Below are 57,671 nucleotides of genomic sequence, written 5' to 3'. Positions count from 1 at the left end.
CTTTGCATCGGTTGGCCCTGGCAAGGGACCTCCGTAATCAAAATAGCGCGTGCCTTTACGGATTGCAGCTCGAAACGGGTTGATTCCCCGACCGTGGCCAACTCACTTTCTTTCGCCTTTAGCTCTGCATACTGCCGGCGAGCTGGTTTCAAGATCGTCACCTGGGCCCGAGCTTTGTCCAAGCTAGTAGTGACTAGTTGAATTTCTGCCCGGATCTCGTTCGACCGCTGAACTGCATGGGTAATCGCAGGTTCCTGCTCAACGAGTTTTTGTAGTTTTTTGATTTCGCTGGATTCGCGCTGGTGAACTGCGCTCTTCTCAGTGATCTCGTTTTGCATGCGCTGACGGTCTACCAGCACTCGGGCGTGATTCGCTTGCCCTTGCTGCTTGACTACGGATATTTGTTCTTCGGCCGACGACTGGAACTTTGTAATCGACTGATTCAGAAGCCGTGCTTCTTGTGCTTCAGAGGCCTGGGCTTCACGACGCCCTTCAATCAGAATAAGGTCGCGCTTTCTTCCATCAACCTCCGATTGTCGAGTTGCTTCCAACGTAACAGCAGCTTGGATCTTCTCATCAGCAGCCGCGAGCTCCTTCTCCTTTGCCGCCACCAGATCATCGATCACGGCGGCTTTGGCGACCTCGCTCTGTACCTCCTCAAGGTTCAGATGGAGCATCTTTACAACCGCGGTAGCTTTCATCGCCAGCTCCTCGTAGTTGCCCAGGTTGAGAATTGACGACATGAGGGACTTAATCTCCGATGGACCATACGCCGAAAGCGGCTTTCGGTTCTGTGCGGAGAAGTTTGACGTGAAGAAGCACTCGGGTGGGCCGATGATTTCCTCAACGCTAAGGTCATACGACGCTGTGCGGCCGTCCGAACTCGTTCCATCTTTGAGTCGGTATGGCTGCCACTGACCACTTGCATCCAGGTACATCAAGTACGCTTCGGTACGTTGCGTTTTTCCTGTGGACTTGAATACCAGAGACGACTTGTAGGTCATTCCTCTGGCCATCCATACCAGCTCCTTCTGTGCGAGGGAGCCTGATACATGATCCCAGTACGAAAAACCACCAGGACCAAGCGTGGTCGAGTGTGACGGCATCACCCGGAATGGGTGCATGTTGTCCAAGATCGTTGTCTTGCCGGCGCCGTTAGGCCCGTCAAGTGCGATCAACCTGGCGTGTTTAGGGATTTGTGTGAAGTCGATCTCAATGCTGTTCTTACCACGACCAGACTTGATACCGTTGAAGCCTTCCAGCTTCAGTTTGAGAGGTTGCATTTAGGGCTCCTTTCCGCGATGCGGATTTGAAAAGGAGTTGCCTACGCGGCTTTCCGCTGCGTCAACAGAGGGAAGCGGGAGTTTGGGGAGGGAAATGCCGCGAATGCGACGTTGCTAAGGATACCTCAAGTCGATCTCATCTTGAGACTTTCTATTGGCCACGGACCTGTTCGCTGTGGCCAATAGAAAATCCCCGAAGGAATTTTCTGGTACATCAGTACCGTTGCTTGTACGGCTTCCCATCGGGCCATCGGGTAGCCCAATGATCCAGATAGACTTTTGCGACATTCGGTGCGTTTGAAATTACCATGGCAGTTTCTCCATTACGGGTAGCTGCCCCCTGAGTAAAGTTATAGCTGCCCAGCTCAACTGTACGGCCGTCTACGACGAATGTTTTCTCATGCTGAATTTGATACTTGTCGATCGTCCTGACTTCCACACCGGCTTCAACCAGAGTTGAAACTGCTGCGTTACCAGGTTGGCTTCGCTTCCGCCCTTCTTCTTCCAGTGTCTTTGCGTCGACGAGCAACTTGACGTCTACTCCTCGCTTATGTGCGGCTAGCAGTGCCTTCACGACCTTGGGTGATGTGAATGCATAAGCCATCATGCGTATTTGCTTGCGAGCGGAGTCGATCGTCTTTAGCACCAGTGCTTCAGCCGATCCCTCCGGAGAGAAACCAACTTCGACGATTGCTTCCGGTGGCAGCTTCAGCGTCTCGATCGAGGCACTTCGCGCAGAATATCGCTCAGATGTTTCCAAGAGAGATTTGAGGATGCCGTTGGCAAAGGTTGCCGTCGACATCGTCGCCATCAGCAGGCCAATGGCCACGATTTTTTTCATTTAAAGCCCTTCCGCTTGATTGTTTGTCTGATTGGCGTACACGGACCGCTGCTGCGACCCGATGTACCCCGGATTGAATGCGTTACCGAAGTCATCCGTTATGCGGTTAGCAGAAGGATTAACCCGTGAACACATCTGGTATGAAAGACGGTCGTTGCTGTAATGCTGCTCGACGCGCCACTCTCGTTGCATCACTACGATTTCCTTTCAGAAAAGTTGGAATGAATCCTGTTTTGCTTCTTGGACAGACTCCTGTTCGTGAGGCGGTGGATCCGGCTCAATTTTGGTCACCAGCTTGTTCTGCAGGCCAGCTAAGAACTTCCGCACAATTTCATCCGGCGCCAGCTGCTGTGCCATTTCGACACGTGCTGCGAGTCCGTCAGTCGGGGTATTGGTGAGTTCGGCCCAGCGCTCGAGCCTTTTCACCATCGAAACCTCAATTGAGATGCCGGCACTCCGCTTTTCACGTTCAATGGGCAGAATTTTTCCTTCTATGACTACTTCGGCTGCTCCTTTCAGAATTTCCTTGATTGCTTTGCGATCGACGGTCTTAGCAAACTCCTCATCCACTTGGTACCGGACTCGGACAAATGCGCCAACACAATCTCCTGCCGCTTGCGCCAGTTCCTGAAGGTCGGGGACACCAAAGAATTCCAGGTCGACCATTCGCCGGGACGGCGTATGGATTGTCTGATATTCAGGTATTCCAGGTAGAAGGTTCCAGAACAGATAGCTTGTTTCACCCAGCTGGCCATAGTGGAAGCGGCCAATTGATCCAGGGTACGCGATGAGTTGCCTGCGCCCTTCGAACGATCGTTCCCATGATTGCGTCAAATGGATGTGACCGATCATCACAGCGTCAGCGCCGGCGGCAAAAAGCGCGCCGGTAGTGAACTCATGATCAAGTCCAGCCATTGGTACGCCATTCTCGTTTCGCGAGCTGTCGACCGTTCCGTGTGTCACCAAGGTAGTCGGTATGCCGCGCTTATAGAAATAGCCATTTGCCTTAGCAAATCCTGCAAGCAGATTAGCAAGATAATTTCCCATCTCTTCAGCTGCAGCAGCAGGGCCGACCAAAGCAGCCAGATCAGCCTTACTCACGGTCGGCACGCAAGTGACTACCAGGTCATAGTCCGCGGCCCAATCTTCTTCCGAACGGATCGGAACCCACCGATTCGCTTGCAACCCGACCATGCCGATCTTGTCGGCTACGTAGATCGGATACTTGGCTCCAATGAGCTGCAGGACGTGCAGCATTCCAGCGGGTTCATGGGAGAACGTGCCTTGCAAGAGCAGGACCGGGCAGTGTTTGCTGAGACGCTGAACCTGGTTGCCTAGCGCGAGGAACGCCGGGGAGTGCGCCTGCAATTGATGATCTGTTGCATCACCAGATACGACGGCGACTTCGCATTTGCTCTTGATGGCATGATCAACTGCGAAACTAAAGCAGCGATCAGCTTCAACCAGGTTATCGGGCGAATAGTGAAGGTCAGAAAAGTGAGCGATTTTCATTGGGCGCCCTTGCTACTTGGCAGGCCCAAAGATTGCGACATGAGATTGCCGGTGACTTGGCCAACTTCATGCTCAGACAGATCCGGAAAGCTTGATTTCACTTTCAGGGTCGTGTTGTCCCATTTGCTCATGAGCTCAGCGAGGAGCCGCGGGAGATCAGTCATGATGATTCCTTTTGAAATTTGAGTGATTGATGAATTTGTTACTTGGTGGGAGCGTCTTCACCGATCGGTAGGTATGCGCAGGCGAAACCTACTGCGACCAGGTAGAGCAGGACGAAGATGGAAGTTGCGGGGTACATACGGTTCCTTTCCGCGGAGCGGGGTAAAAACCGTGGTGATGGAGCTTCCCTAGGCGAACCTGGGGAAGCCCGTGAGGGCTTCGTTGTAGGGTTAGTGAAGTTGCCAATCGCTCAAATCCACATACTCAAGCAGCTGTTGCTGTTTTTTCTGTGCAAATTTGTAGTTGACAAGTTTTGCCAGGGTCCGGAGAACCAGAATCATGGCCTGGCGCCGCACCTTTGCTACGCCACGGCGAATCACTTCTGCGTCTTGGTTTGCTTCTTCGCATGCCCAAACGAATGGGAAGTGAATCTTGTTGGGGCAAAGTTCGAAGATCCAGACAATCGCCCAAAACAGATTTACGTGCTTGGGTTCCTCTGGATTCAGGTCACCGACCATTGTTTCGAACTTAGGATCGGAGCAGTCATATAGCGCTACTTCGATCATTTTCATGGTGACCTTTTCTTTGTTCAGCCAGCGAAGCCGGATGGCTTCGCGGTGTTTTGGATCATCGCTTGCAGCCAGCGCTTCATCTTCTTCAGAGAGTGCGAACTCCGGCCCGAAGTTAAATTGACGCTGGACGTGTGGGGCATTAATTGGAGGTTCTATCGGAACCTTCCTCCCCTTTCCTTTCTTTGTAGTTTGCTTTCGCACGTCTTTCTCCAGTCAGTCCCGCAGAGCGGTAAAAAAACCGGAAGTCGTGAGACTGTGATGTACTGGGCACATCGCAATCGAATAGAAATTGCTTTGGAGTGAACCTTGGGTAGACTAGCTCTAAGAATTGAAAGGAACCGATGACTGCTAAATTGGATGAAATGCCAGACGCTGAGTACAGCAACTGGATTCGGGACGTGATGAACGGTGCAACTGATGGCGCCGGCATGGTCAGTGAGGAAGTTCTTATTCGACTATTGTCGAGTGCCATTAGGGCTGACGATCCAAGGATTCGTGCGGAGCTATTCGTTGACCTGGCAAACAAGGCTTTGGCCATGGCAGACAAGACCCTGGGTTGCCAGGATCTTGTCACCACGACATTTACGCTGCGGCATTAATTCGCCAGAGTGACTTTCGCCATGCTCTTGGCGACGCTGATATTGCGCCATACGCGTTCGTTTTCGACACAAGGTTCATCTTCCAGAACCTTCATTTCCTCAAGAACTTTCGAGGCGAGCTTTGGATTTTGAGCTGACTCAAAGATATCGCGCCAAAAATCCACTTCCCAGACCGGGTATCGCGAGTAGGGCTGGACTTCTTTAGGATTACGAAGGATTGCTTTGTGGGCGGAACGGGTTGCTTTGTTGAGGATTTTCATGATGGCTCCAAGTAGTTTCCGCGTAGCGGTAAGTAATTGGGCCGTGCGCTGCACTTTCCTGTTGTCTGGGGAAAGTGAGTAGAAGTCGGTAGGTAGGTGTTTCTGGCATGCCGCGAATGCGACAAGCAAAATTTACCCGACCTACCGCTGTTTGTCTACAGTTGTGATCATTTCTACACGCCATCTTCAGCAAACTTCTTAGCGGCGTCCAAATACATTTCAGTAGCTCGTCGCTCTCTATGACCCAGCTTTTCTCCCACTTTTCCTATGTCATTCGTGCTGACCAGCTGCTGTGCTGCATAGGTATTTCTTAACGTTCGCCCGCCAGAATGGGCGGTATTGATACCCGCTAAGTCCAGGGTTTTTGTTATCAGGCGATAGATTGTCGGTTTTGACAGTTCGTCTGCAGTGTCTATCGTCCCGGGAAATACGAGGTCACTTGGCAGATCCATCCGACCTAGCTCCCTTAGCCAGGTCTCAATTTCCGGCACTGCAAATTGCTCAATTACAGCGGTGTGTTTCATACCGGTGCCGGTGCCATCCCATATTTCTAGATCTATCTCGATCTTCCCGTCGACGCGTTTGGGCTTCATTGACCGTAGTTTCAACGAAGCTGCTTCTGAAACCTTTAATCCAGCACCGATCAAGACGGCAATCAGAGCCCTATTCCGCCTCGTCTCCCAGCCACGCTGCCTCTTATTCTTTGAGTTTTCATTCCATGCCGGCGCCGCAGGTAAGGACTTCATCAGCCGTTGGATATCATCAACTTTGAGGATGACCTTTGCCTTTTCTTTTCCCCGGCGGAATGGTTCTTCTCGGCCAACGGCTAGATTCTTAGCCGGATTTGAATCGACATTCAAGTGGTCATAGGCACGCTCGAGGAGCCGTACATAGACCATCCGAATCTTGCTCGTAAGACGCGTTTTGCCATTCTCGTCACGAAGGTCCAGGAACTCCTTAATTTCTTCTTGAGTAACGCATGTGAAGGACCTGTTCCGGGTCTCAATCCAAGTCATGAATCTTTCGAACATCGAGATATAGACGGCTGCAGATGACTCCCTGATCGTATCCGCGCCGTTTTTACCCCGTTTTCCTGCTTGGACGAACTCGATTGAACCCACATACGCGCGGAATGCTTCGCGTGGGTTCTCATCCCAATCTCGACGGGTCGCAAATAAGTCTACAGGTTTGAATTCGTCCATACTTACCAATAGGCAATAGATGAAATTAACGTTCGCTTATTATAAAAATAATTCTTATCACAGAACACCGCAACCTAAATTTAACCCTCCCCTCTCCGAACCCGAAGAGCTGCCAAACAACGGCTTTCCCGGGGGGCTGCGGGGATTGTTAATTGCAGTAATTTCCTTATAGCAAGTGCGTCAGGTGCGATGACCTACGCTGTCACCTAGGATTCAATGGGTGCTTTGGGATTGGATAGAGCGAACTCGAGAACGACCTGGTGCGATGGCTCACCCCAAAGCTTATGGGCGTACCACATTGAGAAGTCCGATCGGAAAACGTTGGACCTAAGCCCATCTTTACGAATTTTCATTGGCAATCCGCATTGCTGTTTAAATTCGTCGATGAGACGATCCTGTTCCTCGGGCTCCAGATCAGTACAGAGACTGAACGCTTCCTTCGAACGGTGTGCGAGGTAACGCTGAAACACCTCTTCAGGTGTCTCAACATTGGCCTTCGGTTTGATCTTCGGGGCTTCAAGCTTAGGAACCGCCGGCGCCCAGTCGTTTTTGAGCGCGGACTTAAAATAAGCCGCTGGCTGCTTGAGGGCTTCGGCCCCCTTCTTGGCCATCCGTTCTTCTACCAGCTGCAGTGTGGAGATGATCTTGTTTTCCGAATTCGTGGCTACTAGATCCGACGCATCCCTTTCAGAAAATCCGAGACGGATTACTCTCTCCAGCAACTCGCCATCAACAACAGGGGGGGCAGGAAACTCAATGACGGCCTGTTCCGATTTCCTAACCCGGAACTGTAGCTCGGATACGCGTCGACCCAGCTTATGCTCGATCAGCTCGATGTTGATGTCAGTGACGGAATTCACTTCGGCGATGGCCGGCTTGAACGTGTCTCGCTTGGCGATTTTGTATTCTGGATAACCTTGGCCAGCTGGGTTTCCGCTCACGGAGTCAAACCACTCTGTCCAGGGAAGACGAGCCGTGAGCTGTGAAGGGTTCGTTAAGAATCTCCGGCAGATCTCGTACAGGGCCAGGCTGGCTCCACTACGAAACTGGTTCTGGTAAACGAAAGCCAAGTTTGTGTATTGGTCTGGTCTCATAACAGCGGCCTCGACCTCTGGTGGAAATGCGAAACCCACCCAGATCTGACCGCCGCGGGACTTCAACCCATTGGGATTTGCCAATGTAAAGGCGGAAAGAAGCGATTGTGACGTCCACTGAACGTTATCTTCCGAGATGATTCGGATGTCTTTCAGCTCCTGGAGGTATTCCTTAAGGCGCTTTGTGTCGTTCGATTCGTATGCGGCGTCTCTTGCAAGATCTGCGAGGGGAACCCAAAAGTATTTTTTGTTTGCCTCTGTCACGACGGGCGCATTTCGACCAGGACTGCCTAGCTTCTGGGCATGGTGCATCAGGACGTTGAACATCTTCCTCGACAGAAGTGTCAACTTGCCCTTTCTAACTCGCAGACCAATAGCTTCGTTCGACTTACGCAGTTCTCTTGATTCAGAGACACCTTGAGCGTAGTCGTCGAATGGTGCTATAGCTCGTTTACTTGATTTATCCACGTAGTTCCTTGTCCGTGGCAACAATGATGCGCTAAAGGTGAGAACAAATCAACGTTCAATCTCACTTTTCGAAATTTCCTTCGGGGAAATGGACTAGGTCCCTGTAAACTCTCACCCTTCGCTCCCCTACGAGTCAGTACTTATCTGCCGCCTTAGACCGGTTCCTGTAAACTCTCACCTTAAGTAATCGCCGGCGAATAGTCCCTGTAAACTCTCACCTTTAGGAGGGTCAGGCCCGCGTACACGAAGGACTTGCGCCCCTCTCCCTGCAAGTTCTCACCTTATATCCCGTATCCACTCACCCAACTTACCGTATACCCTCACCTAAGGTGAGCAAGTTTCCCGTTTGTCCTCACCTAACTTCCTGTAAATTCTCACCTAACTCCCCGTTGGATCTCACCATACCGCCTTAAAACCCTTATATAGCGCGACTTTCCGGTACCGTTAACGTTGTTAACCTTTCCAAGTGTCTTATTCAACATACTCAACACCCATCTATCAGAGGTGTTTTAAAAGAAAATGCCTAAAACCGAAGGACTTGGCGATTTTCAGTTCCTGCAAAGTCTCACCTTTCGCTTAAATCACATCACTAATTACTTGCGCTGTCAGCAATAAGTCTTTGTTTCTAAATGGATGAGTCAGGTCCCTGTAAAAGCTCACCTATCGTTGAATACTTCCTGAAAAAGCTCACCTTTTTACATTCAAGGCGCGTTCTTGCGTGTTATTGGGCACTGCAGGGCTCTTTTTGTATTCACTTTTCTCATCCGACAGCCGAAAGCGTTTGCTGCGCAGGCCTCTCCATCGCGATCTCCAAATGAGAATGAGGGACATTAAAGCCCCTCGACACATGGTTCCCGTAAAGTCTCACCTTTGGACTTACTGAGCCTTAAAACGCTCGCGCAGTTCGTCCATTAATTTTTCCCGCTCTTTCGCATCCAGGATAGTGATTTCGAAGGCGACCTTCCCCGAGTTGAATTCCTTAATGAACCCGGCCGAACCAGTGCCCTCCCCGTCTTTCATGGGAATTTTGTACTGTCGCGGTGTCTCTTTTGTCTTACGTTGTTTAGGTTCGGAGATCTTTTGGCGTGCTTCGGTGATTTCTTTCCGCCCTATCTCTTCCCGCCCAAGTCTTTCGGCCAAGGCCAAGGCGTCTTTCTCGCCTTCCGGACCCGCAGCATTCATATACAGCACCAGTTCATATAGTGCCGATAACGAGAATTTGGACGGATCGCTGCTCTGCTTGATCAGTTCCGTGATCGATCCTGGCAACTTCAACAGCTGAATGGTTTTATTGATCGTTGGAGCCGACTTATTTACGACGGGCTCTAACGCTGCTTCGCTCGGATAAATGCCATCATCGAGCAACTGTTTCCAAGCGAAGGCATCATCAAGAGGTGATTGAGCTTCCCGTTCCTCGTTTGCATCGTAGGAGTGCTTATAGAGCTCAGCATCCGTCAGGCCTGGAAGAACACGCAGTCGAATGGTCGGTTTTTTTAAATGTTTGCATGCTCTCAGGCGGTACTCTCCATCCGCGAGAACATATTGCCCGTTTCTTACCGTTGCAAGGCAGGCATTCTGCTGACCAAGTGCTGCGATGCTCTGGGCGCGGGCCAGCACGCGATCTTGCCGATAGATCCGTCGCGCGTTGTAAGGATTGACTTGAACCTCACTTGGGGGAACTTCTACTTCATACGGCTCGTCCGGAGATTTCGGTGAACTGGATACCAACACGTTTTCAATCGGGGCCGCTGCATCGTGGAACCCAGTCGGTTGCGATTCCAAGGTTTTGGCTGCAGACGCGAAACGGTCAGGGGCACCCAGCGTAGATGCGATATTTGCTTGGGACTTATTCAGCGCTGCGCGCAAGTCTCGTTTAGCCATTTTTCTTCACTTTCTTAAATTTCAAAATCTCCAAAACTTCGTCAGCAAGCGCTTCGACTTCTATGACTGCTTGCCCGCCTGTCTTTTTCGGAAGACCGTGCACTGTCGATCCGAAGATCTGACTCTCAGGGTAAGCGTTACGCGATGAGATTCGTGACTTTAGAACTGGTATTTCAGGATTTTGTTCTTGCAGCTCTGCGAGGCAAGCTTCGTATACCTGCCCCCGACCCATTTTAGAAATCAGGAAGTAGGTCTTCAATGTCGGATTGTGAGCCAGTGCGTTGACCGCAAGTTCTTTCGCCTTCTCAGTCGCCCATACGTTGTCCATGACAGGGATCACAGGAATGATTCCAAGATCTGCGATGAGCAGTGTTGCCCAAGGTATCGGGGAGTCAATCGCGGGCGGGCAATCAATCAAAATCACGTCGTAGTCTGGCGCAAGCTTCTGAATTTCGCCGACCATGTTTTTCCCCATGGCCGCTAAGGAAACAACTGTCGCTGGAAAAGGATTTTCAACGCCAGCAGAAGCACTCCACACCGATGCTGTGCCCTGTTTGTCGAGGTCACCCAACAGGGTTCGAATTCCCCGCAATGCAAGAGTCCCTGCGAGCTGGACAGATGTGGTGGTTTTACCGCAGCCACCCTTTTGGTTGAATACACCGATGATCAATGCGGACATAATTTCCCTCACAAGTTTGTTTATTGAATATTGCGAAATTATATTACAGCAGATATTTTTTAAGCAAATTTGTCAGAGCGGATTCAAGAAGATTGGTTAGTTGAGCAGAGCAGCGAGACTAACGGCTTTCACGCGTGAAAGATGCTTTATCGCGACGCGGGTGGCGCGTTTGTTGGCTAGAGTAATGAGCCTTTGAGGTTGAGGCCAGTTACTCGCGGCAGACTAATTCTTTCACGCGTGAAAGATGCCTAAAGTGCCTGGCGAGAATGGCGCACAATGCCGAATCGGTGCAACGCCTTTCACGCGTGAAAGTCCGGACGAGAAGAGCTGCTTTGGCTCCCGTGTTTTTAATTTATTGTCTTGCGCGGATACATAGCTGGCCGTACCCTCTCACAATTAGCTAATTTCACGCGTGAAAGTTCGCTTATTTCGCCATGCTTCCATGCTGAAGGGCATTGTTTTTCTAGCCGATAGTCTGGACCTACTCTGTCTTTCGCTAGTATCGATTTTCTATTCCACCTTCGCCGAGGAGGCGCCGGTTCGGTTTTTCAATGAGATGATCAGAGTGCGTGGCTCTAGGAGGGCTCTCACTTTCACGCGTGAAAGTTGGGCCCGTTGGACTGACACGTGCCGTGGGTAAATCGCCCAGTTTGATGTGCCTCTGAAGTCGGAGTGTGCACAGTCGTGCGAGACGGGTAACGTCTTCCTGTTGGTGACAGCAGGTGGCAGAACGCGTGAATCACGCTGGTCTCCGTAAGGTTCTTTCACGCGTGAAAGGAGGCGTTTGTGTTCAACCACGGATTCCATGTTCCCGGAATTGCTAAGTTATCTGTTTCCGACTTTCACGCGTGAAAGCTACTTGTACAACTGATCGGCGAAATTCTCCATATGCTCGGCTCGCTCAGCGATGTCGTTGTCTAGATACATACTCGTGGTGTCTACAGACGCGTGGCCCATGTTGTTCTTTACTGTTTCCAATGGGACCTTATTCCCTAGTGCATGGGTAGCGTACGTGTGCCGAATCCAGTGAGTACTCGCAGCCTGGAACTTGGCACGATCGGTTGAGCCGCCGGGGAAGCGCAACATCAACGACTGGAAAAATGTCTTTAGTAGTTTGTAGATCGCGTCACGGCTAAGGTATTCATCTACAAACGAGGGGTCGTGTTCGTAGCGATCTGGATGTTCAAGCTGTGCCTTCAGCTTCTTGGCCTCCGGATTCGAAGTGCCCCGGATTCGCTCCACCAGTGGGGCGTCTACCGGTGCCGCTTTGAGTGACTCTATTGATCGAGATCGGAGATAACGTTCGAGTTCATCTATTAATACCTGGGGAACAGGGATCTCGCGAAGCTTCTTGCCCTTGCCTAGGACGTTCATCTTGAAGTAGCGCCGACCTCCGGTAATTGATGTTTCCTCAAGGATGTCGGAAACCTTGGCGCGAGCAAGTTCGTGAAGGCGCAGGCCAGTTAAATAGGAAAACATGACAATGAATCGTAGTCGTGCGCCGGCAGGGGAGGGCGGCAGTGACAAGGCTTCATCCCGTATTATTTTCCATTGCTCTTTTGTAAAACTTCTCGAAACGTCGATCTTGTTTCGGTCCGCAGGTATGGAGGCGCTATCCCACGGATTGGTGTGTAGATAGCCCGTTTTTACCATCCATCGGAACATGCCTCGGATAATCACCAGCGCCTGTTTTTGTGATGCTGGTTGTAGAGCTTGGTGTCGCTTCCGCGTCTTAACTCCCTCTGCATCGATACTGAACGGACTCAAAAATGGTCGCCAGTATGTACTGTCGCGTTCATATTTCTTGTCACTCATCCAGGAGTCTTGGCTTATACGGAAGGTCTGATTCCAGTAGTCGTCACTGACACGTCCCAGGTCATTGAGGAATTTTTGATATGCCAAGCAGTCCGCGGTAGTGATCGAAGACAAAGGTTTGTCCCGTTCAATCGTTGCCCACAAGAAAAACCTTTCAGCTTCCTTGCGGTAGGAGCGTGTTGTATCTTCATCCTTCAGTTTCTGCAACCAAAGGACTATGGCTTCGCGATCGTTATTCGCGCCACTGCCGTTTCTGTCCCCCCGATTGCTTCCAATTTCACCCGAGAGGTGAGTAGGGGGGCTAAAGTACTCAAATGGAACGAGCCCAAATTGGATTAGCCGAATCGCTCTTGCATCATAGACAGTTACGTCCGTACCAATTTCGTCACGGTACAACCAGAGCCATTTGGAGATTCGAGCTGCTGTCACCTCGCCTAGCCTAGGGACATCCTTGTGCCAAAGGGGCCCGTTCGCTTTCACATAGGTGGCAAGATCTGAAACTGTCAGAATGTCGACCTTCTTGAATTGCTTCACCAGGTATTCAAGGAGCCAAGCCTCGAGCAAATCGGCAGGTCTCGGGCTGACGTTTGTCTTCATCTGAAGCCATGCTAGCGCTTCAGCCTGCCGCTTCCTTAAGCGCGCGTTCCGTATCCGTTTTTGCTCACTAATTCCCCCAGAGTAAGTGTCTTCAAAAAGGGCGAGGAGATCCTTTTCCGAGTACATCTCGTAAGGATCATGTTCCTCTCTAAACTCTTCAAGAGTTGGGACGGAAGGGGAGGGCGGGTTTATTTTTGCCGGCGAGACGTCAATAATCCGAGCAACAGCGTGCTTTCCGTGGCGCTTGGCCAGGAGCTTGAGATCTTGCCTGATCCATTTGACTGTAGCCTCGATCGTGCGCAGGTGGATGCTTGATGTTTCCGCTGTCTCCAGATAGCGATGTGCTAGTTGGGCAATATCTAATCCTTCGAGGTATCCCTTGAAGAATGCGAAATGGTGGCGCCCAATCTTGCCCAGGATTCTCTCGGTCCCACGTCGACGGGGATAGGGCAGGGTGGCTGTATCTTTACTTGTCATATTTGCATTTAAATTGCCAATCGCCATAGAGCCACGTTATCGGCCCGTAGCGACGTTTTCTTCATTTTCCTGCCAATCCCCCTGGGTAGGCATCGTTCGCCCCTCTCGGATTGATCTGAAAGGCCACTTTTCAGGTGGTTGCCTGCTCGCGCAAGCTAGAAACTGCTGCTCCCGCAGTCAGGCCCATGCTGGGCGAGCACGCGCCGGGAAATCTGAGGCGTTGAGCTCCGCCCAACCTTGCGACCCAAGCCGCGGTTGACAGATCGAGACTCATTGGTTCTGCCCACTTGATGGATGTTGTGCCAGTTCCACACCAGCTTAACCAATGAAGGCCAGCTCGAAGAAGCAAAAATCCTGGCTTAAAGGAGTTTGATCGATAGTTGTAATTTATGCATCGATGTTCGTGGCGGAAGTCGTCTAAGTCTGGAGTGCGGGTCCAGGCCCAGAGCACCTCGCTCCACACCGGTGTCAGCTAACTCTGTCCTAAAAAGTCATCTAACTCTGGATTTTCCCTACTTTGTTCACTTAACTCTGGATTTCTTCGTTCTGGCGAGTAAATCGCGTAGTTCAGTGGGCACTATCAAGACGATCGCGCAGCTGTTCAGGAGTGAGTTTTTCGGCGGCCCCGGCCAGCTCCGACCAGCGCTCTCCATCACAGTCTTCGGCATAGGAAACAGTCCAATTCCCGGCCGGATCGGCTGAAAACTCATAGGCAAATTCCCAGTCGCCCATGACGTTGTCGTCCAGGGCTATAGCCTCATAGATGGGAAGTACGTCACGCATTTTTGGCGAAATTGGCTCGTCGCCATAGCCTGCCTGGAAGATAAAACGCAGGAAATAGCTGCCGGTATGAAAGTGGGCCCGGGGCTTGATCGAATCTGCCGACTCCAGCATGTCCAGTAGGTGAATCCCAACGGCTTCAGGAGAGCCGTTTTGCCGGCGAAAGTGAACTTGATTTTCCCCAAAACGTACGACGACCAATGACGGCATTCCCATGAGCAATATTTCCTTATGAAGGGCTTATAGATAAAGGATGAACGGAGTTCGGTCTTGAGTGACTTCCGAAAAATCCAGAGTTAAGTGACAAAAATCCAGACTTAGACGATTTCCGACAGTTCGGCCGACATTAGTTCGGCAGTCCAATACACCACGCGGCTGCAGCAAGTACATCTGCGTTTCAGCTGAGCAACTACCTGTGAGGCTATCCGTATAGCCAGTTGGTCTTCAAGTCCTTGATTCCATTGCCAATATTTATGATCGGCGCGTCATTATTTTTGAGCGTTCTCATTCTTTGAATATTTCATTTATGCAACTTTAGAGAGCTTCACCAACGGATACCTCATTTCAACCGTTTAAATTCATGTCGTGATTAGAACTATAATCACGAATAGAGGTTTGGAAAAAATGCCGAAATATTGTTATTTCGGCATTTTTTCGCGCATCTGACCGCGCTGTACCGTGCAACGTTGCTTGAATTGTAGTCGCACATCTGGCGAGTGCAAGGGAATTCGAGCGGTGATGATGGGTGCCTCCCAGGTGCGGCAGGTTTCGTGAGCCAGCGCATAGGGGTCGGGCGGCTAGTATCGGGCTTAATCTCCACGTTCTGCAGCGATCACTCGGGCCCTTGCCAGGTTCATAGCGGCTGGATGTGGGCCAGGCTCCGCGATGCGTCGGATACGAGTGGCGCGATACCACTGCTCCGGAGAAGCCTGAAGGATATAACATTGCGCCTAGACGATAATAGTGGCTTTAATTCGTATCATATCGTATCATCTCAATCATATCATCTTGAGGGAGCTAAAATTGGCGCGGGAACCATCGATTACACGTGAGCAGGTCTTCGGCGTCTGCGATACTCTGGTTGCGAACAAAGTGCGGCCGACTCTGCGTACTGTGCGAGATCACTTAGGGGCAGGAAGCAACCTGACGATCAATCGCCTGGTCAATGAATGGAAGAGTGAGCATGCGGCACCTGCCGTCACCGCTTCTTCGTTGCCCCCTGCGCTTCAGCGAGGCATCGCAGAATTCGTTGCAGTTGAGATTGCTGCGGCTCGCGCCCCATTGGAAACGGAGATCGCAGAACAACAGCAAACGAATCACGACCTCGCCGCCGAGATCGAGCGCCAGACTGCCGAGATTGAAACTCTGATGGGGACTGTAGCGACCTTGACAACAGCAAAGTCTGCCGCAGAGGCGAATATCGCTATGCTGAGCGACGCCCTAGCCGCCGAGAAGGAGAGCGTTCTGCGGGAGAGAGCGGCGGCCGAGCAGGCTCGTGTTGAACTGGCCAAAGACAAGCTCCGCTTGGAATCGATGCCTGATTTAAAGAAAGAACTTGAGGGCCTGCGCGCCGAGCTGAATCAAGAGCGACAACAGCGGATTGATGCAGAACGGCAGCTGGCAGTCTGTGAAGCCCTTCGAGCTCAGTCGGAGGCTGCTGGAAAAGCTGGGGACTAGTGTGTAGAACTGCGCATTTCCTTTCGCTAACCAGCATCTTTGAGTCGCCCTAGCTGCGGCAATAAAGTTTTTACACGGATTAACGTCTGATGTCACGAGCCGGACCTTCCAGGAAGATGCCGGTCAGCCTTGCTTGACACGTCATGCGGCAGATATATAATAAAACTTATAAGCACAAAGGGAGAGCATGATGCTCACATTCAAAGTGACTACCGTTGGCGCATCCGAAGGGCTGATCCTGAACAAGGAAGCCAAACGTATCCTGAACGTCCAGAAAGGCGATACGCTTTACCTGACCGAGGCGCCAGACGGCGCAATGCGAATCACGCCGTACAACCCTGAGTTCGAACGCCAGATGGCCTTGGCGGAGTCGATCATGCACGACGATCGTGAGATCCTCCGCGTGCTCGCTAAATGAACTGGCAGTGGGTGCAGCGTGAAACCGTTTTTGCGGTTCATGACAAGCAGCTCGCGGTGCATGGCGGCCTGGCTGGGATTAAGGACCTCAACGCTGTCGAGTCTGCGCTTTATCGGGCTCAGAACCTTGACGCCTATGGCAATCCACCACCTGATGCGGCCGACCTCGCGGCGGCCTACATTTATGGTATCGCCACCAGCCACGGCTTCAGCGACGGCAACAAACGGACCGCTTGGGTGATCGGTCGTTTGTTTTTGGCGCTCAACGGCCAGACTTTGGCATTCGACCAGATTGAAGCCATCAACTTTATGCTGACGGTCGCCGCCGGCGACATGCCAGAGCAGCAGGTCGCTGACTGGATCAGGCGCCGCCTGACCGTGTAACGGTCCTTCGCCGACGTAAACGTGGCATTTTGGTCAGATATTGTGGACAGACCGCATCTTGCTCATCGATGAGAGGGTTGCGTTTGCAAGTGCCGGACCGAAGGCCTTAGCGGGACGCAGCGAGTGCACTGGCGCAGGTGATGACAGTAGTCACACGTAGCACTGGCGACTTTCTACTTTCTATCTACTGGGGGCGTCTTCTGAATCTTTGAGAATACTTTCACGCGTGAAAGGTTGGAGACCGCTATTTGTGCCCATCTCTCAAAACCGTTAAATTAGAAACTCCCCTGCCCCAGCAAAAACACGTGGTCAACCGTTGATCTCCTCTGCACCATGACTCCCCCCGTACCTGTGCGCACACACCTCCTGTCGGTCGGAATTGCTCGGCATGTGTTTACTCACCAGCAGCACGGCATTGTGTTCGTACGCGATGCCATAACACTTCACGATGCCCGCGCATACGGACTGCAGCCCGTCGTTCTATATGCCGTCAGTGTTCCTGGCACCCCCATTATTTGGCACGGTTTCGGTTCGCCGGATGCTCTGCAATCGTTGCGCGGACAATTGATCGAGGCCTGGCGCTCGTGCCCACAACTTCGGGGCTACCCCGACGTGCTACGCATAAGCCATCAACTTGCCGCCTCCTGCCAGCGCTTGCAAACGGAATTTGCGGCCCATGGCATCAAGGTAGAAGTAGCCGCCAGTAATGATCACAAATTTTCAGCGGCGCTGCGCAGCGCGCAGAACAGCACACTGCAATTGGGTTGGTCCTTGGGTCAATCTATGCCACAGCGCACGCTGGCGCAGCTGCAGAAGAATGCCGCACACGTATTGACCATGCATGAGGATCTCCGATCCTGGCGCATCGGCGGAGCAGCCCTGGTGGAAGCGACCCGGGCGCATCTTGCCTTGCCAGTCAGACCCTTCACGAACATAGAGTTGGGGCCGGAAAGCATGGATTGGTCGTCGGGACCGTGGATGTCGGCGTGGGAAAGAAACTTACCGCCTGAGCGGGAGCGGTCGTTTCATACAAACGATGACGGGAAAGTCTGGCTGTTCTTCAAAGAGCCGGACGAGCACATCGATGCCAGCAGTGCCCAGTTCGATATGCTACCGGGATGCCTGAGTGCGATTTTGCCGTGCTGGCCGAACGGTGCTGCCAGCTTGGCCAGGGCGGCCGGGTTGACGCTGAAAAAACTGCAGTGGTTCATCGCTGATCGCCAAGCGATTGACCAGCAGGCCCGCCATCGCCTGATGACTCTGGTAGGAATTGAAATGAACGCCCACCGTGAAGAAAAGCTGGCCGGGGGCTGCATACTGACTGCCGGTTCGCTTCGGGCGACGGTGCGTCTGTACGACGAACTCACACATGGCGGCGATGTAACCTATGCTATTGAGATCTTGCCGGTTAGCGGTCTGGCTGATCCAAGCTGGCGCTATGTGCTCATAGAAGCTTGCGGTTGCCTCATGAACGTGTTGATGGTGCCTCGCGTAGGCGATGTCTCCGCGCATCTTGATGCCGCGCATTTCATCAATTTATCGGGACAATGCGACATCCCCGACGCTCTCTATACGGGTATCGTCGGCGCTTGCGGCAGAGCATGCATCGATACGGCGCGCAATCGTAGCGAAATGATGGCATATCTTCAGCAGAATTATGACCGGCTTGTCCAGCACTTGCCGTCACGTTGGTAGTTTTTTAGTGACGTCTGGTCGATAGCGGCCAGACGGCCCCAAGGACACTAGGGCCGGCACAAGCGGATTGTCAACTGTGCGTCTTACCATCACACGCAAACCAGGATGCCCCGGTTGGCATCAGCTTTAGCTGAAGGACTGCAAGGATGGCTCCCAAAAGGTCAGCTGCAATTTGCTCGTACTGCAGCTCCCCTCTAGCCGGATGATTGTCCCAACCAAAGTACGCCTGTTTGACCTCCCACCACCCAACAGTGCAGCACAAATACATGGCGGCAATGACGAGCGCTACGTGTACCTCGTGGGTGAAGGCACAACGGTACCAGCGAGCAAATCCAGGTTGGAACCGATTCACCGGCCTGCCATACTTCGAAATTTTCGGACCGCCGCGCATGGTCAAGTGGTACCAAATGCATAGAAACAGGACGGCGAGGATGACAAACCCGTATGCCGCAAGGAAGTGCTCAACTGTTGCCCTAGCCTCGTATCCGATGGCATTTGTCAGTTCGTCTCTTAGGGCGCTGACCTTGGGCGTCCTGAGAAAGAGCGCAACCCTGATGGCGAACATGCCGAGAAACAAATGGGAGAGAACGAGCATTGTCCCCCGAACGTAATTAATGAAACTGGACTTCAACAGCATTGACGACTCCTGAAAGATGAAACTGGGTGATGAAGGCCTTGGAGGCCGGGCTATCTGCTTGAACTACTATGCGTGTAGCCAGATGATTTAAATGGGTATAGCACTGTTTCATCGTCATGAGCCCTGCATCGTGATAACGTCTATCCACGGCCAAGAAACTGGGGTAATCTACGACCAGTCGCACGGCGGCATGCAGCACTCCCTCCCCAAGAAATAACACTTCCCAATTCGCTGTCGAATAAGCACCGCATATGACTTGTGGCGCCTATTCCGTTTTCCTTGGCCTTTCCTAGGCATTCACACACTTGCCGGATATCGGCGTAATTCAACCCTAGCGGGAAAGCTCCCGCTCAGGATGCTTTCTCGCGTCTTTGGAGAAAGCAAATGAGCGTTTTTTCATATCCAGAACGTGGTAAGTGGGGCAAGAGTGTTGAATTGCACTGAAAACTGACCCACTTTTCCAGGAAATTTGCATCCTAAGTTGACCCATGTTTAGCCCACAATCCTGCTCATCACAGCGAGCGGGAGAACGGAGTGATAGACGTGGCCCTACTTGGAATTATTCGTCGCTGGTACATCCGCGACCACATTTCGATCCGGGAAATTGCCCGCAGGCTGGACATTTCCCGGAACACGGTTCGACGCTACATTCGATCAGAAGCGATCGAACCTTCCTACCCCAGCAGGCAATCATCGAGTTCGCTAGACGAATTCGCGCCTAGACTTTCTGCCTGGTTGAGCTCCGAGGCAGTCAAATCTCGAAAACAAAGACGAACCCTCAAACAGATGTTCCTGGACTTGCGAGCGCTGGGCTACGAAGGGTCGTATGACCGCGTGGCTGCCTTCGGAAGGCAATGGAAGGTGGGTCAGATGGAGAGGGTCAATTCTGCGAGCAAATCAACACAATTTCTGCACCGGAAGTCGTCGTTACGTTATCGACGAGCTCCTTGAATAGGCAAGCAGGCGTAGAGCATTGAAAACGACGATCAACGTGGAGCCTTCATGCATTGCGACTGCAACACCAATACTTAAACCGAAAATGGTTGCGGGCACCAGGAAGGCAACGACGCCCAGGCTGATGAAGACGTTTTGCCGGATGACACGTCGAGTATGCCGACTCAAGTCGACTGCGAAAGGAAGATTCTTCAGGTCATCTGCCATCAATGCCACATCGGCAGTCTCCAGGGCGACGTCCGAGCCAGCAGCGCCCATGGCAATGCCCACCGTTGAATTGGCCATAGCCGGAGCATCATTGACTCCATCACCAACCATTGCAACCTTGGTTGTCTGGCGAAGTTTACGGATGGCTTCAACCTTATCTTCAGGCATCAGATTGCCCCAGGCCTCGTCTAGGCCGACTTCGCTGGCCACTGCATCGGCAACCTTTTGATGGTCTCCGGAGATCATGATCATTCGGGTAATCCCAATCTCACGCAGCTCCTGCAGTGCTCCCTTGGCATCGGCCCGTGGCGTATCCATCAGTCCGATTGTCCCCAGATCGCGCTGACCATGCCGTACTACCATCGTGGTCCTGCCGTTTTCACGCAGTTTCTCAACAGCGGATATGGTTGCTGCATCTAAGGCGGGGACGTCGTCGCTGCCGAACATCTCCAGCTTGCCAATCCAAACCGTCTCGCCGGCGATGGTTGCGGTAACGCCGCGGCCAGTCAGGCTTTTGATGTCCAGCGCGCCTGGCGGGCTCTGAGAGGAGCCCAAGTGTTTCTTCGCGTCTCGTGTGATCGCCGTTGCAAGAGGGTGGTCGCTCTGCGATTCGACCGCCAGCGCAACATTGAGGAGTTCTTCGACTGCAATCCCTTCGGCCGGTATGACATCGGTGATGCGAGGCCGCCCTTCGGTCAGGGTGCCCGTCTTATCAAATGCGATGGCGCTGAGGGAACCAAGTTCTTCAAGTGGTGCGCCGCCTTTGATGAGAACGCCGCTGCGTGCAGCACGAGCAATGCCTGACAACACGGCGCTAGGAGTGGCAATGGCGAGCGCGCACGGGCTTGCTGCGACCAGAACAGCCATCGCGCGATAGAAACTATCCCGGAAGGGCTCGTCGACGACGACCCATGCGAACAGCAGAAGGAATGCCAGGGCAAGAACGGCCGGGACAAAGACACGCTCGAACTTGTCGGTGAAGCGTTGCGTAGCCGACTTCCGTGTTTCGGCCTCACTCACCATCTTGACCACTCTGGCCAGCGCAGATTCACTGGAGCGACGTGTTACCTCGATCTCAATGGCGCCGGCGCCGTTGATTGTGCCTGCGAACGCCTTGGAGTCGCTCGGCACTCCATCTGGTCGGGCGCGGGCCAAGTCGACGTCGTCGACTGGGCGCTTATCGACGGGGATGCTCTCCCCGGTAACTGGGGCTTGGTTAATCGCAGAGTTGCCAACAACGATAAATCCGTCTGCTGGCAGGCGCTCGTTCGGGCGCACCAACACCACGTCGCCGACTCGCAGCTCCTCGACCCGGATTTCCGTAATCTGCCCGTCTCTACGTACGGAGGCTACTTCGGGGGCCAACTTGGCCAGGGCTTCGATCGCGCGCTTTGCCCTACCCATGGCGTAGTGTTCTAGTGCATGCCCCAGGCTGAACAGGAACAGCAGAAGCGCGCCCTCTGCCCACGATCCCAACGCTGCGGCGCCGGCCGCAGCGACCAGCATCAGCGTATCGATTTCGAAACGCTTAAGCCGAATATTGTCGACGGCTTCCCGGACAGTGTAGAAGCCACCGAAGAAATATGCCGAAATGAAGCACGCCATGGGAAGCCAGGCCGGCATGCCAGCAACGAATCTTTCAATGACCCAGCCGATGCCCAGGAGTGCGCCACATAAGAGCGAAAAGATCAGCTCTGTATTGGCGCCAAGCATGCCGCCATGTTCATGAGAGTGCTCAGCATCCTTTCCTCCATGTTCGGCGTGACTCGAGCCATGGGCATGCGAGTGCTTATGGTCTCCACCACCTTCGCCATCCGTATGGGATTGCTGATGATCGTGTGTATCTTCTTGCCCCTCTGCCGGAGGAGAATTTTCGGCCGCAACAGTTTGATCAAGAATCTTCACACCCAGGCTCTTCAATGCGGCCGTGAGTTTTGGTATATCGCACTGCTGACGATCAAAATCAACATGCAAGCTGCTCGTGGTGGCGACATCTGCGGCTAACACACCAGGTAGCTTTTGCAGATGGTCCGCAACAGTTCGGGCCCGCCGTTGATGGTGGATTCCGCTGACCTTCCAGACTACGTGCGCATAGCGTTCAGAAACCTTTGCGCCTGCAGCGGTCACGATTTCTCGGATGCGACCAAAGGGCAACTGCGCGGTGTCATAGTGGACGCACAGCTGTGACACTCCGGCGCCACGAGGCGGACGGACATGGACATTAACTACGCCGGCCTGTGTTCCGATTTCGTCGATGAGGCGTCGAACACAGACGTCGTTTGCATCTTCAACATCTGGGAGCAAAACGGGAATATCGAGGCGTAGTTTTGTTGTCATGATTACTCTTGGCGGTGATTCGTGGCCTAAGCCGTTAAAAGGGAGGAGCTTTCCACGCTGCAGTTATGTGGAAGAGGTCCCACATTGGCCGCAAAACTTGGTGCCAGACGGCATTCCGCTACCACACTGAGTACAAGCGATGGCTGTTAGGCCGCTGCCACACTCGTGGCAAAACCTGGCGCCAGGACTGCTGACGGTGAAGCACCGCGGGCAGCTAGTGCCGATCGGAGTGGCACTCCGTCCGCGTCCAGTGGGGGGCGGGCTATACCTGCTGTGACCGCCGTGTTCGCTACTGCCATATTGATTGTTGTTGCCGTGGTGGCCGGTATCGCCATGCCGGCGCTTTTCGCCATGGTGGCGTCCGATTATTTTGCGAAGAAAACTCACGTGTACTCCGTTATAAAATGAAGACGCCAAATGAACGGCTTACATGACGTCATTGAAAAATCCCGCCTTCTAGATATCAGACCCATTACGTATGACTAACGGGCGAGTGCCTGAAAGGTCGCGGAGAAATCTGAGTGGCAGCAGCCACCAAAGCGAGAAGATCAACACTCCGGTCCCCATAGCGAACCAGACGCCACGAAGATGGCCGAAGACTTGCGAGACGACCAGGTTGCTCGCTAAGACGAGCGCAAACGAGAGTGATACCGCGCCGCATAACATCTGGCGTGAAGCTAGCGTCTTGAAGCGTGAACGATCCCGGAGAGGACGTAATATCCGATGCTGCACTGCCGGGGCGGCAAACAGAACTAGGCTAGTTAGTGAGCAGCAGAATGTGGCCAGGAATATCCACTTTTCTGATTCAACGATCTGTGAGAATCCGCTGTTAAATGGCAGCGTAATGAGGAACGCGGTCAGTAACTGGGCAGCGGGTAACAGGACGCGCAATTCGTTGAGAAGATCGGAAAGATCTCCGTCTCCTTCAAAATCTTCGCGATCTTCCTCAGTATGGGATGAAGTCATTTTTCTGTTTCAGTCGCAAGTGGATTACCCGTGGCGGTGGGGTATTGAAATAGATCTTACCGAGGCAATATCGAGAAAAAGATTGCGTAGCTATTACAAGTTTGTAATCTTTTAACCTCCGTGGTCGTGACCCGGAGCAGATCCGAACAGCAAGTTATCTATGCCATCGCATAGGCAATGCAGGGCTGTGAGATGCACCTCCTGAATATGCGCTGTGCGTTCATGTGGAACGCAGATATGGATGTCCAGCGGTGTGAGTAATCTGCCTAGCTGACCACCGCCTCTGCCAGTGAGCACAACAACTTGCATCCCCTGTTGATGGGCCTCCTGCACAGCTGCGAGGATGTTTTCGGAGTTTCCGGACTTAGAAAAGACCAACAAGAGGTCTCCGCTGCGACCTAAAGCCTGAACCTGCTTGGAGAATATTTCCTGATTCCCATAGTCGTTGCAGATTGCGGTCAGGATTGAGGTATCAGTGGTGAGCGAGATGGCAGGAAGAGGTTTGCGTTCGCGCTCGAAGCGACCTACCAGCTCTGCCGCAAAATGCTGACTGTCGGCGGCCGAGCCTCCGTTGCCACAGGAAAGAATTTTCGAACCCCGGGCCAGCGTAGCTGATATTGCTTTAATGGCATCGAGAATGGGCTCTTCAAGAGACTGGACTGCATCGATCTTGAGTTGAGCACTCGCGTGAAAATGCTCGGCAATTCGAGACTTCTCCATGTTGATTCTCCCCCGGTATCGACCATAAAGAAGGTTGGAGAAATGCAGAAATGAATGATTCCAAGATCATTTATTAATTTTCTGTCAGATTTGATCTCGAGTTTGGTTGAAGGCACTGACGCGATGCTTTCCATCTGGCTGTTCTCTGTCCGCTACGCGTCTCGCAGCTCTAGGAGCCGGCCTTCGCCAGTGGCTGGTTGAACGTCACTGTCCGCGGCAAATACGGACGTCCGTTTATTCTGCGTAGTCCGTTGGAGAAGTCTTCGCTGACAAAAGCGTCACTCATGATGTCCCGAGACGACGAGTAGTAACGAGATTCGACCTTGAGTAATCCCATGATGGTGTGTTCAAGATGGTCCGTTTGATAGGGGCGATTTTCTAGAATTGCTTTGTCGACGGCGCTCTTTCCTGAGAATGACCTGGTCCAGAGAAGCATGGGGATTTCATAACCGGAAGGATCAGCGACCGATTGACCTGCATGATCTCTCGTGTGACCTACTTCCTGGCCGTGGTCGGCACTAAAGAGCAGGCTTGCCGCCCCGGGGGCAGATGCCATGGTGCTCTTGATCATGCTTGCCACGACGAAGTCGTTGTAGGCAATCGCGTTGTCATATTCGTTGCGCAACTGTCGGATCCAAATTGAGCGTCCTGCAGCTGAAAGCTGTTCTGCGATAGCATCATCGACGTCGTTGAACTTGGCGTATGACGATGGATAACGCATGTCGTAGGTGGGGTGGGCGCCAAGCAGATGCACGACAATGAGCTTCTTGGAGGCCGGATTGGCTAATGCGGCTTCAAGTCCAGGCAATAGGTTTCCGTCGAAATTGTTCTCTCCGCGACCGGCGCCCTTGTTGATGAATAGCTTCTCATCTGCACGCTCTGAGACAAGACCGAGCCAGCCGTCATTCGGGACCTGATTGGAAATCCAGAATGTCTTGTAACCAGCCTCCTCAGCTAACATTAAAACATCAGGCTTGCTATTCCACGCGTCAGGGGAAACAAGATCGGCAGGCGTGAACATCTTCATCAGCGACGACATGGTAGCCGGTTCGGATGAGATCACATCTTTGAAGACGATCAGCTGGTTTCGCATTGCGTCCAGCATAGGGGTGGTTCTACGACCATAGCCATATAGCGACATATTGCTGCGATTCGTGCTTTCCCCGATTAACCAAACAACCGTGTTGTTGGCTGGGCCGGTGTACTGTACCTTCCACTCGGATCGTCGTGCCATATTGCGGGCAACGATTTGCTGCATGTCTTGTGCCTGCTTTAGCTGGCTACGATAGTCCATGTATCGAATTGGCCAGAACAAAGCAGGATTTTCTTTCGCCATCGTGGGATTGAAATGCAATGCCAGGAATGCTGTTAGCAGAAGCCCTATGCTGATGAAGCCGGACCTGCGCAGCGTGTTCAACGGCAAGCGTGCTTCCCTGAAGGATAAGCATTTCTCGAACCAGAAGATCCAAGCGCCGACGAACAAAAAGATTCCTCCCGCCTCCGCCAGCTTCCGCCAGTTGTGCAGGAGGAACTCGTTGGTCTCGTCGGGATTAGTGTTGAAAATTGCGTGCAAAACGAGAATCGGATTCGGCCGAAGGCCGAAGTAGTCGCGCAAGAATCCCTTCAAGGCGGCGTCGAAGAAGAATAGAGAAATGATTCCTAGACTAACAACAGTCAGCCACCGCGGGCGCCAACGGAAATAGGGGACTGCGATAAATATACCGGCAATTCCGGGCAGGCTGGTGGACATCAAGACCGTGCTTTTGGCGAATTCGTTGGCACTGATCATGCCTAGCATCCAAAAGGCAGCAAGCCCGCCAATGCCCAGGAGCAGCCGATATCCAAGTCGTTTCAACTTAAATTACTCTCTAGAATGATGGGAGGTGACGAGCGCCCATTGCCTCGCCGATGGTAGTGGTCAGACGCCTTTGGGGCGCATGATCTTGGCTTCTTTGAAGAATGTAAGGCTGAAGATTGTCCGCTCACCTTGGATGCTCTTGACGGCCGCTTCGCCGCCGTGCAACGTCATGATTGAGCGTACGATCGCCAGCCCGAGTCCACTGGATCCGCTCGCACTGCTGCGCGACGGATCTGCCCGATAGAAGCGGTCGAAGATTCGCCCAACGACGTCGGGAGGGATTCCCTCTCCAGGATTGGATACTGTCAGGATGGTCGCATTACCTACGTCCGTTGCTTCAACCCGGATAATGCGCTCCTCAGGTGTGTATCGGATTGCATTGGAAATTAGATTGCCAACTGCCCTGCGCAAAAGCATCGGGTCGGCGAAAATCTCTCCTGTTCCGCCGACGACAATCCGGACCTTCGCTTCTTCAGCAATACCTTCGAAGTAATCTGCAATCTTGGCCAATTCGTCTTCGACATTGAGCATCTGAGGCTTCACGGCGACATGGGCGTTTTCTGCCCTCGCCAGGAACAGCATGCTTTCCATCATCCGCGCCAAGCGCTCATATTCCTCGATGTTGGAGCTGAGTAGGCCCTGATACTCTTCAATAGATCGTTGCTTACCCAGAGCGACTTGCGTCTGCACCATCAGGTTGTTGAGCGGGGTGCGTAAATCGTGCGCCAGATCTGCTGAGAACTGCGTCAACTGCTCAAAGCTACGATGTAGGCGGTCCAGCATCGCGTTGAATGATTCAACGATGTCGTGCAGTTCCTTGGGGGCCGAGCGGATGTCTAGCCTGGTGTCGAGCCGATTTGCCGAAATCGCATGCGTCTGTGCGGCCATTAACCTCAGCGGTCGAAGTCCGCCGCGAACAAGGAAGAAGCTCAAGAGCGTTGCGAGAAGCGTACCGATCGACGCTGCGTACCATACCTCCGTACGATATTCGGAAAGCAGTTCCATGCGGTCAGAAGCAGTGCGCGCCACCACCACTATGGTTTCCTCGCCGGCGCTGGTCTTGGGCTTACTGGCGATTAGACGTGCGCTGGCACCGTCTAAGTCGATGCTTTGAAGGGCATTGACTTGAGTTGTTTTGAGACTGTTGAAGAGTGGTGTCCCCACTCCAGATCGGCCAACATAGTTCTTTAAGATGGTGGCGCCGGAGGAATCTGTGATGAGTACCAAGAGCTGGTCGTGGCCGCTAATGGTATCCAACATGGCATGCTTATTTCCCCTGATGCTTTCGATTGAGCCTGCTTCTTGTACCAAGTGATCAATCGAGCGGCTCTTGCCTATAAGCTCTTCATCGTCTCGACGCTCCAGCTGAACGTATAACGAGTGGTAAAGATAAGTGCCAACAGCCGCGAATGTGATAATCGCCACTAGTGCAAATAGAGCCACTAGACGTGATGTCATCGAAGCTGGGTTTCTGGAGTTCAATTTCGCGCCTCAAACACGTAGCCCATGCCCCAGGCGGTATGAAGCAGTTTGCTCTCGAAGCCGTCGTCAAGTTTCACGCGTAGTCGGCGCACGGCGACGTCGACGACGTTGGTATCGCTGTCGAAGTTCATGTCCCAGACTTGCGAGGCTATTTGAGGCCGGGAGAGCACTTCTCCTGGGCGGCGAATCAGCATGTGAAGTAAGGCAAATTCTTTAGCGGTCAAATCGATTCGCTGCCCATCCCGCGTAACTTTGCGCCGAAGTACATCCAGCTGCACGCCGGCATATTCGATGATGTCAGATTCACGGCTCGGGCCGCGGCGTAGCAACGTTCGTACCCTTGCGAGCAGCTCCGTGAACGCAAATGGCTTGACCAAGTAGTCGTCGGCACCCAGTTCTAAACCCTTCACGCGATCCTCGATTTCATCGCGAGCAGTGAGAAAGAGCACCGGCGTATCGTGGGTGCGGCGCAATTCTCGCAAAATGTCCCAGCCGTTCATGCCTGGCAACATCACATCCAGAATAATGAGCTTGTATTCCAGCGTCTGTGCGTTATGCAGGCCGTCAATTCCTGATTGCACCCAGTCGACAACAAAACCCGACTCGGTAAGGCCACGGCGTAGGTAATCCCCAGATTTTGGTTCGTCTTCTACCAGCAAGATGTGCATGATTTGGTTCCTCGAATACGTCGATATTCTGACCGAGCCTGCCGCTGCATTCATTACAAATCTGTAATAACTCAGCAATCTTTCTGTTCGGACCTCCTCCGTAGAATTCATTCCAACGATGCGCCACACAAGGAGTTGGCGGTCGAAACCGCCTGGATCAGGCGATCTTTTGAACTACCATTCTAGGAGTAATGACATGAAAGCAACCCAAATTCTCTTCGGCGCCATGGTTACCGTTTTGTCGGTGTCCGCCTTCGCGCAATCGACCGTCAAGACCGAAGCCGAACGCGATCAAGCGAACCTGAGCGCCCGCAACAACTACCCGGTGATCAAGTTCGAAAGCACCAAGACCCGCGCCGATGTGGTGGCCGAGCTGGAAGCTGCACGCCTGGGTAAGCCGGTTCAAGCCGCTGCCGAAAAGCCGAACGTCGCCGGCAGCCCGGCCCAAAGCAAGGCCTTTGACTTGCCGCTGTACAACGGTGCATAATCGCCGCCGATTAATGGCCATGTTGCACATTAACCTCATAGCTGCCGATCGGGACGGTCGGTAGCTATAATCCTTCAGACCATGCGCTCATTCATTATCTTGCTTGCTTTGTTGTTGCCGATGCAGCTCACTTGGGCAGCAATGGCATCGTATTGCCAAGGGGAAAATGATCGTGTGCCCACCCATGTCGGCCATCATGAGCATCCTTCGGTGAAAGCCGATAAGCATGCTGGTACTGAAAAAACTAAGGCGGGCGACAACGACGTCGGCTGCTCTCTGTGCCACTTTTCGTGCATGAAATCGGTGCAGGTCTACAGCTCGAGCGTGATTGTTCCGCCGGCGGTCGAACAAAAATCGCATTTAGGCTACTCTCCGCATCCCACCTCCCATATCGCCGACGGGCCCGATAAGCCCAATTGGCAGCTCGCCGCTTAACTCGGCGAGGACAATCCACACACAACTGCACTCGCCGAATTCCCCTTCTTAACACTGGAGAATTCGATGTATCGGCACAGCTTTTTGCTGGCGCTGGCGCTTCTTGCAGCCAGCACTAGCCACGCGCAATCAACGGCGCCTGGAAACACAGAACAAATTCAATCCTATACGGCTTCATCCCTGGTGAAAGAGCCGCGGTTGTTGTCGCTCCCAGCAGCTATTAACTTGGCGTTCGATCAGAACAAGGGTCTGGCCGCGGCGCGCAAAGAAATCGAGGCCGTCGAGGCGACCATCATTCAGGCCGGCGCGCGGCCGAACCCTGAGTTCTCGGCTCTGCTGGAGGACACACGTAAGTCCACCAGGACCACGACCTATCTGATCAACCAGCCAATCGAATTGGGTGGTAAGCGCAGTGCCCGTATCGAAGCGGCCCAACGCGCGCGCGACATGGCCTTGCTCGGATACTCGGCCAAACGCACCGAGATTCGCGCAGGCGTCGTTGCCGCTTACTACGACGTGATGGTGGCCACGGAGCGCCAGCGTCTGGCGAAGGAGTTGCTGGGTCTGGCGAAGACCGCAGCAGATATGGCCGGACGTCGGGTGACGGCCGGGAAGATCTCTCCTGTCGAGCAAACCAAGGCCAAGGTGGCCGAAGCCAGCGCGCAGCTCGAGCTCAATCAAGCTGACAGCGAGTTGATTCTGGCTCAGAAAAAACTGGCGATGTTCTGGGGATCTGTGGGCAATGAATTCCAACTCACGGACGGTGGGGTCGAGACGCTGCCGGAACTGCCGGCAATCGCCCAACTGACCGAAAAGGTTGCCATCGGTCCCGCGGTCAAGCTTGCGCAGCTTGAAGTTGAACGTCGCCGTGCGCTTGCCAAGATCGAGAGTAGCAAGCGTATCCCCGATGTGAATCTCACCTTCGGCAACAAGCGTGATGAGTCGGCCGCTAGAAATATGTGGGTGGTCGGTATCTCTATGCCCATTCCCGTCTTTGACAGCAACAAGGGTAACGAACTCGAAGCCCTGAAGCGTGTTGATAAGGCACGCGACGAATTGTCCATCGTTGAAGTGCAGATGCAGAGCGAGGCCGCACAGAGCTTCGAGCGCCTGCGCAATGCCAGGGAAGAGGCAGCCGCACTGCGCGGTGAAATTGTTCCCGGAGCACAAAGCGCCTATCAGGCAGCACGAACAGGTTTCGAACTGGGAAAGTTCGGATACCTGGACGTGCTTGACGCGCAACGCACCTTCTTCCAAGCCAAAGCGCAGTACTGGAAAGCGCTTTCCACGGCATTCCAAGCAGCCGCCGACCTGGATCGTCTGGCCGGCACTGAGACACCTTCAGCTGAGTGAGATTAAACATGACCAAGAAGCAAAAGCTCGCCATCGCGGCGATCATCGCCATCGCCGCACTGTTGTCCGGCGTAACCCTGATGAAGGGGGGCAGCTCGGGCGGGGGCGGAGAAAAATCGTCTGCGCACCAAGAAGAAGGTGGCCATAAGGACAATGAGCACCACGGCGAAGACAAAAGTAGCGAGCATAAGGACTCCGCCGAGCATGGTGATGGCGAGCACCACAGCGCCGCACCCAGCAAGGGGCCGCATGGAGGCTCGCTCTTTAAGGTAGGCGCTTCATCCTTCGAAGTATTGCTGTCTGAGAGCGATGGCGCCCTGGTGGTCTATCCCTATCAATCTGATACACCACTTTCCCCTACTGTCGTGAAGTTGGCGGCAACGCTGACCCGACCAGGAAAGACGGCTGAGAAGTTGGAGTTCCAGGTAGAGAAGGACTCTCTGAAGGCGACTACGCCGGTCGAAGAGCCGCATCTGTTTGACATCAAGTTCGACGCATCGACCCCCGCTGGCTCGCACCAGTTCACCCTTTCCAAAGAGGAGGGGAAGATCGAGTTGAACAAGGAGCAGATGGCATCGGCTGGCATTCAGGTAAAGACGGCCGGCGCGATGAAGATGAACAGCAGTTTGCAGCTGCCGGGTGAAATCCGATTCAACGAAGATCGCACCGCCCACGTCGTCCCCCAAGTCGCCGGTATCGTGGAATCCGTTTCTGCGAACCTCGGCCAGAAGGTGAAAAAGGGGCAGGTACTGGCTGTAGTCATCAGTAGCGCTATTTCGGAACAGCGCTCGGAGTTGTTGAACGCTGAGCAGCGCCTCGCCCTGGCAAAGACCGCTTATCAGCGAGAAAAGGGCCTGTGGGAGCAGAAGATCTCTGCTGAACAAGACTATCTGCAAGCACAGACAACGCTGCACGAAGCAGAAGTCGCAGTGCGCAACGCGCAGCAAAAACTTCGTGCTATCGGAGCTTCGCCTTCTTCGGGTGGTTTGAATCGCTACGAAATTCGTGCGCCCTTCGATGGCACGGTGGTCGAAAAGCACCTGGGTCTTGGTGAAGCGGTACGAGAAGACGCAAATGCGTTCTTGATTTCTGACCTCTCCAGCGTGTGGGCAGAGATCATCGTTACGCCCAAGGACATGCAGATCGTGCGTGTAGGCGAAAAGGTCGTTGTACGCGCCACCGCCTTTGACTCGAGCGCCAGCGGGAAGATCTCTTACGTTGGATCCCTGATCGGTGAGCAAAGCCGAACCGCGAAAGCTCATGTCGTTCTGCCCAACAAAGATGACAGCTGGCGTCCAGGTCTGTTCGTGAACGTTGAAGTCGTTTCGGACGAAGGCCAAGTGCCGGTGGCCGTGGCTGCTGATGCAATCCAGACCGTCGATGAAAAGAGCGTCGTGTTCGTGCGCATGCCAGGTGGATTCGCAGCGCAGGAGGTCACGCTCGGCCGCTCCAATGGGAAGTTCGTGGAGATCAAGTCCGGTCTGGACGCAGGTGTCGAATATGCCGCTACCGGAAGCTTCGCCATTAAGGCTGAGTTGGGTAAGGGCACCGCAGAACACGGCCATTAAATCTGGCGTTTTCGAGAAAGACGACAATCATGTTTGAACGAATTATTCGCTTCGCCATCGAGCATCGATGGCTGGTCCTGCTCGCGGTGCTCGGGATGGGCGCATATGGTGTGTACAGCTATCAGAAGCTGCCCATCGATGCGGTACCGGATATCACTAATGTGCAGGTGCAGATCAACACGGCCGCACCAGGCTATTCTCCATTGGAGACCGAGCAGCGTATTAGCTATCCGATCGAGACAGTAATGTCCGGCCTGCCCAATCTGGAGCAGGTCCGATCCATGTCGCGCTACGGCCTGTCTCAGGTTATCGTGGTGTTCAAGGACGGCACCGACATCTACTTTGCCCGCCAGCTCGTTAATGAACGCATTCAGCAGGCAAGAAGCCAGCTTCCGTCAGGGATCGACCCTGGAATGGGGCCTATTTCGACGGGTCTTGGCGAAATCTACCTGTGGACGGTCGAGGCCAAGGACGACGCGCGAAAGGCGGACGGAACGCCCTATACGGCCACGGACCTGCGAGAGATCCAAGATTGGGTCATCAAGCCCCAATTGCGCTTGGTTCCGGGCGTCACCGAAATCAACACCATCGGTGGCTATGCCAAGGAATACCTGATCGCTCCTTCGGCTGAGAAGCTGGCGTCCTATGGCTTGACAATGGATAGCATCGTCAAGGCTGTAGAGAAGAATAACAACAACGTCGGTGCCGGCTATATTGAGCGCCGCGGCGAGCAATACCTGATTCGTGCGCCAGGGCAGGTGGGCTCTATCGAGGACATCAGCAACATCATCCTCTCCAACGTGAAAGGTATCCCCATCCGTGTGCGCGATGTCGCCAACGTAGACATCGGTAAGGAGTTGCGTACGGGTGCTGCGACCGAGAACGGTCGTGAGGTGGTGCTGGGTACGGTCTTCATGCTGATCGGCGAGAACAGCCGTAAGGTTTCGCAAGCGGTCGACAAGAAGATGCAGGAAATCAACCGTACGCTGCCCCAAGGCGTTGAAGCTGTCACAGTCTACGATCGTACCGTTCTGGTCGACAAGGCGATTGCAACGGTGAAGAAGAACCTGGTCGAAGGTGCACTCCTGGTGGTGGCGGTGCTGTTTGTCTTCCTGGGGAACATCCGGGCGGCGATCATCACGGCAACCGTGATTCCGTTGGCCATGCTCTTTACCTTCACCGGTATGGTGTCCAATAAGGTGAGCGCAAACTTGCTCAGCTTAGGCGCACTCGACTTCGGCATCATCATTGACGGCGCCGTCGTGATCGTGGAGAACTGCGTCCGGCGACTGGCTCATGCACAGGAACACCACGGTCGCACATTGACTCGCAGCGAACGATTCCATGAAGTTTTCGCTGCGGCCAAGGAAGCTCGCCGGCCGCTGCTGTTCGGCCAGATCATTATCATGATCGTCTACCTGCCGATGTTTGCTCTGACCGGCGTCGAAGGAAAGATGTTTACGCCGATGGCATTTACGGTCGTTGCGGCCCTGATCGGCGCAATGATTCTGTCGGTGACCTTCATTCCTGCAGCTATCGCTCTGTTCATCGGTGAAAAGGTCGCTGAAAAAGAGAATTTCATCATGGTGGGGGCGAAGCGGCTGTATGAGCCGATGCTGAAGGTCATCATGGAGAACAAGGCAGTGGTTCTGACCTTTGCCGCTGCACTGATCGTCGTTTGCGGCGTGGTGGCTACCCGTCTTGGGTCGGAGTTCGTGCCCAGCCTGAATGAAGGTGATATCGCCATTCAGGCACTCCGTATTCCTGGCACCAGTCTGACGCAGTCCATCGAAATGCAAAAATCGATCGAGAAGACTCTGGTGAGGAAATTCCCGGAGGTGGAGCGAGTCTTTGCTCGTTCTGGTACTGCGGAAGTTGCGTCCGATCCGATGCCGCCTAACATTTCTGACGGCTACATCATGCTGAAACCTGAGGCTCAATGGCCTGAGCCGAAGCGGACGCATGCGGAGCTGTTGACTGCTATCCAGGAAGAAGTCGCGAAGATTCCGGGCAACAACTACGAGTTCTCGCAGCCAATTCAGCTGCGCTTCAATGAGCTGATCTCGGGCGTGCGAAGCGACGTAGCAGTAAAGATCTTCGGCGACGACATGAACGTGCTCAACGAGACCGCCGGTAAGATTTCGGCTGTCTTGGAGAAAATCCCTGGCGCTACCGAGGTGAAGATCGAGCAAACGACCGGTCTGCCGATGTTGACTGTCAACATCGATCGTCAGAAGACCGCGCGTTATGGCCTGAATGTCTCCGACATTCAGGACACGATTGCCACGGCCATTGGCGGTAAGGAAGCCGGAACCCTGTTCCAGGGCGACCGTCGATTCGGCATTGTCGTCCGTCTGCCTGATAACTCCCGGACAGACCTGGAAGCCATCCGCCGGTTGCCAATAGCGTTGCCGCTGCAGGACGGAAACACCAGGACCAGCTATGTTCCATTGGGTGAGGTTGCTGCGCTGGACATCGCCCCGGGACCGAACCAGATTAGCCGAGAGGATGGTAAGCGCCGTATTGTGGTTAGCGCCAACGTCCGTGGCCGAGATCTGGGTGGCTTCGTGGCAGATGCAGAGCGCCAGCTGCAGGCCCAGGTCAAGATCCCCACTGGCTATTGGACCACCTGGGGCGGGCAGTTTGAGAACTTGCAGTCTGCTACGCAGCGTCTTCAGATCGTGATTCCGGTGGCCTTGTTGATGGTCTTCGTGCTGTTGTTTGTCATGTTTAACAACGCCAAGGACGGTATGTTGGTGTTCACCGGTATCCCATTCGCGCTCACCGGGGGCATTCTTGCTCTGGCGCTGCGCGATATTCCGATGTCGATTTCGGCGGCAGTTGGTTTCATCGCGTTGTCAGGGGTGGCGGTGCTGAACGGTTTGGTGATGATTTCCTTCATTCGTAGTTTGCGTGAAGAAGGTCGGTCGCTGGATCAGGCGATTCATGAAGGGGCGATGACGCGTCTTCGTCCAGTGCTGATGACCGCGCTGGTTGCGTCGCTGGGCTTTGTTCCGATGGCACTGGCTACTGGAACGGGCGCAGAAGTGCAACGTCCGCTGGCGACTGTTGTTATCGGCGGCATTCTGTCTTCGACCGCGTTGACGCTGCTGGTGTTGCCGCTGCTGTATAAGTTGGCACATAACAAGGACGAAGATGAGACACCGGCAGAAACCGGCACACGTCGACCGTTCTGGAAGTTCTGGGCAAAACGTTCTTCCACCGCAAACTAAGAGGAAAAAATGGGACAAGGACATTCGCACGTTCCTCCGCAAGGAGGTAATGAAAGGGCGCTGAAGATCGCACTGGCTCTGACGTCGACGTTTCTGATTGCAGAGGCCGTTGCGGGTGTTCTTACCCAAAGCCTTGCGTTGATCTCCGACGCTGCACACATGCTGACAGACAGTGCAGCGTTGGCGATCGCTCTATTCGCAATCCGGATCGGCAAGCGACCGGCAGATGCGAAGCGCACTTTTGGCTATGCACGTTACGAGATCCTGGCCGCGCTTTTCAATGCGGTTATGCTCTTCGCAGTGGCAATCTACATCCTGATCGAGGCATACAAGAGATTTACGTCACCTCCCGAGATTCAGTCGGGGGCTATGCTTGTAGTGGCCGTTCTGGGGCTGATTATTAATTTGATCAGCATGCGCATGTTGACGTCGCGAAAAGATGAAAGCCTGAACGTTAAAGGGGCGTATCTGGAAGTATGGAGCGACATGCTGGGATCGGTGGGCGTCATCGCAGGTGCGCTGATCATCCGATTCACCGGTTGGGATTGGGTAGATACCGTCATCGCCGTAGCGATCGGTCTGTGGGTGCTGCCGCGTACATGGACGTTGCTGAAAGAGAGTATCAACGTTTTGCTGGAGGCAACACCTGCACACGTGAATCCCGACGAAATCCAGGAAGCAATCCTGGGAGTTGAAGGAGCTCAATCAATTCACGATCTTCACATCTGGTCCATCTCGAACGACAAGGTGAGTTTGACTGCTCACGTTGTCTACGACCCCCGCACATACAACATCGAAGTACTCGGAAAGATCCGTAAGTTGTTAGCTGAAAAATTCGACATTCATCACGTCACCATTCAATTGGAAGACCTGCCATGCGAGCAGGCGGCTGAACAGCACACCTTTTCTCCGATCGGTAAGGAGGACGAAAATGATCATCAACACTAGCCGTTGGCTCAAACTATCATTGATAGCCACATTAGCAACTTTGATTTCTGCTTGTGCGACCCCCGCACGTGACACCGTGCCGTGTACGATACTGCAGCAGCACGCGCGTTGTGTCGCGGTTCCGGTGCATGACGATGAGCATGAAGATGAGGCCAAGGCGCTGACGCCGGCGCCGGAGGGATTCGGCTATCTCTACATAACGAGGCCATATGCGCAGCAGCGTAGCGTCAAGGCTAAGTTGTTTGTGAATGATGTATTTCTTGCGGAGCTTGGGCCGAAGAGCTTTGCTCGCATCAAGATTCGGCAAGGGGTGTACCGGATCAAGATCACCGCCGAAAAAACCGAAGACGTCTTTATTTCGGTAGGAATGAAGAAGGAGACGTTCTTGGAATATCAAATTGCAGAGCACTTCTTTTCGACGGAACCCAGTATCAAGCTGGTTAGCAAGGAGCGAGCGAAAGAAAGCATGCAACCACTTGATATGGTGGTTTCACGGAACGACTGAAATCGCGAGGAGTTAAAGAGGGAGGACGCATTAATGCGTCCTTTTTTTTTGGATCCAAAATTATTACGCAATCGTAATAATTTAGTTCGATTTTGGTAATTGGTGCCTCTCTACAATGAACTCATCGTCAAAACGATATTTCACCCCAAAGGAGGTTCACCATGAAGTTCAATTTTTCCAAGGCCGCAATTGCCGCAACCCTGCTGATGTCCTTCGCCGGCGCCAATGCCATCGCTCAAGTCGCAGACCCGTTTGGCACTCCCGCCAATAGCGCGATGCCGGAGCGCGAAATCGCCATGAGCAATTCGACCAAGTACGTCAACGTCGCTCAGGGCGAAGTCGTGAAGTTCGTCTCGCACGGCAAGAGCTTCACCTGGAAGTTCGATACCTTCGGCATGCAGCCGTTCTCGTTCTCGAAGATCGCCCCGCAAGGCTTTGACGGAGCCAACGCAACCGTCTACCTGGGCACCAACCCGCTGTACCGCGGCCATTGATCGGGGGCCTTGCCGATATTGGCAAAGACTATTCTGATACCGCTGCAGTGCGCAGTATCAGGACGGCCCGTAGTCCAGGATGGTTGTTCGAGAGTTCCAAGGAACCACCATGTAGTCTAGCGACAGACGCCACCAGGCTGAGGCCCAAGCCGACGCCTGGTGTTGATCTGCTAGCATCGCCGCGATAGAAGCGTTGCTGCACTTTGGGCAATTCAGTATCAGGAATGCCGGGACCATTGTCGCTCACACGTACCAATAGGCGGCCGTTGTCGAGCTGTACACAGCTCAGTGTTACCTTCCCGCCGATCGGGATAAATTTCAGAGCGTTATCGATCAGATTGGCCACGGCTTGTGCCAACAGCAAAGCATCGCCTTTTATGTGCAGTGGGCCAGAGGGGCGATGATCAATAATCTTTCCGGTGGACTCTGCCAGTGGCCGGTAAAATTCGCAGACATCCGCAACGACCGCCGCTGCATTCATGGTGGAGAAGCCCGCTCTTCTAGCACCAGTGTCGATTTCGACTAGCCGCAGTAGGGCATTAAAAATTGAGATGACGCGGTCGACGTCTTCGATAGCCCCTTCAATTTCCTCGGAGTTTTTTTCCTGTCGAGCAAGATCTTCCAAGCGGGAACGTAGTTCTGCCAATGGTGTTCGTAGATCATGGGCAATCGAGTTAGATGCGTTGATGACCCCCTTCATCAGTTGCTCAATCTGATCCAACATGAGATTCGCGGTCTTAGCCAGGCTTGCCAATTCGCTTTCGCCGCCATGATGTGGCAAGCGGTGCGTGAAATCTCCCTGCACGATGGCCGTAGCAGCCTGATCGATGTCTTTGACCTTGGCAAGAAGGCTACGTCGAATCGCAACGCCGCCTACTATTCCGAGAAGAATAATGATGGTCCCGGAAGCCGCAAGGCCGCCGATGAACATATTTTCGAGTAACCGGTATCTGTTAATGTCGTGAGCGACCAGCAGATGAAATCGGCCATTCAGGATGAGATGTCTGGCAAGGATCCGGGTATTGCTGCCATTGATGTCGACGACAAACCTCCCGCTGGAGGCAACCGTACTGATTTCAGTTGGCCAGGAGGGAAGATTGCCCGCCAGGCGCTGCATGTTCTGGTCGGTCAGCAGCACAATGTCTTCGGAGCCGCCGGGGATCGCCCCAACCCGGGAATCGATCCGCTTGCTCAACGCATCAACTCCTTCTTCGTCATACACGCGCTGCAATCTCTCGCTGTCAGCGTGCAGGATATGGCGCCAGTCCTGCTCGACAAATTCCTGCCATGCATACCAAAGTGGTGTGGCAAAGGCAGCAAGCGCCAAGAGGCTGAATACGACGTAGCAGCTGGCGACAGTTCGAGCGGAGAACTTAAAGAGCCTATTCATCGGTAAGCATGTAGCCGGCGTTTCGAATAGTCTTGAGCATGGGCGGCAGTGAGTCGATATCTAGTTTCTGCCGTAACTTGCTGATGTGCACGTCGACCACGTTGGTCTGCGGATCAAAATCGTAATCCCAGACATTCTCTAAGAGCATCGTGCGTGTGACCACTTTGTTCGCATGACGCATCAGATACTCGAGAAGGTGAAATTCCCGCGGTTGAAGCAATATTGCCTTTCCGTCCCGGTAGACCTTGTGCTTCATGATGTCCATGTGCAAGTTACCGACCACGAGATACGTTCTCTCGGTCAGCTCCCTGGATCTCCGGATGATAGCTTCCACACGGGCCAATAGTTCACCAAACGAGAACGGCTTGATCAGGTAATCGTCTCCGCCACTCTGCAGTCCTTTAATCCGATCATCGACCTCTGCCATGGCGCTGAGAATCAAGATCGGAACGTTATTGCCCGTTTTTCGAAGAGCTTCAATGATACTCAGTCCGTCGATGCCTCCCGGAAGCATGCGGTCCATGATGATGGCTTCGTAAGGTGTGCTTGCGGCAAGCAGCATCCCGTCACGACCGTTGTCGGCGTGATGGACCTCGTATCCTGACTCAGAGAGTCCTTTTTTTAGGAATAGCGCTACGCGCTCGTTGTCTTCGACGATCAGCAGTTTTATCGCCGTCATGTTTCTAACGCAGAAAATTAACCCAGTCTTTGAGAGCGCAGCGGACGCATTTCTATGCAGACCAGACGAATCCAGAAACGCTGCAAGACTGGTGAGATTTGTTGAGGGGGGCATGGAAAAAAGGGAGATTGAATCTCTACTTTTCTATCCAATGCGTAGCTGGAAAACTGTACCACGCCATCAAAAATTAGCCGATGACTCCGCGGAAATATTTGAAAATAATTTGATGGAAAAGAAAAAAGGCTTGCGTGGGCAAGCCTTTCTTTTACCGATCCAACATCGCGACCAACCCGCGATGTCGGTGGTGAGTATTGCTTAGAACTTGTGACGAACGCCCACAGCCACCAGAGTCTGGCTGGCATCAGCGCCGCCGGTAGCAGCATTGCCGGTCGCATCGCCATACACGCCGCTGTTGGCCATGTCCGAAGCACGGATGTTAGCCAGGAACGCGTACAGGTCGGTGCGCTTGGACAGCCAGTAGTCGGTGCCCAGGCTGATTTGAGTCAGCTTGCCCTTGGAGGACGAGTTGAAGTCAGCACGGGTGTGAGTGACGGCGCCCAGCAGCTTCAGATTCGGGGTCAGGGAGTAGGCGGTACCGACTTCATAGATGTCGGCCTTGTTCGCGGAACCCAGGGTCTTGGACGGCAGAGCGGTCGGGCTGGCGGTGTTCAGATCTTGCTTCACGCGGTTGTAGTTTGCATACACGCGGGCCGGGCCGAATTGATAGCTGGCTGCAACGTTCAGCACCTTAGCTGCGCTGTTGCCGGAGTTGTTGACGTCGCCAGCGTTGGTTGTGCCGATCAGCAGCGAAGTGTCGGCCGGGGTTGCGCCTTGCTTCGATTGGAAGTAGTTGATACCCAGACCCAGCGGGCCATTGTCGTACTTGCCGCCGATGCCGAATGCTTGGCCAGCCGAAGTGCGGCCAGCCTGTTCGCCGAAGCCGTAGAACAGGTTGCCGGTGAAGCCGCCCATGTTGTTGGTGGTGTAGCTCACGGAGTTGTTGCTACGGGTACCTTCCAGGCGGTCCAGGTTATGGCCAACGGAGCCGGTCATGAAGCCGAAGTCGGCAACAGAGGTCAGGTAAGAGATGGAGTCAGCGAAGTCGGTTTGACGACCCAGCAGGACGGTACCGAAGCCGCCGGCCAGACCGACGACGGACTTACGACGGAACAGAGTGTTGGTAGTCTTGGAGTCATCCAGGGCGCCGGTGTCGTTCTTGAAGCCGGTTTCCAGATTGAAGACGGCGCTCAGACCGCCACCCAGATCTTCAACACCCTTGAAGCCGATACGCGAACCTTGAATCACCGCGGAGTTCACGCCGAACTTGCTGCCGGTGCCGTTAGCAGTGCCGTTGACAGCCTTGCTGGTGTACACGACGCCAGTATCGATAATGCCGTAGATGGTAACGGAGGAGGTTTGCGCCTGAGCAGCGCCGGCGAACGCGCCGAGCACAGCCAGTGCGAGCAACGATTTCTTCATGTGTCTTCCTTCTAAAATGGTCTTGAGAATCCGCACGTTTGACGGATGTTTGAACATTACGTGTTCCTCTTTTCTACCAACAGCGCGTTTGTAAATATAAAAAAAAGTCTGGTTTTGGTCGGGCGATTGATTCTGGATTTGTTGTATTTCTTCATCTGTCGAATTTGCTTCGGAGTTTCATAGGGTGGCTCGCCATATGAATGTGGCAGCAGCGCTATCCGAAAAAAAGCCGGCAACAACATGCGTTGGTGCCGGCCAAAAAAGAAACCACCCAAATCAAAACCGAGCGGAATCAGGGAGAGTTACACTAGGTCCGCGATGATGTTCCTCAATCGATATTGACGCTGGCGATAATTACCTTCTGGACCATCGAAGCTTGAATTTACGTCGGCAAACAGGCGTGAAATTAAGTCCAATGTCACGCGTTGTTCGGCATTTTCGATCAAGATCAGGCGCCTTTTGCTGCGAGCATGGAGTTTGCTAATGTCGACTTCGATGCAATGGCCCCAGTCTGCGTGGCGCACATCTACGAGAACGGCCTCGGATTTGGAAAGCTTAAAAGCAGCGGCCAGATCAATTCTGGCTGAGAGGAATGGATGAGACTTCCTTAATTTAGTCGTCAGCGATTTAGCGATTTCAACGGCCCATGTTTCGGAACTGTTTTTTGCAGAAAATCTTGAGGCGGCTATCAAGGCTTCGTGATGACCTTGATCCGCCGCTTTTTTCCACCAAGAGAGTGCGTGGATGTCATGCATCGGACCATCGCGTCGAGTACGCCAGAGATACTGACCGTAGTCGAATTGAGCCTGTGCAAATCCCATCTCGGCACTGCGGTTTAAATATTGGCGAGATAGAGAGAGATTGCGTTGGAAGTACTCTGCCTTGGCGTAAATCATTGAGAGCCCGTGCCATGCTTCGGCAACATCTCCCTTACCGGCAGCATTGAGCCAAGGGACCGCGGCTAAATAGTTCGCCTGCCCGTGTGCAGGGAATATCCGTTGACAACCGTGGTCGAGGCGCGCGTGGAGCATCCCAAGTCGGTATTGCGCTTCATGATTATTTGAAAGAGCAGCAAGCTCCAACAGTCTTCTGGCATATGAGAGATCGGATACTTTGCGCTCCAACAAGAGCTGAGATTGCCTCAGGAGTAAGGTAACCTCATTTTCGGATAGCGAAAGTAATGCGCACTGGGGAGAGGGATCGCGAAGATAGCGAAGCTGCGCCTCATGATCCTTAAGTAGGCACTTGATCATCGGCGCGGCGTTCTCGGAAAAACCGACGTAGTCACCTGCCTTCCAGTACTTCTCCAGTAACGAGTATTGGGCTTCTGTCACGCCGGCTAGCGCTGCTTGCCTGGTCCAATGTTCTTTGGCTTCTTTCAACGGCGGCGCCAGATGAATTTGATCGCCGGCGCCATGGTGCTGGTCATCTTCGAGTTGCGCAAGATGCTTGGCGAGAAGCCATTGGGCCTCATGATTATTTCGCTCAGCTAGCTGCTTCAGTACGTTGACCGCCTTGTCTTTGGCCTTATGACCAAAATGACTGGAATTCTCAAGTACTAAACGTGAGAACACTATGCCAGCTTCGAGCACGCCGGAATCGAATGCGCGTTCATACCATGCCACCGCCTCATAGGGGCGCGACATTGTGCTGCGCACTAGATCATATGGAACGGCGCGACCTATCATCGTCCAGGCCTCGGTCAGGCCTTGTCTGGCCGCTCGTTCCAACCAGTAGAATGCAGTTTCAGTACTCTGCGGAAGGCTGCCGTTGCCCAAGTAGTAGCGGGTTCCTATGGCCAACTGTGCGTCGGCAACACCAGTTCGAGCGGCTTTAAGAATGGCAAGGTCGTCGCGGGCCGCCATTTTATCGACCACCCACGGGATCGTCGTTTGGGCGAGAAAGTGTTTGCGGCGATGACATCATGCTGCTCCGTGTATGTTCATAGGGAACGTGCTCGGAGAACTAGATTTGCACCTTGCGATGATGAATCTTTGCGTAGAAAATCATCAACCTGGCAGTCACAAATCGACGATCAGGAGCACCGATTTTTCAACGGATGTTAGCCAGCGATGGTGATCTGCGAATGCCTTTGGAAGATTAAATGTTGTTAATGTAAATGGCCGGAAAGCCGCTATAAATATAGGTTTTATCGAAGATTTCCCTCTATGAAATTAAGCTTGGAAGCAGATTGAGTCTGACTTGATGGTGATTTCAGTGAATTTTTTTTGAAGATTAACGATCCTTAATAATTGGGCGATGAAGAGGCCGATTTTGAGTCGTAAAGTCAGCACGTAATGAGGCACATCTGCCACAGCTGGTTCTGCTTCAGAATGACTAGGTTGGAGAAAAATTTGTAATTTTTAGTCGTATTGGCCTATGCTCCCGCGTTCGAAATTTCGAGAAATTACGAGGCGGCGGATGCAGCGGAATCTACCGGCCGGAAAGTGGCCTGTCAGGTCTTAGAGGAGTTGAATGAACAAGTTTTTGCAGTCGATACACGACAATCTGCCCCAGTGGATGGCTGATTGGTTTGATGTTTTGGTGCCGGCCGCGGAAGTGGCCTTGATCATGATCGGCGCCTTAGCCATCATGAGAATTGCAAAGCTGCTGATCGGTCGGGTAGGTCGTACATACGGCCTACCCGGGAAGGCCGCAGCTCTTACGCAAAGGGTTCTTGGATTCTTTGTCTATGGAGGCGCCATTCTCTGGGCATTGGAGCGCCTGGGGGTCTCTGGCGCGGTACTTTGGTCCGCATTCACTGGATTTGCTGCAGTAGGCGCGGTGGCCTTTTTCGCCGCTTGGAGTGTTCTATCCAACCTATTTTGTGCCATCTTGATCTACACGACGCAGCCATTCCGGGTCGGCGACGTTATCGAAGTGCTGGAGGGCGGTGACAAACCAGGCGTTAAGGGGCGTGTGCTGGACATCAATCTGGTGTACACGACGCTATCCGAGGAGACGGAAGGGGCCGGGACTACACTGCAGCTGCCAAATAGTCTATTTTTCCAGCGTATCGTGCGCAGATGGAATGACGGCTCCTCTTCGTTATTCTAAAATTCTTCCCCTCGATGGGCCTGCTCTGGGCTCACCGCCATTCCCCAGTTCTCCAGCCTTTGAAATCATTACGCGATCGTAATAGACGCGTAATGATTTTGTTCGAAATGCCTTCTTAGAATGTCTTCTTGTCGGTGTGCCGCATCAATGATTCGGTGGATCTGACCATAGGTACTCTTCTTGGAGGTCTCGTGGACGCATTGCTCGCCCTATTTCTTGTCTCGTCAGTCTTATGCTCTACGCCAACCTTGGCGAAGGGCGCACCTCAGCTGGAGAGAAAAAATGCAAGGTCTTGCCAGGATCTGTCTCTCGCCGTTTCGCCCAGCAATCCTAAGAGTAGCTGTCCAACGTCGCGCCTCTGTAGCCGTTAGCGGGCTTTTGTTGCGGATCAGACTTCAGCGTATTGATTGAGCAGAAATTCGAAGGTATGTCCGGGTTGAATTGGCATTTTCTTCGTTAGGAGGCGGGTGATGAACATCAACGGAATGAATGCGCTGTCGAGTGATGGTGGAGAGAAGGACGAGAAGTTTTGGAATAACGCGGTTCGTTTAGTGGAGCAAAGGCTTGGGCTGATTGCATCGAATATCGCCAATGCCGATACACCGAACTACAAAGCCCGGGACATCGATTTATCATCGGCTTTGAAACAGGCGATGACGAATTCAAAGTTGCCTGTCCTGTCAAAAGGGTACGCCACGGTCCCTAGGGATCTACCCGTCGAGGCCTTAGTACTCTACCGTTCTCCGACGCAACCGAGCGCGGATGGTAATACCGTAGATGTCGACCAGGAAAGCGCGGCGTTCTCTCATGAAGCGATTCGTTACCAGTTCTTCTTGGACAAGGCAGTAGGTGAGTACAAGGAGATCGGCGATTTGTACAAAAACATGGTGGGGTAGTGCGAACGTCACAATGGTGTGGCGACTGCTCCCGCCGCTGACGACCGAGTTCCTTTCAGATGACGCAATCCCAACAGACGCACGATGCCATCGTAGGCGTAATGAAGGTCGGCTCGGTGATCATGCTGTTGCTTGTGCTGGCGTTTTATCTTTGGCTTAAGTTCAACGATCGTAAATCCACCAAGAAGAATCTGCAGACCAAAATCGCAACATCGAAGGCCAAGCAAAAGCGTCCACGGTCTCGTCGAACTGGGCGCTGAGCTATCAATTCCAGCCATCTCACACAAGACTGCTAACCAGCGGCTAATAGACGCGAGTTCGAGCCAGTGTGAGATGGCTCATTCAGAGATGCATTCGATTTCCATCGTAAATGGTTTCCCTCGCTGCTAACAGCGTGGCGGACTACTGCGCTTGAGCTTAAAGGGCCATTTGTGCTGACGAAGTTTCGCAAGAAAGGCGCGGTTCAAGAAGGGAGCCAGCCGAGATAAAGCAAATGTTCATACATAAGCGAAAAAGTAATTAAGAAATCATCCTTTATTCATATTTCGTAGATGATTGATTGCCGTTTCGCGCATATGGATGCCTTGCTCACATCCAACCGTCCGTGTCGCATAGGAAATTTGCAATCACGGACGGTACCCGGCTTATTTAGCTGGACGAATTCCCGTCACGACAGGCGCGGCTCCACTCCCCTTCAAGTCGAAGGTGACTTGGTCTCCGACTTTGAGTCCTTGTAGCATTTTCTCATCCGATACTTTGAAGCCCATGGTCATTGCTGGCCAGTTTAGTTCTTTGATGGGTTGATGAGCCAAGGTAACGGTCTTCTGCTTCGGGTCCAGGCTCTTGATGACACCGGTCCCATGAGAAATCATTTCGCCGGCATCAGCTTGGCCCATCTTCATGCCCTGCATGTCTGCGGCAAACACGGGCGGCATACTACCCAGCGATGCAGTAAAAAGCATGGCGTACATAACATTCTTCATGACAACTTCCTTTCACTTTGAGGATAAATTAAGCCGGATTGGCTTTGGGTTGACGACCACGCATCAAGCGATACGCGGCCGGAATGACGAACATCGAAAGCAATGGAGCGGTAATCATGCCGCCGACCATCGGCGCTGCAATCCGGCTCATGACCTCGGAGCCGGTGCCGCTTCCCCACAAAATCGGAATGAGGCCTGCCAGAATGACCGCGACGGTCATGGCCTTTGGGCGGACCCTGAGAACGGCACCTTCGCGGATTGCATCCTCCAGTCCCGGGACCGAGATAGCGCCTATCTGTTGTTCACGGACAGAGACCGCCTGTTTCAGGTACAGCAGCATGACTACGCCGAATTCAGCGGACACGCCCGCAAGAGCGATAAATCCGACACCGGTGGCAACCGATAGGTTGTAGCCTTGGGCATAGAGGAACCAAATACCGCCGACCAAAGCAAATGGCAGTGACGCCATGATCAATGCTGCCTCATCGAAGCGCCGGAACGTCAAATAGAGCAGTACGAAGATGATCATCAGCGTTGCTGGCACCACCAGCTTCAAACGTGCATTTGCCCGCTCCAGGTATTCGAATTGCCCCGAGTAGGCAATGCTCAGTCCGGGCGTCAGCTTTACCTTGGAACTGACCGCGGCGCGCAAATCGGCGACCACAGATGACAGATCCCGGTCCCGGACATCGACATAGATCCAGCCGCTGGGCCGAGCATTCTCACTTTTGAGCATGGGTGGGCCATCGCTGATCTTCAGCTTGGCGACGGTTCCCAAGGTGATCTGCTGGCCGCTGGCGGTCAGGATCGGCAGATCGCGCAGTCGCTCCAGCGAGTCGCGAGTCTCTCTTGGATAGCGAACGCTGATCGGATAACGTGCCAGTCCCTCAATCGTCTCGCCGACATTCTCCCCACCGATGGCCGACGAGACGATGCTTTGCACATCAGCGATATTGAGACCGTAGTTGGCGGCGATCAGCCGGTCGATATCGACATCCACGTAACGTCCGCCACTGAGACGTTCGGCGAGTGCGGAGCTGACGCCCGGTACCGCTTTGGCAACTTGTTCAATTTCTTGCGCCGTCTTGTCGATATCGGCCAGGCTGGCGCCAGACACTTTGACGCCAATCGGGCTTTTAATCCCGGTAGCCAGCATGTCCAGCCTGTTACGAATGGGCGGCACCCAGATATTTGACAGGCCAGGCACTTTGACGACCCGGTCAAGCTCATTCACCAACTTCGCCGGCGTCATGCCGGGGCGCCATTGATCACGCGGTTTGAATTGAATGGTCGTTTCGAACATCTCCAGGGGGGCGGGATCGGTCGCACTCTCAGCACGGCCAGCTTTGCCGAAAACACTGGCGACTTCCGGAACCGTCTTGATGAGGCGATCGGTCTGTTGCAGCAGTTCGGCAGCTTTGGATGCAGACAAGCCTGGCAAGGCAGACGGCATATAGAGTAGATCCCCCTCATCCATCTGCGGCAAGAACTCGCCGCCCAAACGGCTGATCGGCCATAAGGTCGTCAACAGCGCAAGCGCCGCAATTGCCAGTGTCGTCCTAGGCCGGCGCAAGACGGCTTCCAGTAACGGCCGATAGCAACGAATCAGCCAGCGATTGAGCGGATTGCTGTTCTCCGAGGGGATCTTCCCGCGGATCATGTAGCCCATCAGGATCGGGATCAGCGTGACGGATAATCCGGCGGCACCGGCCATTGCATAGGTCTTGGTAAATGCCAATGGCCCGAATAAGCGTCCCTCCTGCGCCTCCAGTGTGAATACCGGGATAAACGACAGGGTAATGATCAGCAAGCAGAAAAACAGCGTTGGTCCGACCTCTGCGGCCGCCTCACCGATGACCCTCCAATGAGTTTCCCCCTGCAAAGGTTGCCCTGGATGTCGATGCTTCCACTCTTCGATATGCTTGTGCGCATTCTCGATCATGACAACGGCGGCATCGACCATGGCACCAATTGCAATGGCGATCCCTCCTAGGGACATGATGTTGGCATTGACGCCCTGGTACCGCATGACTATGAAGGCAATCATGATGCCCAGCGGCAGAGAGACGATTGCCACCAGTGCGGAACGCAGATGCCAGAGGAACAGGCCACAAACGACTGCAACGACAATGAACTCCTCAAGCAGCTTGTGCGACAGATTGTCGATGGCGCGATCGATCAATTGGCTGCGGTCGTAGACGGGTACGACCTCAACACCAGCGGGTAGGCTTTTTTTGAGCTCTTCCAGTCGGCTCTTGACGGCCGCAATGGTGTCTCGCGCATTCTTGCCTGAACGCAGGATGATGACGCCGCCCACCGACTCGCCTTCGCCATTGAGTTCCGCAATGCCGCGGCGCATCTCCGGCCCGAATTGGATGGCCGCTACATCGTCCAGTTTGACGGGTACGCCGTTTTTCCCCGTCGCCAAGGGAATGTTGCGGAAGTCCGCCAGCGTCTTCAAATAGCCGGAAGCCCGCACCATGTACTCGGTTTCCGCCATCTCCAGCACCGAGCCACCGGTTTCTTGGTTGGCCTTTTTGATCGCGTCGACGACCTTGTCTTGTGCGATGTTGTAGGCCGCCAGTTTCACCGGGTCGAGCACCACCTGGTATTGCTTGACCATGCCGCCTACCGTTGCGACTTCGGCGACATTTGGCAGGCTCTTGAGCTCATATTTCAGGAACCAGTCTTGCAGGCTGCGTAACTGGGCCAGGTCGTGTTGCCCGGTCCTGTCGACCAGCGCGTACTCATAGATCCAGCCGACGCCGGTAGCGTCCGGCCCCAGTGATGCCTTGGCCGAAGCCGGGAGGCGCCCCTGCACCTGGTTGAGATATTCTAGTACCCGGGAACGCGCCCAATACATGTCGGTGCCGTCCTCAAACAAGACATAGACGAAGGAGTCCCCGAAGAACGAGTAGCCCCGCACGGTCTTTGCCCCCGGTACCGACAGCATGGTAGTTGCCAGCGGATACGTTACCTGGTTCTCGACGATTTGCGGTGCCTGGCCAGCATAGGTAGTCCGGATGATGACCTGAACATCCGAAAGATCGGGCAACGCGTCCACAGGGGTGGTCTTGAGCGCCCATAACCCCCAGGCTCCCAGAAAAAGCACCCCAAACAAGACCAGGAAGCGGCTGCGAAGCGACCATTTGATGAGTTTTTCTATCATGGCGTACTCCGATCCAGCTTCTCGATTACATAATCGCCATTTCTCTCTTGGAAACCGAAATGCAGGCTATCTCCGGTCTTGAGACCTGCTGCCATCTCTGGCCGCGCCAGTTTGAATGACATTGTCATGGCTCCCCAACCCAGTGTTGGGACCGGACCGTGCGAGAGCGTGATGTCAGTGCCCCGCAGTGATTCGATTTTCCCGGTCGCCTCATTGAGTGGCATCTGGGCGCTCTTGGCGTCGGCGCCTGGTGAAGTGTTCAGCCGCGCGAGCACGCCTTTAAGGCTGGCCTCGGAATCGATGAGGAATTGACCGGACGTGACAACTTGTTGGCCTTCGGTGACGCCATCCAGGATGACACTCTTGCCATCGGATTCTTGGCCAAGCTTCACTTCGACCGGCTGGTAGCGACCATCGCCTGTTGTGACCAGCAGGATATTGCGTGCGCCGGTGCGGATGACCGCTTCAGACGGTACCAGTAGGCTTGGTGCTGCCTTGCCGCCTCCTAAGCCAATTTGCGCATACATGCCCGGCTTCAATTTGCCATCGCGATTGGGCAACTCGGCGCGAACCCGGAGGGTACGGCTGTCGGCGTTGCTCTCCGGCAGAACGGCAAGGATCTTGCCTGTGAATTTTTCTCCTGGGTACGCCGCGAAATCCGCTTCCAGCTTGCCGCCGACGTTGACTAGTGCGGCTTGCGCCTCAGGAATTGCCGCTTCTAGCCACACGGTATCGAGCCCATTGATCCTGGCCAAAGGCGCTCCGGCCGATACCGTCATTCCACTCCTGATATCCAAGGTCTGAATCAAGCCCGCAATAGGTGCAGCGATGGTCACTACCGTCTGAGGTCGGCCGCTCTTCTCCACACGGCTAATCAGATCACTCGACATCCCGAGCAACTGTAGACGTGCGCGGGCGGCTTGGATCAGCGCCAGGTCCTTCGTGCCGAGCACCGCCAAAAATTCTGCTTGAGCGCCGGCCCATTCCGGAATGAGCAAGTCCACCAGGGGGGCACCACGTGCAATGATGTCGCCAGGAGCACGTGCGTAGACCCGCTCAACAAAGCCGTTGCTTCGGGCCTGGACAATCGCCACCTGGCGATCATTGAGCTGCACGTTGGCGACAGCGCGCACGGTGCTCGAAAAGCTGCCACGCTCGACCTTGACGGTGCGCATTCCCAGGTTCTGGCTAATTTCAGAGTCAATCTTGACGCCGGCGCCGTCACCTTGCTCATCCGCGTATTTCGCGACCAGTTGCATGTCCATGAATGGTGACTTTCCCGGATTGTCGAATCGTTGATTCGGCATCATCGGGTCGTACCAATACAAAACCTTACGCTCTACGTGCGTAGCTGCTTTTGCTGGCTCAACCTGCATGGTTTGAGCTCCGGTAGCACGATGTGCCACCCAATAGCCGGCCATACCGCTTCCCGCGCCGACAGCCAGGATCAGCATGGCGATCTGATAAGTGCTTTTTTTCATTGTTGATCTCCCCCATAGGCGAAATAGAGTTGGGCGGCAACTGCGGATCTTTGCGCCTCCAAATCGATGATTTTCAGGCGCTGGTCGACGACTTCCCGGCGTGCCGCGAGGACTGTCGTCAAGTCACTTTTGCCTGCGCGATAACTGGCGTATTGGAGGTCGGTTTTTTGCTGTGCCAGGGGCAAGGCAGTCTGGTTGGCACGCTCAAGTTGGCGGGTCAAGGACTGGTAGTCGGCTAGATCGCTTTCGAGCTCGTTGGTGTGATCGCGCAGCATGGCCTCACGATCCGCATCGATGCGATATAGCTCTTGCTGTTTAGCCGCGATGAGGGGATCTTGCCTTGTCGCGGGGGAAACTGGAATCTCGAACGTGAACTGGACCGACACCATGTTGCCAAAGCGCGGGTCACGCCGTTGATAGGCCAGCTCGACACCCCAATCTGATTTCTTCATCGCCTGCGCTTGGCGCAATTCTGCTTCCGCCTTGTGACTCTCCGCAGAAAAGGCTTGTAGTTCTGGATGCTTGTGCAGGTGACCGCGTAAATGGTCACCATCGATACGCAAGTCAGGCAAAGCATCGACCAGCGGTTCATCGGCTTCGCCACCTACATAGCGGCGGAGGCCGGACTTGGCCTTGACAAGGTCGCGGATCAGTTCATCACGACGGTCAGCCAATTGAGCCGCTTCCTGCTTCGGCATCACACTATCGGCTACCTGAGTACGGCCAGACGCGATCTGTGCGCGCACGGCATCTGCCAAAAGCAAATTCTCTTTGTCCAAATCATCGAACAGCGAGATCTTGCGTTCCAGGAAATAGCGGTTGAGCCAAGCCAAGGCCGTGGCTCTGCGCAGCTTGAGGCGCTCCACTTGCCGCTGTGCTTGCGCAGTTTCGATCGAAGCTTCGGCTACGGCAACGCGGGCCTGGCGCTTGGCCGCATTGGGAAAATCCTGCATGACGCCGATTTTCTGCATCGTCATAGAGTCGGCATTGAGTCGGCCTCGATCCGGCCCGGAGACGGGATAGTTGTCGATACCGGCAAAGATCTTGGGGTCAGGTAAAGCACCTGCGGGTATCGCCGATGATTGGGCTGCCGCAATTTGGGCCCTGTTGGAGGCCAGGTTGGGAGACTGGCGCTCGGCGATATCGAGCGCAGCGTTAAAAGATAAGGGAGCCGCGTGGGCAAGGCCGGACATCCCCGCTAGCAAAGCAAGCAGGGCCCCGGATATCCTGTGAAAGGACATGATTGTTCACTCCATAGCGTGACTGCGCGAAAAAGCGCGCGAAAGACCACTTGGCGCTCAAGCCAAGCGTGTCAAGAAATCAGCAACGATCAGAGTGAACGAGGGGGACGCCACAATCCGGACGGATCGTGGGAAGGAAGAAACGATTCGGGCAACAGGGAGACCGTTGCGATCAAGGGAAGAACGTGCAGATTAACGTCCGCTGAAGGTGTGGTCGACGGAAACACTTGGCAAATCTTGCAGGCGTCTCCCATCTTGCATGGCGCCGTCGATTTTGATGACTTGTCCCCACTTGACATGCTCATGACGCAAGTTTCGTACGAGCTGTTTGCGGAGACCGACATCTCCATGGCAGGAGTGACACTACGCATCATTTCGACCATGCGCACAGCCGCCAATCCCTCAAGGGGAATGGCAATGGCTAGCAACACTATCAGAAATGTACGAAGCATTTTCATCGCACAAATTATAGATCATGTCTCGATGAGCTGGGTTTAAATAGATTTCTGGTTCATTCGCTTGCTCAGTTCTAATGCGCTTTCTCGGCGTTCGCTGTATCGGTCGGTCAGGAACGGCGAGACATCACGCGTTAGCAGCGTGAATTTGAACAGTTCTTCCATCACATCGACCACCCGCTCGTAGTAAGGCGATGGCTTCATCCTGCCGGCGTCGTCAAACTCTTGGTAGGCCTTGGCCACCGATGACTGATTCGGAATGGTCAGCATACGCATCCAGCGGCCGAGTATCCGCATTTGGTTCACGGCGTTGAAGGACTGCGATCCACCGGACACTTCCATGACGGCCAAGGTCTTGCCTTGTGAAGGACGGATAGCCCCCTGTGTCAACGGAATCCAGTCAATCTGGGCCTTCATGATGCCGGTCATAGCGCCGTGGCGCTCTGGCGAACACCAAACCATACCTTCGGACCAGTTCGCCAGCTCGCGTAGTTCCGCGACCTTAGGATGTGTCTCCGGCTCACTATCCGGCAGCGGCAAGCCGCGGGGATCAAAGATCTTGACCTCGCCGCCCATCGCTTCCAGCAGCCGTGCCGCTTCCATGGTCAGTAATCGGCTGTAAGAGCGTTCACGAACAGATCCGTACAGCAGGAGAAAGCGCGGACGGTGGGTCGATGCGCCAATTTTTGAGAAGTCGCCGATTGCAGGCACCTTGAATTGGCCGGGATCGACGTTGGGCAGATCAGTTACCTGGTGCGACACGTTGGCCCTCCGCATTGATCACGACATCGCCGTCTTCCTTGGTGAAAGCGCCTTGCTGCGGGTTCGGGAGGATGTCTAATACCAACTCGGACGGACGACACAGCCTGGTTCCCTTGGTCGTCACGACGAATGGCCTGTTGATCAGGATGGGATTGGCCAGCATTGCATCCAGTAGTTGATCGTTGGTCAAAGAGAGGTCACCCAGTCCCAGCTCAGCGTAAGGCGTGCCTTTCTGGCGGATGGCCTCACGAACCGTCAGGCCAGCATCCTGAATCATCTTGACCAGCTGCTCGCGGCTGGGCGGATGCTGCAGGTATTCAATCACGGTCGGCTCTTCGCCGCTGTTGCGGATCATGGCCAGGGTGTTGCGGGAGGTCCCGCATGCGGGGTTGTGATAGATGATCGTCATGGTGAGGTCCTATTGTGAAATCGGCTCTGATTGCGGACGAATCGCCGCCGTAGCGAAAAAGAAGAGAATTGCTCCAGTCGCCGCTATGGCAACCAGGGCAACAATGGCACCGGGATTCCGCCTCCAACGCTATATAGGAGCGATGCGACGAACGGACCGGCTGCGAAAGCGATCGTGACTGGCGTTGCCATCGCGCCGCTAATGGCGCCATAGGCTTCGCGGCCATACAACTCAGCTGGCAGCGTCCCGCGAACGATGGTCATGACGCCGTTGCCCATGCCGTACAGGATGGCAAACAGTCCGTAGAGCACCAGCCAGTCAGCTGGGGCATAGAGCAGAAGCAAAGCGACTGGCAGCAAGGAAATGGCAAACTGGCCCGTCTGCTTGGTGCTGGCCTTCTTCCCGATCGTGGTCTCCAGAATTCGGCCCAGCACCTGCATGGGGCCAATCATCGCTCCGATTGCGGCGGCGTAGTACGGGGTCATTCCGCGATCATGCAAGATCGACATCAGGTGCAACGACATTGCCGAGAACACCAGAGCATTCAAGGTCACGGCCGCCGTCACGGCATAAAAACTCGGTTGCCGTAGCACAGCCTTCAGGTCCCAATCCTTATTGGCGGCGGCCTTGGTCTTCTGAATAGACCTGGCTGCTGGAAGCAGCATATGAACCGGCAGGCAGATCACCAGGTTGGCCACTGCGTAAATCTGCCACGTCGTCCGCCAGCCATACTGCTCCAGCAACCATTGGGTCAGCGGCCAGGCGACGGTACTGGCAAAGCCACCAAAAAGCGTCAACATCGTGATGGCGCGGCGGAAATCTGCCTTGAAGACCTGGGTCAACACGGCGAACGCCGGCTGGTATAGCGTCGCGCTCATGGCCAGTCCGATGACCGCCCAGATAAGATAAAGCCCCAGCGCATCGTGAACGAAAGACATGGCCGCCAGCATCAACGCGGCCAATACGGTTCCGGCGCCCATCAGCAATCGGCCACCGATGCGGTCAATGATGCTGCCGGCCAGCGTCGACATCAGCCCGGAAATGAGCAGCGCAAGGGAATAAGCTCCGACCACGACTGGCTTGGAGAGCTGCAGCTCAGTCTGCATCGGCTGCATCAAGATCCCGTAGGCATAGAACATCGAGCCCCAGCCGACAATCTGGGTCAGCCCAAGCGAGGGGATCAGCCAGGTCGATTTGCGGGCATCCACTTCAGCTCCCCAGTCTCAGCGCCAAGGCCGACAGCGTCACCAACAGGACGGGCAGCGTCAACATCGCGCCCACCCGGAAGTAATAGCCCCATGAGATGTGGATGCTCTTCTTATCCAGCACATGCAACCAGAGCAAGGTCGCCAGACTGCCAATAGGGGTGATCTTCGGGCCAAGGTCGCTACCAATCACATTGGCGTAGACCATTGCTTCCTTCACCACGCCCTGGGCTGTGGTGGCGTTGATCGACAGTGCGCCCACCAGCACCGTCGGCATGTTGTTCATGATCGACGATAGGAAGGCCGTCAAGAAGCCAGTGCCGAGGGCTGCGCCCCAGACGCCGTGCTCTGCAAAGCCGTTCAGCACGCTTGTCAGGTAGTCCGTCAGGCCTGCATTGCGCAGCCCATACACCACCAAGTACATCCCCAGCGAGAAGAACACGACCTGCCAGGGCGCGCCCTTGATGACCTCGCGCGTAGAAATGACATGGCCTTTGCCTGCAACTGCCAGGAGGATCAGTGCACCAACCGCCGCCACGGCGCTGATGGGCACACCGAGGCCTTCCAGCCAGAAGAAGCCCACCAGCAGCAGCGCAAGCACCCACCAGCCGGCGACGAACGTTGCTCGATCATGGATGGCCGCGACGGGATCCGGAACCTGGTTCAGGTCATAGTTTGCGGGGATATCGCGACGGAAGTAGAGGAAGAGCACGATGAGCGTCGCCACGACTGACACGATGTCGACGGGGATCATGACCGAGGCATATTCCGCAAAGCCGATCTTGAAGAAGTCCGCCGAGACAATATTCACCAGGTTGGATACCACCAGTGGCAGACTGGCCGTATCGGCGATGAAGCCGGCCGCCATGACAAAGGCCAGCGTCGCCTGGGGCGAGAATCGCAGCGCCAGCAGCATGGCGATGACGATTGGCGTCAGGATCAGCGCGGCGCCATCGTTGGCGAACAGAGCGGATACGGCTGCGCCCAACAGGATGAGCAGCACGAACAGCATGCGGCCGCGACCACCACCCCACCGGGCTACGTGCAAAGCTGCCCACTCGAAGAAGCCTGCCTTGTCCAGTAGCAGGCTGATGATAATGATGGCGATGAAGGTACCCGTGGCGTTCCAGACGATGTGCCAGACAACCGGGATGTCCGAAAGATGAATGACGCCGGCAGCCAAAGCCACGGCTGCGCCAGCGCACGCACTCCAGCCAATGCCGAGCCCCTTGGGCTGCCAAATCACAAAAATCAGGGTGAGCAGGAAGATGACAAAAGCGGCCAGCACTTTCTTTCCTTGGTCGAAGAAGAGGAGTCAGAGAGGCAGGAGCCCAATGGCTCCTGCCGTAAGGTTTAAACCGGGGTGGCGCCGATAGCGTCCATCTCACGCTTGATCGAGGTCTTTTCGAGCGTGTGGAACGGCAGGCTGGCGAAGATGTTCACGCGGGTCATGATCTGGCGGGCAACCTTCGAGAATACGGCGCGCTTTTGCTCGTCGGTGCCGGTAGCAGCCGCTGGATCTTCGAATCCCCAGTGGGCCGAGATCGGTTGTCCTGGCCAGATCGGACATACTTCGCCCGCGGCGTTGTCGCAAACCGTGATGATGAAGTCCATCTTGGGGGCATCCGGTGCCGCGAACTCGTCCCAGCTCTTGCTACGCAGGTCATTCAGCGGATAACCAGTGGCGTGGATCTGCTCCAGCGCCAGCGGATTGACGGCGCCGGCCGGATGGCTGCCCGCGCTATAGGCATTGAAGCGGCCTTTGCCCATGGTGTTGAGCAATGCTTCGGCCATGATGCTGCGAGCCGAATTACCGGTGCAGAGAAAAAGAACGTTGTAGGTCTTCTGTTGGCTAGTGGACATGGTGACTCCTTGGCGTGAAGGCCTGACGGTTCCAGGCGTTGATTATTCGGTAGTAGTGGCTGGTTCGCAGCATGCTGTTACCGGCGAGCACACATTGCCGCCGCAGCAGTTCTCGGTGAGAAACCCCAGAACATCGTTCATGGCGGTGTAGTTGGCGGCATAGATGACGAAGCGCCCCTCCTGGTGTGAAGTCACCAGACCGGCGTGCGAGAGCTCTTTCATGTGGAAAGACAGGGACGAAGGCGCAATGTCCAGTGCTTCTCCAATCTTGCTGGCGGCGCTGCCTTCTGGCCCCACCTGAACCAGGTAACGGAAGATGGCCAGGCGAGATTCCTGTGCCAAAGCAGCCAGTGCGGTAATAACGGACTTGGTTTCCATAGCAGCCTCAATCAATACAATGATTCAATTATTATTGAAATATTTAATTAAAACAAGTCACTGTTGTTTTTTTTGGTGGCGCTTGTCTGCTATTGGCGGCGAAGCACGGACATCATTTCACGTTTCATCACTCTCACTTACACCATGGCTCGCTAAACGGTATCCGTGCTGTAGGCTGCTTCAAATATTGCGACTCCGGATTTCTAAACGGCAGCCATATCTACGCAAAGAAAAAAGCCCGCTCTACAGCGGGCTTTTTGTATTTCGGAGATAAATTCAGTGACTAGAACTGCGGCAAATTACCAAGGTTATCTCGCTTGGTACTGTTCCTGTCAGTGGTCAAGTACTCGCCGTCGATAACATGCACATGGGCACCTACGTTCCACTTGTTCGTCGACGTATTCATCGTCCAAGTTTGAAACGAGGCCTTTCCCATGCGAATCAGATCTGCAACAAATGCGCGGGAAACAGTGCGAGGCGGACCAAAGGCGTCCGGCAAATCTTGGCGAACCTGGACGTAGTCGATGTGGGTCTTGCTGCTGTTATAACGAACTGCGGTAATTCCAAAATCTGCCATGTCGCACCCCTTATAAGTTGGCCCAATTGCCGAGCTTAGATATGAGACGCGCACATCAAATTTCAAGGAAATAAATGTCGAAACAATAAGTAGAAACCCCAAATGCCCGAGCCCCCCCCTTTTTCCGTCGAGCAAGCAAACGGACACAACAGAGCAGTTAGGCTGTCCATCCGCTTTTGGTTCGCCGCTCTGAGCGGGGACTTGATATTGCGCAAAGCATCAAGCTCGCAAAAGCCGCATCATATTTCCCAACGGAATGCGTTGCATTTAATGCAATTTTTGGTTCGTGTTCGCCTAGGATAGCTGTATCTGTGGATACTAGATGGAATAGCCCCTTGAATCTCAGGACACGAAGACTCTCTTAAAATAGAGGATAGTCTTATGACCAGTTTTACGACTA

General features: G+C 54.1%; 52 protein-coding genes and 1 pseudogene (1 of these 53 running past the window's edge). 18 read left to right on the top strand and 35 right to left on the bottom strand.

Annotated elements, in window-relative coordinates:
• The 5 genes from BTM36_RS25535 to BTM36_RS25515 all read right to left on the bottom strand — a co-directional run.
• On the bottom strand, positions 1 to 1,283 hold the 5' portion of the coding sequence (locus tag BTM36_RS25535) for an AAA family ATPase (RefSeq protein WP_077238445.1). 1,147 nt of this gene lie to the left of the window's left edge; only the first 1,283 of its 2,430 coding nucleotides appear in the window; it begins with the start codon at positions 1,281 to 1,283; its stop codon lies beyond the left edge, outside the window.
• Between the two features lie 214 nt (positions 1,284 to 1,497).
• A complete protein-coding gene (locus tag BTM36_RS25530; protein ID WP_217349635.1) occupies positions 1,498 to 2,124 on the bottom strand; it encodes a phospholipase D family protein in 627 nt (208 codons plus the stop codon).
• Positions 2,125 to 2,331: 207 nt separating this feature from the next.
• Complete coding sequence (locus BTM36_RS25520; RefSeq protein ID WP_139347286.1) at positions 2,332 to 3,636, bottom strand: hypothetical protein; 1,305 nt, start codon at positions 3,634 to 3,636, stop codon at positions 2,332 to 2,334.
• A complete protein-coding gene (locus BTM36_RS28490) occupies positions 3,633 to 3,800 on the bottom strand; it encodes a hypothetical protein (RefSeq protein WP_154134761.1) in 168 nt (55 codons plus the stop codon). Before BTM36_RS28490 ends, BTM36_RS25520 begins: the two co-directional genes overlap by 4 nt.
• Before the next feature lie 228 nt (positions 3,801 to 4,028).
• A complete protein-coding gene (locus BTM36_RS25515) occupies positions 4,029 to 4,571 on the bottom strand; it encodes a hypothetical protein (protein WP_077238443.1) in 543 nt (180 codons plus the stop codon).
• A gap of 140 nt (positions 4,572 to 4,711) precedes the next feature.
• Between BTM36_RS25515 and BTM36_RS25510 the strand changes: the two genes are divergently transcribed.
• Complete coding sequence (locus tag BTM36_RS25510; RefSeq protein WP_077238442.1) at positions 4,712 to 4,969, top strand: hypothetical protein; 258 nt, start codon at positions 4,712 to 4,714, stop codon at positions 4,967 to 4,969.
• On the opposite strand, the gene BTM36_RS25505 is transcribed toward BTM36_RS25510, so the two are convergent.
• The 7 genes from BTM36_RS25505 to BTM36_RS25475 all read right to left on the bottom strand — a co-directional run bounded on the left by BTM36_RS25505 (position 4,966) and on the right by BTM36_RS25475 (position 14,438).
• Positions 4,966 to 5,229, bottom strand: coding sequence for a hypothetical protein (locus BTM36_RS25505; protein ID WP_077238441.1), 264 nt, complete (start codon positions 5,227 to 5,229; stop codon positions 4,966 to 4,968). The genes BTM36_RS25510 and BTM36_RS25505 overlap by 4 nt on opposite strands.
• A 173-nt stretch (positions 5,230 to 5,402) precedes the next feature.
• Complete coding sequence (locus BTM36_RS25500) at positions 5,403 to 6,431, bottom strand: tyrosine-type recombinase/integrase (protein WP_077238440.1); 1,029 nt, start codon at positions 6,429 to 6,431, stop codon at positions 5,403 to 5,405.
• Between the two features lie 206 nt (positions 6,432 to 6,637).
• Entirely contained in the window at positions 6,638 to 7,993 is a 1,356-nt protein-coding gene (locus BTM36_RS25495; protein ID WP_168189841.1) for a replication initiation protein, read from the bottom strand.
• An 876-nt stretch (positions 7,994 to 8,869) separates the two neighbouring features.
• The gene (locus tag BTM36_RS25490; RefSeq protein ID WP_077238438.1) at positions 8,870 to 9,874 is read right to left on the bottom strand and encodes a ParB/RepB/Spo0J family partition protein; all 1,005 of its coding nucleotides are present in this window, start codon (positions 9,872 to 9,874) and stop codon (positions 8,870 to 8,872) included.
• Complete coding sequence (locus BTM36_RS25485) at positions 9,867 to 10,553, bottom strand: AAA family ATPase (RefSeq protein ID WP_077238437.1); 687 nt, start codon at positions 10,551 to 10,553, stop codon at positions 9,867 to 9,869. The genes BTM36_RS25490 and BTM36_RS25485 overlap by 8 nt, the downstream gene beginning before the upstream one ends.
• An 855-nt stretch (positions 10,554 to 11,408) precedes the next feature.
• A complete protein-coding gene (locus tag BTM36_RS25480) occupies positions 11,409 to 13,469 on the bottom strand; it encodes a tyrosine-type recombinase/integrase (protein WP_077238436.1) in 2,061 nt (686 codons plus the stop codon).
• Positions 13,470 to 14,009: 540 nt separating this feature from the next.
• Positions 14,010 to 14,438: a hypothetical protein gene (locus BTM36_RS25475; RefSeq protein WP_077238435.1), complete on the bottom strand. Its 429-nt coding sequence runs from the start codon at positions 14,436 to 14,438 to the stop codon at positions 14,010 to 14,012.
• 747 nt (positions 14,439 to 15,185) lie between these two features.
• Here BTM36_RS25475 and BTM36_RS25470 point away from each other — a divergent pair.
• The 4 genes from BTM36_RS25470 (at position 15,186) to BTM36_RS25455 (ending at position 18,395) form a co-directional block, all read left to right on the top strand.
• Positions 15,186 to 15,899 carry a DNA-binding protein gene (locus BTM36_RS25470; protein WP_154134766.1) on the top strand — a complete coding sequence of 238 codons (714 nt, stop codon included), beginning with the start codon at positions 15,186 to 15,188 and terminating at the stop codon, positions 15,897 to 15,899.
• A gap of 190 nt (positions 15,900 to 16,089) precedes the next feature.
• Positions 16,090 to 16,317, top strand: a complete 228-nt coding sequence (locus BTM36_RS25465; protein ID WP_077238433.1) for a transcriptional regulator — start codon at positions 16,090 to 16,092, stop codon at positions 16,315 to 16,317.
• Positions 16,314 to 16,700, top strand: a complete 387-nt coding sequence (locus BTM36_RS25460) for a type II toxin-antitoxin system death-on-curing family toxin (protein WP_077238432.1) — start codon at positions 16,314 to 16,316, stop codon at positions 16,698 to 16,700. Before BTM36_RS25465 ends, BTM36_RS25460 begins: the two co-directional genes overlap by 4 nt.
• Before the next feature lie 390 nt (positions 16,701 to 17,090).
• Positions 17,091 to 18,395, top strand: coding sequence for a hypothetical protein (locus BTM36_RS25455; RefSeq protein ID WP_139347285.1), 1,305 nt, complete (start codon positions 17,091 to 17,093; stop codon positions 18,393 to 18,395).
• 70 nt (positions 18,396 to 18,465) lie between these two features.
• Here BTM36_RS25455 and BTM36_RS25450 read toward each other — a convergent pair whose 3' ends face one another.
• Positions 18,466 to 19,032, bottom strand: a complete 567-nt coding sequence (locus BTM36_RS25450; RefSeq protein ID WP_077238430.1) for a hypothetical protein — start codon at positions 19,030 to 19,032, stop codon at positions 18,466 to 18,468.
• 534 nt (positions 19,033 to 19,566) lie between these two features.
• Here BTM36_RS25450 and BTM36_RS25445 point away from each other — a divergent pair.
• Positions 19,567 to 19,890: pseudogene (locus BTM36_RS25445) on the top strand (helix-turn-helix domain-containing protein); the annotation flags it as partial.
• 69 nt (positions 19,891 to 19,959) lie between these two features.
• On the opposite strand, the gene BTM36_RS25440 reads toward BTM36_RS25445, so the two are convergent.
• The 7 genes from BTM36_RS25440 to BTM36_RS25410 all read right to left on the bottom strand — a co-directional run bounded on the left by BTM36_RS25440 (position 19,960) and on the right by BTM36_RS25410 (position 28,224).
• Positions 19,960 to 22,530: a heavy metal translocating P-type ATPase gene (locus BTM36_RS25440; RefSeq protein WP_077238428.1), complete on the bottom strand. Its 2,571-nt coding sequence runs from the start codon at positions 22,528 to 22,530 to the stop codon at positions 19,960 to 19,962.
• Between the two features lie 63 nt (positions 22,531 to 22,593).
• A complete protein-coding gene (locus BTM36_RS30000; protein ID WP_165774441.1) occupies positions 22,594 to 22,917 on the bottom strand; it encodes a zinc ribbon domain-containing protein in 324 nt (107 codons plus the stop codon).
• 69 nt (positions 22,918 to 22,986) lie between these two features.
• The gene (locus BTM36_RS29190; protein WP_050470579.1) at positions 22,987 to 23,496 is read right to left on the bottom strand and encodes a DUF6328 family protein; all 510 of its coding nucleotides are present in this window, start codon (positions 23,494 to 23,496) and stop codon (positions 22,987 to 22,989) included.
• Between the two features lie 111 nt (positions 23,497 to 23,607).
• Complete coding sequence (locus BTM36_RS25425; RefSeq protein WP_077238426.1) at positions 23,608 to 24,216, bottom strand: phosphoheptose isomerase; 609 nt, start codon at positions 24,214 to 24,216, stop codon at positions 23,608 to 23,610.
• 169 nt (positions 24,217 to 24,385) lie between these two features.
• On the bottom strand, positions 24,386 to 26,005 hold the full coding sequence (locus BTM36_RS25420) for a phosphoethanolamine transferase (protein ID WP_254427095.1): 1,620 nt from the start codon (positions 26,003 to 26,005) through the stop codon (positions 24,386 to 24,388).
• A gap of 129 nt (positions 26,006 to 26,134) precedes the next feature.
• Positions 26,135 to 27,532 carry a heavy metal sensor histidine kinase gene (locus BTM36_RS25415; RefSeq protein ID WP_050470582.1) on the bottom strand — a complete coding sequence of 466 codons (1,398 nt, stop codon included), beginning with the start codon at positions 27,530 to 27,532 and terminating at the stop codon, positions 26,135 to 26,137.
• A 20-nt stretch (positions 27,533 to 27,552) separates the two neighbouring features.
• Positions 27,553 to 28,224: a heavy metal response regulator transcription factor gene (locus BTM36_RS25410; protein WP_050470583.1), complete on the bottom strand. Its 672-nt coding sequence runs from the start codon at positions 28,222 to 28,224 to the stop codon at positions 27,553 to 27,555.
• A 196-nt stretch (positions 28,225 to 28,420) separates the two neighbouring features.
• On the opposite strand from BTM36_RS25410, the gene BTM36_RS25405 reads away from it, so the two are divergent.
• From BTM36_RS25405 to BTM36_RS25370, 8 genes are all read left to right on the top strand, one after another.
• Positions 28,421 to 28,711 (top strand): DUF4148 domain-containing protein, encoded by a 291-nt coding sequence (locus BTM36_RS25405; RefSeq protein WP_050470719.1) that lies wholly within the window; start codon positions 28,421 to 28,423, stop codon positions 28,709 to 28,711.
• Between the two features lie 81 nt (positions 28,712 to 28,792).
• Positions 28,793 to 29,146, top strand: coding sequence for a cobalt transporter (locus BTM36_RS25400; RefSeq protein ID WP_077238424.1), 354 nt, complete (start codon positions 28,793 to 28,795; stop codon positions 29,144 to 29,146).
• Positions 29,147 to 29,212: 66 nt separating this feature from the next.
• Complete coding sequence (locus BTM36_RS25395; protein ID WP_077238423.1) at positions 29,213 to 30,499, top strand: TolC family protein; 1,287 nt, start codon at positions 29,213 to 29,215, stop codon at positions 30,497 to 30,499.
• An 8-nt stretch (positions 30,500 to 30,507) separates the two neighbouring features.
• The gene (locus tag BTM36_RS25390; RefSeq protein ID WP_061286712.1) at positions 30,508 to 32,067 is read left to right on the top strand and encodes an efflux RND transporter periplasmic adaptor subunit; all 1,560 of its coding nucleotides are present in this window, start codon (positions 30,508 to 30,510) and stop codon (positions 32,065 to 32,067) included.
• Positions 32,068 to 32,096: 29 nt separating this feature from the next.
• Entirely contained in the window at positions 32,097 to 35,300 is a 3,204-nt protein-coding gene (locus BTM36_RS25385; RefSeq protein ID WP_077238422.1) for a CusA/CzcA family heavy metal efflux RND transporter, read from the top strand.
• Positions 35,301 to 35,309: 9 nt separating this feature from the next.
• The gene (locus tag BTM36_RS25380; RefSeq protein ID WP_077238421.1) at positions 35,310 to 36,248 is read left to right on the top strand and encodes a cation diffusion facilitator family transporter; all 939 of its coding nucleotides are present in this window, start codon (positions 35,310 to 35,312) and stop codon (positions 36,246 to 36,248) included.
• Positions 36,232 to 36,753: a DUF2846 domain-containing protein gene (locus tag BTM36_RS25375; protein WP_077238420.1), complete on the top strand. Its 522-nt coding sequence runs from the start codon at positions 36,232 to 36,234 to the stop codon at positions 36,751 to 36,753. Before BTM36_RS25380 ends, BTM36_RS25375 begins: the two co-directional genes overlap by 17 nt.
• A 161-nt stretch (positions 36,754 to 36,914) precedes the next feature.
• Positions 36,915 to 37,247 carry a CzcE family metal-binding protein gene (locus BTM36_RS25370; protein ID WP_050470471.1) on the top strand — a complete coding sequence of 111 codons (333 nt, stop codon included), beginning with the start codon at positions 36,915 to 36,917 and terminating at the stop codon, positions 37,245 to 37,247.
• A 28-nt stretch (positions 37,248 to 37,275) separates the two neighbouring features.
• On the opposite strand, the gene BTM36_RS25365 is transcribed toward BTM36_RS25370, so the two are convergent.
• Together BTM36_RS25365 and BTM36_RS25360 are read right to left on the bottom strand one after the other, a co-directional pair.
• Complete coding sequence (locus BTM36_RS25365; protein ID WP_077238419.1) at positions 37,276 to 38,637, bottom strand: HAMP domain-containing sensor histidine kinase; 1,362 nt, start codon at positions 38,635 to 38,637, stop codon at positions 37,276 to 37,278.
• Positions 38,630 to 39,307 carry a response regulator transcription factor gene (locus BTM36_RS25360; RefSeq protein WP_050470477.1) on the bottom strand — a complete coding sequence of 226 codons (678 nt, stop codon included), beginning with the start codon at positions 39,305 to 39,307 and terminating at the stop codon, positions 38,630 to 38,632. The genes BTM36_RS25365 and BTM36_RS25360 overlap by 8 nt, the downstream gene beginning before the upstream one ends.
• A 121-nt stretch (positions 39,308 to 39,428) precedes the next feature.
• Between BTM36_RS25360 and BTM36_RS28130 the strand changes: the two genes are divergently transcribed.
• A complete protein-coding gene (locus BTM36_RS28130) occupies positions 39,429 to 39,635 on the top strand; it encodes a hypothetical protein (protein ID WP_139347284.1) in 207 nt (68 codons plus the stop codon).
• Here BTM36_RS28130 and BTM36_RS25355 read toward each other — a convergent pair.
• Positions 39,632 to 40,795 carry a porin gene (locus BTM36_RS25355; protein ID WP_050470468.1) on the bottom strand — a complete coding sequence of 388 codons (1,164 nt, stop codon included), beginning with the start codon at positions 40,793 to 40,795 and terminating at the stop codon, positions 39,632 to 39,634. The two genes, BTM36_RS28130 and BTM36_RS25355, sit on opposite strands and share 4 nt — an antisense overlap.
• 302 nt (positions 40,796 to 41,097) lie before the next feature.
• Complete coding sequence (locus BTM36_RS25350) at positions 41,098 to 42,672, bottom strand: tetratricopeptide repeat protein (protein WP_077238418.1); 1,575 nt, start codon at positions 42,670 to 42,672, stop codon at positions 41,098 to 41,100.
• Positions 42,673 to 43,270: 598 nt separating this feature from the next.
• Between BTM36_RS25350 and BTM36_RS25345 the strand changes: the two genes are divergently transcribed.
• The 3 genes from BTM36_RS25345 to BTM36_RS25335 all read left to right on the top strand — a co-directional run bounded on the left by BTM36_RS25345 (position 43,271) and on the right by BTM36_RS25335 (position 45,008).
• Positions 43,271 to 43,852: a mechanosensitive ion channel family protein gene (locus BTM36_RS25345; RefSeq protein WP_174616923.1), complete on the top strand. Its 582-nt coding sequence runs from the start codon at positions 43,271 to 43,273 to the stop codon at positions 43,850 to 43,852.
• Positions 43,853 to 44,322: 470 nt separating this feature from the next.
• Positions 44,323 to 44,748: a flagellar basal body rod protein FlgB gene (gene flgB, locus BTM36_RS25340; protein ID WP_077238417.1), complete on the top strand. Its 426-nt coding sequence runs from the start codon at positions 44,323 to 44,325 to the stop codon at positions 44,746 to 44,748.
• Positions 44,749 to 44,807: 59 nt separating this feature from the next.
• Positions 44,808 to 45,008: a hypothetical protein gene (locus tag BTM36_RS25335; RefSeq protein ID WP_061286714.1), complete on the top strand. Its 201-nt coding sequence runs from the start codon at positions 44,808 to 44,810 to the stop codon at positions 45,006 to 45,008.
• Between the two features lie 384 nt (positions 45,009 to 45,392).
• Here BTM36_RS25335 and BTM36_RS25330 read toward each other — a convergent pair whose 3' ends face one another.
• From BTM36_RS25330 to BTM36_RS25275, 11 genes are all read right to left on the bottom strand, one after another.
• Positions 45,393 to 45,731, bottom strand: a complete 339-nt coding sequence (locus tag BTM36_RS25330; RefSeq protein ID WP_077238416.1) for a copper-binding protein — start codon at positions 45,729 to 45,731, stop codon at positions 45,393 to 45,395.
• 28 nt (positions 45,732 to 45,759) lie between these two features.
• Positions 45,760 to 48,900, bottom strand: a complete 3,141-nt coding sequence (locus BTM36_RS25325) for an efflux RND transporter permease subunit (RefSeq protein WP_077238415.1) — start codon at positions 48,898 to 48,900, stop codon at positions 45,760 to 45,762.
• A complete protein-coding gene (locus tag BTM36_RS25320; RefSeq protein ID WP_077238414.1) occupies positions 48,897 to 50,381 on the bottom strand; it encodes an efflux RND transporter periplasmic adaptor subunit in 1,485 nt (494 codons plus the stop codon). The genes BTM36_RS25325 and BTM36_RS25320 overlap by 4 nt, the downstream gene beginning before the upstream one ends.
• Positions 50,378 to 51,622 carry a TolC family protein gene (locus BTM36_RS25315; RefSeq protein WP_077238413.1) on the bottom strand — a complete coding sequence of 415 codons (1,245 nt, stop codon included), beginning with the start codon at positions 51,620 to 51,622 and terminating at the stop codon, positions 50,378 to 50,380. The genes BTM36_RS25320 and BTM36_RS25315 overlap by 4 nt, the downstream gene beginning before the upstream one ends.
• 494 nt (positions 51,623 to 52,116) lie before the next feature.
• A complete protein-coding gene (gene arsH / locus BTM36_RS25305) occupies positions 52,117 to 52,854 on the bottom strand; it encodes an arsenical resistance protein ArsH (protein WP_254427094.1) in 738 nt (245 codons plus the stop codon).
• Positions 52,820 to 53,248, bottom strand: a complete 429-nt coding sequence (gene arsC / locus BTM36_RS25300) for an arsenate reductase (glutaredoxin) (RefSeq protein WP_077238454.1) — start codon at positions 53,246 to 53,248, stop codon at positions 52,820 to 52,822. The genes arsH and arsC overlap by 35 nt, the downstream gene beginning before the upstream one ends.
• An 83-nt stretch (positions 53,249 to 53,331) precedes the next feature.
• Positions 53,332 to 54,456: an MFS transporter gene (locus BTM36_RS25295; protein WP_254427093.1), complete on the bottom strand. Its 1,125-nt coding sequence runs from the start codon at positions 54,454 to 54,456 to the stop codon at positions 53,332 to 53,334.
• A 1-nt stretch (position 54,457) separates the two neighbouring features.
• Positions 54,458 to 55,741: an arsenic transporter gene (locus BTM36_RS25290; protein ID WP_077238411.1), complete on the bottom strand. Its 1,284-nt coding sequence runs from the start codon at positions 55,739 to 55,741 to the stop codon at positions 54,458 to 54,460.
• 65 nt (positions 55,742 to 55,806) lie between these two features.
• Positions 55,807 to 56,316, bottom strand: coding sequence for an arsenate reductase ArsC (locus BTM36_RS25285; protein WP_008328786.1), 510 nt, complete (start codon positions 56,314 to 56,316; stop codon positions 55,807 to 55,809).
• Between the two features lie 42 nt (positions 56,317 to 56,358).
• Entirely contained in the window at positions 56,359 to 56,694 is a 336-nt protein-coding gene (locus BTM36_RS25280; RefSeq protein WP_077238453.1) for a helix-turn-helix transcriptional regulator, read from the bottom strand.
• Between the two features lie 283 nt (positions 56,695 to 56,977).
• Positions 56,978 to 57,271 (bottom strand): DUF3892 domain-containing protein, encoded by a 294-nt coding sequence (locus tag BTM36_RS25275; protein ID WP_077238410.1) that lies wholly within the window; start codon positions 57,269 to 57,271, stop codon positions 56,978 to 56,980.
• Between the last annotated feature and the right edge of the window lie 400 nt (positions 57,272 to 57,671).

Origin of the sequence: Herbaspirillum sp. VT-16-41, from assembly GCF_001994935.1 — a bacterium.
GTDB lineage: Bacteria > Pseudomonadota > Gammaproteobacteria > Burkholderiales > Burkholderiaceae_D > Herbaspirillum > Herbaspirillum frisingense.
This window is presented reverse-complemented; position numbering and strand designations above follow the sequence as displayed.

What these genes read in the sequence shown, in the direction of transcription:
- BTM36_RS25530 (WP_217349635.1), bottom strand. Translation starts at nt 2,124, where the DNA reads ATGAAAAAAATCGTGGCCATTGGCCTGCTGATGGCGACGATGTCGACG.
- BTM36_RS25520 (WP_139347286.1), bottom strand. Translation starts at nt 3,636, where the DNA reads ATGAAAATCGCTCACTTTTCTGACCTTCACTATTCGCCCGATAACCTG.
- BTM36_RS28490 (WP_154134761.1), bottom strand. Translation starts at nt 3,800, where the DNA reads ATGACTGATCTCCCGCGGCTCCTCGCTGAGCTCATGAGCAAATGGGAC.
- BTM36_RS25510 (WP_077238442.1), top strand. Translation starts at nt 4,712, where the DNA reads ATGACTGCTAAATTGGATGAAATGCCAGACGCTGAGTACAGCAACTGG.
- BTM36_RS25505 (WP_077238441.1), bottom strand. Translation starts at nt 5,229, where the DNA reads ATGAAAATCCTCAACAAAGCAACCCGTTCCGCCCACAAAGCAATCCTT.
- BTM36_RS25500 (WP_077238440.1), bottom strand. Translation starts at nt 6,431, where the DNA reads ATGGACGAATTCAAACCTGTAGACTTATTTGCGACCCGTCGAGATTGG.
- BTM36_RS25490 (WP_077238438.1), bottom strand. Translation starts at nt 9,874, where the DNA reads ATGGCTAAACGAGACTTGCGCGCAGCGCTGAATAAGTCCCAAGCAAAT.
- BTM36_RS25485 (WP_077238437.1), bottom strand. Translation starts at nt 10,553, where the DNA reads ATGTCCGCATTGATCATCGGTGTATTCAACCAAAAGGGTGGCTGCGGT.
- BTM36_RS25480 (WP_077238436.1), bottom strand. Translation starts at nt 13,469, where the DNA reads ATGGCGATTGGCAATTTAAATGCAAATATGACAAGTAAAGATACAGCC.
- BTM36_RS25475 (WP_077238435.1), bottom strand. Translation starts at nt 14,438, where the DNA reads ATGGGAATGCCGTCATTGGTCGTCGTACGTTTTGGGGAAAATCAAGTT.
- BTM36_RS25465 (WP_077238433.1), top strand. Translation starts at nt 16,090, where the DNA reads ATGCTCACATTCAAAGTGACTACCGTTGGCGCATCCGAAGGGCTGATC.
- BTM36_RS25460 (WP_077238432.1), top strand. Translation starts at nt 16,314, where the DNA reads ATGAACTGGCAGTGGGTGCAGCGTGAAACCGTTTTTGCGGTTCATGAC.
- BTM36_RS25450 (WP_077238430.1), bottom strand. Translation starts at nt 19,032, where the DNA reads ATGCTGTTGAAGTCCAGTTTCATTAATTACGTTCGGGGGACAATGCTC.
- BTM36_RS25440 (WP_077238428.1), bottom strand. Translation starts at nt 22,530, where the DNA reads ATGACAACAAAACTACGCCTCGATATTCCCGTTTTGCTCCCAGATGTT.
- BTM36_RS29190 (WP_050470579.1), bottom strand. Translation starts at nt 23,496, where the DNA reads ATGACTTCATCCCATACTGAGGAAGATCGCGAAGATTTTGAAGGAGAC.
- BTM36_RS25425 (WP_077238426.1), bottom strand. Translation starts at nt 24,216, where the DNA reads ATGGAGAAGTCTCGAATTGCCGAGCATTTTCACGCGAGTGCTCAACTC.
- BTM36_RS25420 (WP_254427095.1), bottom strand. Translation starts at nt 26,005, where the DNA reads ATGATCAGTGCCAACGAATTCGCCAAAAGCACGGTCTTGATGTCCACC.
- BTM36_RS25415 (WP_050470582.1), bottom strand. Translation starts at nt 27,532, where the DNA reads ATGACATCACGTCTAGTGGCTCTATTTGCACTAGTGGCGATTATCACA.
- BTM36_RS25410 (WP_050470583.1), bottom strand. Translation starts at nt 28,224, where the DNA reads ATGCACATCTTGCTGGTAGAAGACGAACCAAAATCTGGGGATTACCTA.
- BTM36_RS25405 (WP_050470719.1), top strand. Translation starts at nt 28,421, where the DNA reads ATGAAAGCAACCCAAATTCTCTTCGGCGCCATGGTTACCGTTTTGTCG.
- BTM36_RS25400 (WP_077238424.1), top strand. Translation starts at nt 28,793, where the DNA reads ATGCGCTCATTCATTATCTTGCTTGCTTTGTTGTTGCCGATGCAGCTC.
- BTM36_RS25395 (WP_077238423.1), top strand. Translation starts at nt 29,213, where the DNA reads ATGTATCGGCACAGCTTTTTGCTGGCGCTGGCGCTTCTTGCAGCCAGC.
- BTM36_RS25390 (WP_061286712.1), top strand. Translation starts at nt 30,508, where the DNA reads ATGACCAAGAAGCAAAAGCTCGCCATCGCGGCGATCATCGCCATCGCC.
- BTM36_RS25385 (WP_077238422.1), top strand. Translation starts at nt 32,097, where the DNA reads ATGTTTGAACGAATTATTCGCTTCGCCATCGAGCATCGATGGCTGGTC.
- BTM36_RS25380 (WP_077238421.1), top strand. Translation starts at nt 35,310, where the DNA reads ATGGGACAAGGACATTCGCACGTTCCTCCGCAAGGAGGTAATGAAAGG.
- BTM36_RS25375 (WP_077238420.1), top strand. Translation starts at nt 36,232, where the DNA reads ATGATCATCAACACTAGCCGTTGGCTCAAACTATCATTGATAGCCACA.
- BTM36_RS25370 (WP_050470471.1), top strand. Translation starts at nt 36,915, where the DNA reads ATGAAGTTCAATTTTTCCAAGGCCGCAATTGCCGCAACCCTGCTGATG.
- BTM36_RS25365 (WP_077238419.1), bottom strand. Translation starts at nt 38,637, where the DNA reads ATGAATAGGCTCTTTAAGTTCTCCGCTCGAACTGTCGCCAGCTGCTAC.
- BTM36_RS28130 (WP_139347284.1), top strand. Translation starts at nt 39,429, where the DNA reads ATGGAAAAAAGGGAGATTGAATCTCTACTTTTCTATCCAATGCGTAGC.
- BTM36_RS25355 (WP_050470468.1), bottom strand. Translation starts at nt 40,795, where the DNA reads ATGAAGAAATCGTTGCTCGCACTGGCTGTGCTCGGCGCGTTCGCCGGC.
- BTM36_RS25345 (WP_174616923.1), top strand. Translation starts at nt 43,271, where the DNA reads ATGAACAAGTTTTTGCAGTCGATACACGACAATCTGCCCCAGTGGATG.
- flgB (WP_077238417.1), top strand. Translation starts at nt 44,323, where the DNA reads ATGAACATCAACGGAATGAATGCGCTGTCGAGTGATGGTGGAGAGAAG.
- BTM36_RS25335 (WP_061286714.1), top strand. Translation starts at nt 44,808, where the DNA reads ATGACGCAATCCCAACAGACGCACGATGCCATCGTAGGCGTAATGAAG.
- BTM36_RS25330 (WP_077238416.1), bottom strand. Translation starts at nt 45,731, where the DNA reads ATGAAGAATGTTATGTACGCCATGCTTTTTACTGCATCGCTGGGTAGT.
- BTM36_RS25325 (WP_077238415.1), bottom strand. Translation starts at nt 48,900, where the DNA reads ATGATAGAAAAACTCATCAAATGGTCGCTTCGCAGCCGCTTCCTGGTC.
- BTM36_RS25320 (WP_077238414.1), bottom strand. Translation starts at nt 50,381, where the DNA reads ATGAAAAAAAGCACTTATCAGATCGCCATGCTGATCCTGGCTGTCGGC.
- BTM36_RS25315 (WP_077238413.1), bottom strand. Translation starts at nt 51,622, where the DNA reads ATGTCCTTTCACAGGATATCCGGGGCCCTGCTTGCTTTGCTAGCGGGG.
- arsH (WP_254427094.1), bottom strand. Translation starts at nt 52,854, where the DNA reads ATGCGGAGGGCCAACGTGTCGCACCAGGTAACTGATCTGCCCAACGTC.
- arsC (WP_077238454.1), bottom strand. Translation starts at nt 53,248, where the DNA reads ATGACGATCATCTATCACAACCCCGCATGCGGGACCTCCCGCAACACC.
- BTM36_RS25285 (WP_008328786.1), bottom strand. Translation starts at nt 56,316, where the DNA reads ATGTCCACTAGCCAACAGAAGACCTACAACGTTCTTTTTCTCTGCACC.
- BTM36_RS25280 (WP_077238453.1), bottom strand. Translation starts at nt 56,694, where the DNA reads ATGGAAACCAAGTCCGTTATTACCGCACTGGCTGCTTTGGCACAGGAA.
- BTM36_RS25275 (WP_077238410.1), bottom strand. Translation starts at nt 57,271, where the DNA reads ATGGCAGATTTTGGAATTACCGCAGTTCGTTATAACAGCAGCAAGACC.